The following is a 40394-nucleotide window of genomic DNA, read 5'->3' as shown; positions in this document are numbered from 1 at the left end:
CTGGATGCCGCCCATTCCCGGCACGGCATGACTCCCGGCGTCCGTTCACCCTGGCACGCCCAGAGGCGGTCACTATCCGCTATCACATGAAAGCACCGCGCGTATCCGCTGATTGTTTACGTTCGTCCCTGTCGAAGATCGCCCAGATCTCCGCATACCGCTCACGCTCAGGACGACGAGCGTCCTCTTCGGCCACAGCCAAGGCGAATTCGGCTACCCGTGTCGGAGTCATGTCGTCGCCTCGGGATCCGAGACCGGGCATGTCGATGCGGAACGAGCAACGCTGTGAGAACTCGTTCTGCAGCATGGTCAGGTAGTTGTACTCCGTGACCCTGCCTTCCGCAACGGCGTAGAACACTCGGTTGACTTCTCGTGGCGGTGGTTGGGTCCGGAGACTGGTCCCACGCTGCCGCTTCTTCTTGACCCTGTCAGGGCTCACGCGAGCGCCTCTCCGATCTCCCGCACGAGTTCGCCGGGTGCGATGCGGGGGGAACCACCGAAGCGGCCGAGAAGCCAGCCCCGTTCGAGGTTTTCGTTCGGGCGCGGGGGCGGTCGCAGACTCGACAGGGGGTAAAGCTGAGTGGACCCTCGAAAGTCCTTCTCGGTCATCCAAACCGTGTCTCGATCCAGGATCCGCTCGCCGCCGGCCAGGGGACGCAACAGGGATGCGTCATGAGTCGTGAAGACCATCTGGGCGCCACGGGCATTGACCTCGGGATCTTCGAACATGCGGATCACCTCGGCGGCCATCGTCGGGTGGAGGCTGGCATCCAGTTCGTCCACAAGGACCAGGGCGCCTTGCTGGAATGCATCGAGCAGCGGCCCGACCATCGCGAACCAGGACCGCGTCCCCATCGATTCGTGTGCGAATTCGAGAGACGCGGTGTGCTCCTCGGCCCGGTGAAGGAAGCGTAGCTCTCCGCGCCGCAGTGAATTCAGATCGAATCCGACGATCCCCAGATCGGCGACCGCCATGAGGCGGCTCACCTGATCTCTGAACTGTCCGTCACGGGTCGCTCTCTCCTGGGTGAACCTCTGACGCCCCGGTAGATCCTGTTCCGGGCTGATCAACCAGACATTGTCGCGAAACCACTCGAACACGGGTAGCAACTGCTCGTTGTTCCATTCCGCGGCAACTGCGAGAAACAGGGCGTCAGGCCGGGTCTTGCGCACCAGGTCCTGCTTCTCGCCACGCAAGCCTTCCCCGGCAAAGTGGATCTCATCTCCGTCGCGGTCGAACCAGATCTGGCGTCGGCCCTTGGGGTAGGCGTGCAACCACTCGGCTTGTACGCGCTCGTCATCGATCTCGAACCCGTACGTGTAACGGATTCCGCCGAGTTCCAGGTCTATCTCATAGAAGGACGACTCCTGAGCACATCTGGGATCGAGGGCGAAGGGGATGCGCCGGAGGGGGGTCTCCTCGTTGATCCACGCTACGGACCTCAGTACAGCCTCACGCATCAGACGTAGTCCGGCCAGAGTGTTGGTCTTGCCGGAGGCATTGGCTCCATAGATGGCCACCACTGGGACGACCGACACCGGACGTCTCCCCTCCCGGATGGGTACGGGCCGCGCTGAGCCGTCGTTCAACTCTGTTGCGATCAGTGACAACTGCTGCTCGTCTCGGAACGAGAGAACGTTCGCCAACCGGAAGCTGAGAAGCATGGCAAGCTCCCTTCTTGGGCTCACCGTACCTCTTTCCTGTCTTCCTGCGTAGATATCAGGTGTCAGAAGGCCCGAGATAGGGTCTACAAACCCGATAGATGCACCACTACTTGACCAGTGAGTCGAGATCGATCTCGATCTGGAAGGGTACGGACATGGTCAGCAGGCGGTGGTGGATGCCGGTGAGGCCGTACGAACCGGTGGCCGGGTCACGCTCGTAGACGTAGACGACGGGCCTGCCCTCGTTCTCCTCCACCCGCCAGAAGTGCGGAATGCCCGCCTCCGCGTACCGTTGCGGCTTGAGCTTGCGGTCGCGCTCCACCGACTCCGGGGAGACGATCTCGATCACGAGATGGGCCTCCCGCGCCTCATAGAAGGTGCGGGCCATGTCCGCCGCGGCCTCGGCGTCGATGACCGCCACATCCGGGCACGGGCGTGTCCGGTGCCCGAGTTTGACGTCCATCCGGTGCAACACCGAGAGCTGTGCCGGAGCCTGGGAGTCGAGGCACGCGGTCAACTCGTGGACGAGCCGCTGGTGGAGCCGCTGCTGGGGTGCCCTGAAGACAAGAGTTCCATCGATCAACTCGACGTGCTCGAAGAAGTCAGGCTCGCCGTCGGGGCGATCCGAAGGCAGATGATCGAGGTCGTCCGCAGTCCATCCCTTTGGGGGAGGGGCAGGCCAGTACTCCGGTGCGCTGTTCACGTCGTTCACCTACGGTGTCGTGAGGGATCCAGGCGGTCGCCGGCTATCGGTGGGTCGTGTCGGTGGCGCAGTTCGGTTCAGTGTTCCCGGCCCAGGAGGATGTGGGGGTAGCCGCGGTTGATGCGTTCGCCGAGTTCGACGTCCAGGCTGGCGATGAAGGTGTCGAGTTGGGCGATGGCGGCTTCGGCGTCGGCAGCCTCGCCCTTGAACTCGAACTCCACGAAGTCTCCCGCGCCGGTCACGGTGTCGAAGGCGACCTCGACCAGGCCGGGCACCACCCACTCCTCGCGAACTTTCTCCACTGTGACCAGGATGGTGAAATCCAGGGCCTGGAGCGTGCGGCGCAGGGCCTCGATGTCCTCGACCGGGGTTTCGAACTCGTCGCAGTGGGTCTTGATGACGGCGCCGGCGGGCAGCCACTGCTTGTAGTTGACAGAGTCGCCGTGGTCGGACTCTCGCAGGCGCAGCCATTCGGAGACGGTGTCGGGAGCGAGGAAGTCGCGATGGGGGGCGTTGTAGTAGGTGTCAACCTGGCGGGTCGTCGAGCCGGGCTTGGCGGCCCGCTTCTCCAGCGCGGTTTTGAGCGCGGCGATGTCTTTCACCTGGTATTTCTGCTCGACCTCGGTGTATTGCATCGGCGTCCCTTCTTGTGCGTTCGGTGCCTCTGGACTTCGTCGTGCCGTCGGCAGGTTAAGCCGTAGGTGGCCGGGTGTGTGGCCGATCGGCGTGATCGGTGGCGATGGCGCGGGCGGCGGGCTCGGCCAGGCACCGCAGCAGGTTGATCTCCGGGGTGGTCAGGGATTCCCCCAGGCAGGTGAGGTTCATGGTGATCTGAGTGCTGTCTCTGAAGCCGACCAGCACCGGGGAGCTGGGGTCACGGTGCAGGGCGTAGCGCAGCGCCAGCCGCACCAGGTCGGCGGGCTGCCCGCCGAAGTGCCGGGCGATCTGGTTGAGCGCCTTGTGGATCGCGGCGATCGCGGCGGGCCGGAAGGTCGGATCGGTGCTGCGGTGGTCGTGGCCGCTGAACCTGCGAGGCAGGGTCGGCAGGTGCCGGCCGGTGAGCAGACCCTGGGCCAGGGCTTGTTTGATGATGACGCCGACGCGGTGGCGGCGGGCGAAGTCGAAGATGTCCGTCTCACCGCCGGTGTAGTCCGGACAGAGCAGGTTGTAGCGGACGGTCAGCACCTGCGGCCTGATCCGCTCGAACAAGGTCAGGAACCGCAGGGCCGCAGGTGAGGGTGACGGCCCGTGTGCCCATTGCTCGGCGAAGACGTGCGGGGCGCGCATGCCGATCGCCCTGACCAGGCCCTTTTGTTGCAGGTGACGTATCTGAGCGATCGCTTCGTCCAGATAGCGGTCTGCGGGGCCGAAGTCGTTGCTGTGGAAGAAGTAGATGTCCAGGTGGTCGGTGCCGAGGTTGGTCAGCGTGGCATCGAGCTGGCGGCGGATCTGGCCGGGGTGGTAGGGGTGCTCGGCCGTCCCGGCGAAGTAGCCGACCTTGCTGGAGATGACCAGGTCGTCGCGGTTGACCTGGCGCAGCAGGCGGCCCAGTAGCCGTTCGGAGCGGCCCATCCCATAGACGTCGGCGGTGTCGAACAGGGTGACGCCCAACTCGTGGGCGCGGACCAGGCCGGTGTAGGCGTGGTCGGGGTTCACGCCGTCCCATCCGATGGGCACCTGGCCGTTGACGGCGGGTCCGCCAATGGTCCAGCACCCGGCGCCGATGGCCGACACCGGCCGGTTGAGCCCGGCGAGCACGCGCGGCGTGAGCGCGGCAACGGGCCTCCAGCACCTCCAACTCCCCCGGGTCGTGGCCGGTGTCGTCCAGCAGGGCCAGCATGGCGGTGAACAGGTCGAACGCTGCGTGCTTGAGGACCTGGCGGGCGGCGCGGACCGTGCGGCGGGGCAGAGCGTCCAGGACTTTCTCCAGTGATTTGAGGGTGTAGTCCAGTGCGAAGTTCCGGTCCACCCACTGCTGCGCCCAGCGGCTGAGCACGCCGATGCGCCGGTCGGCGAAGTCCGCGTCGATGCGTCCCATCGAGGGGCTTGCCTGCCCGGCCAGGCCCGCGTTGGTGACTTTTCGGGTGTAGGCGGCGCCGATGAGGCATTCCATCGACACCAGCATGTAGCTGATCTCGGTGAAGAACGGGACGCCCCGGCTGTGGGCGGCGACGAAGTCCTCATCGCGGACACCGTCGACGATCTGCTCGACGCTCAGATGGGGCAGCGGTTTGAGGACCAGGTCGGTGCGGGCCTGGAAGGCGTGGGTGGCGTGCAGTTCGTCCGCGCCCATCAGATGGTCAAAGGTGATGTAGGTGAAGCGGGTCGGGACCCCCAGCGCCGACAGGGTCCGGATGGCCAGCGCGTTCTGCTCGCCGGTGGTTTCCTTGTGGAAGCGCTCCAGGATGGAGGTCACTCCCGACTCGACGCCGAACAGGCAGCGCCGCAGCCCGCCTGTGACCAGGTCCCGCCAGAGCCGGGCTCGCTCCAGATGCCAGGTTCGATCTTTTCCGGGCCAGACGACCTGGTCGACGCGGCAGGAGGTCTCCCAGGCGAAGCCGTGGCGGTGCAGGGTACGGGCGATGGTCAGCGCGCGCTCCTCGGCCCCGGCGTCGCGGCCGATGAACTCCTCATCGACCAGATAGAGGGTGCGTGAGACGCCCGGATGGCGGTCAAAGACGCCGCTGAACTCGCGCAGTACCCATTCCAGCCCCTCGGGGGTGGCACCCGCCCAGTGCCCTTTGTGGCCGCGGGGGCAGAACGAGCACGCGCTGGTGCAGCCGCGGGAGGTTTCCAGTTGGGCGACGCCGCCGCAGGCGAAGGTGCGTTCCAGCAGGTCCAGCTCCGGCCAGATGTCGGTCTGCTGCCGGTTGGCGACGTTCGGGGTGCGGCGGGCGCGGCCGATCGTGTGGGTGCCCGGGCCGCGCTGGGTGCTGCCGCGGTAGCCGATGCCGCGGACCTGGTCCAAGGTCAGGTCGCCGTGCCAGTGCGCGAGAACGTCCTGGATGGTGGGCTCGCCCGCCCCGCGTGCGATCACCAAATCGGGGTAGCGCGCCAGCAGCAGGCGTTCGTTGCGGACGGTGAGGCTGCCGCCGGCCAGGATCAGCGGTGGCGAGTCCCGGGTGGTGAGATGGTCCAGCAGTTCGATCATCAGATCGTGCTGGCCGAACGTCGCCGAGATCCCCACGATGTCGGGCTGGAGCCCGTCGGCGCGGGCCACGATGTCGGCCAGGGTGGTGGCGAGCTGCATGTCCATCAGCTCGACGTGGCCCATCAAGGTGGCCCGTGCCGCCCGCGCGATGTCGGAGATCGCCAGCGGAAAACGCGGCAGCGGGAAGTACTCCGGATGGTAGAGCGCGACCAGCAGCACGCGGGGCCGCAGGAACCGGTCGAACGCGCCCGTGGTCAGTTCGGCGTCCGACAGCCAGGAGGTGGGATGGCCCAGCGTGATGTGGCTGCCGGTCCAGGCGGGCCATTGCCTGCTGGCGTGCTCGCGGCCGGACAGGTCGGCCAGGGTCCATCCCGGACGCAGGGTGTTTTCCACCACGAGCAGGCGCCGGTCCACCGTCCCGGTCACCGTCGCGCGGCCGGGCAGGTGCCGGGCCAGGAATCCGTGCAGGGACGTCAGGTCGTGCGGGGAGACGGCGTCCAACTCGTGCAGGGGCAGCGGTAGATCACCGAACGCGCTGCGGATCGCGGTGGTCACTGGTGTCGTGCCTGCCCGGTGCTGGACAGATCACAGGCGGGCAGGCAGGGCGCGGATGGGTCAGGCATGATCGCCTCCGGGCTGCGGGCAGCAGGCATCGCCTGCTGGGTGTCGGGGACTGAGCAGGAGGAACCGAATGAGCAAGACAAGCGCGGGAAACGGGCTGGTGAGGGGACGGTGGATGGGGACCGCGCCCCCCGAGATCCGTGCCCCCGGGAGCGATCAGCGGCAGGGAATGGTAATGATCACTCCTGGTTCGCCCGGGGATCGCGGGGTCTCATGAGGCCCGCACACCAGGGCGGGGACGGCGAACCAGACGCCCTTGCCGGCGCGTCCGCTGGGGTGCAGCCGGGCCGGGTGGACGCCGCACTGTCCTTTGGTCAAGCTGGCCACGATGCCCAGGCCGAAGCCGCCTTCATCCAGGCGGGTCACGCCATCGGCCTGGTCGGCGATCGCAGCGGGAACCAACGGCGTGGCGGCCTCGGCGAGCCGTTTGGCGATCAGGTCCTCCTGGTCGCCGGCGTCGACGATCTCGCAGACCAGGGGCACCCCCGCGTGATCGACGATCCGCAGCTCACACGGCCCGTCGGTATGGATGAACGCGTTGGTCGCCAGCTCGCTGACCACGATTTCCGCCTCTCCCATCGCCCGGTCGTCGAGATACTCGCCGACCTGCGAGCGCAACAGTCGGCGGACCTGCTGCGGGCCGTGCTCGCGGTTCAACGGCCAGGCGGCGACGGTGACCTGGCAGTGATCCGCGGCGATGCGCGCCGGGCGGTGGTGTGTCGGCCAGTGGCCCTGGGGGTCCATCCATGCTCCTGGATCATGGCCATTTGACGTCGTGGCCGTCCTGCGGTGGGCGCGCCCCGGCAGGATGATCCCGCCCGGGCGGTGGTTCACGTGCAGCAGGTTGTGCGCGGTTCGACCGTCCTGCCTGGCAACTGTCTGGGCGGCCCGGTCGGCTCCGGCCAGGTGGGCGATTGAGCGCATGGTGGTGCCTCCCGCGGTTGATGGGGGTTGCTTCGGCGGCGGCCCCCGCCGGTGCGGCTGATCCCCCGAGCGGGGGGCCGGGTTTCATCACAGCGCCCCGAAGCAGGCGTTGGGGAGGGCTCACAAGGGGGCTCACAAATCGCAGTCAGGGTTCACAAGGCGCTGGTAAGGCAATACCGTGGGTGACCGGACATGCGCGTGCTGACAGCGTTGTCGGCAACGGTAGAGGGGGCGCGATGGCGTCGACCGTCCGCCGGACCCGTCCATCGAACACGGACCTGGCCCGGCTGATCGAAGCCAGCGGCGCGAGCCGTAAATCGCTTGCGGCGCGGATCAATCAGCTCGCCCAGGACGCGGGTATGCGAACGGAGTACTCGCATACCTCGGTGGCCAACTGGTGTGCTCGCGGCATGACGCCGAGATGGCCGGTCCCCAAGCTGGTCGCTCGAGCTCTCGGTGAACGGCTCGGCCGTCCGGTCTCGCTGGCTGAGATCGGGATGGAGGGAGTGCAGACACCGGACGCGGAAGTGGGGTTGGATTTCCCGCGAGACCCCACCGACGCCGTGCGCGTCGCCACCTCGTTCTGGAGCACCGTGAACCGCCGCGACTTCCTCACCGGATCCAGCTTCGCCATCTCCGCTTTCTCTACCCCCGTGATCCGCTGGCTGGCCGCCCCCACCGACCCCACCGCCGCGCATCGCGGCAGCCGGCGCGTCGGCCGGGCAGATCTCGAAGAGTTGCGGCAGGCAGCCGACGAAGCTCGCCGGTGGGATTCCAAATTCGGGGGTGGCAGCTGGAAGGCCAGCTCGGTGACCGCCTGCCTGGAGCGCCGGGCCGCGCCATTGTTGCAGGGCTCCTATGGCGACCAGGTCGGCCGCGAGCTGTTCTCCGTCACCGCCGAGTTATCCCGCCTGGCCGGATGGGCCGCCTTCGACATGGGCCACCACGACGCCGCCCAGCGGCACTTCATCCAGGCGCTTCGCCTGGCCCGTGCGGGCGGGGACGTGCAGCTGGGCTGCTATGTGCTGACCACCATGGCAATGCAGTCGCTGCTGCGCGGCTTCGCCGATGAGGCCGTGGACATGGTCCAAGGGGCGTTTGAACGGGCGAAGAACAGCGCATCCCCTCGGGTGCTGGCCTTCACCAAGCTGATCGAAGCCCGGGCTCACGCACGCACCCACGACGCGCGGACCGCCAGCCGGGCGCTGGCCGCGTCCGAAACGCTCCTCGGCCAGGCCCGCGAGACCGGCGACGAACCCGCCTGGATCGACTTCTATACCCACGCGCGGCTGTCAGCGGACGCCACCGAGGTCTTCCGGGATCTCAACAACCCCAAGGCCGCCCTGGTATGGAACCAGCAAGCCGCCGCTATGGCCCCCGGCGTGTTCACCCGCTCGGTCGGGATGCGGCTCGCCATCGTCGCGACCACGCATCTGCAAGCGCGCGACCTTGACCGGGCCCTTCAGCTCGGCAACCGTTCCGTCGACATCCTCGCCCGCGTGGCCTCCGCACGCGCCTTGGACTACGTCCGCGAGTTCACCACCGCCCTGGCCCCCTGGCGTCGCGAGGTCGCGGTGGCCGCCTTCTTGACCCGGACGCGCAAAGACCTCGGCATCGCCTGCTGACGCCGAAGTCTTCATGCGCGCCCCTGGCCGGTGCCAGCATGGTGCGCTTCAGCAGGGGGCCATTGATTGCCAGATCGATACAGCCCGACGCGACGGTTGAGTGCAGGTGGGACTTTTTGGGGATTTGGTTTTAGTCTGGCTTACATGTTGGATTTGAATCGGCTGAAGGCGTTGCACGCGGTCTCGGTGTACGGGTCGGTGGGCGCGGCGGCCGAGGCGCTGTTGGTCACCCCGTCGGCCATCTCCCAGCAGATCGCCAAGCTCGAACGCGAGACCGGCAGCGTGCTCGTCGAGCGCAGCGGACGCGGAGTGCGGCTGACCGACGCGGCCGGCCTGCTGGCCGATCACGCGCAGCGCATCCTCGCCCTGGTGGAGACCGCTGAGGCCGATTTCGAGGCGCTGCGGGGCACGGTCGTCGGCAAGCTGACGATGGCCGCCTTCCCGACGGGAGCCCGGGGCATCCTGCCCGGTGCGCTGTCCACGCTGAAGGAGCGTCATCCCGATCTCGACCTGCTCGTCTACGAGCGTGAGCCGGAGCGGCAGATCCGCGAGGTCTCCCGGGGCGAGATCGATCTCGCCGTGGTGCAGGACTGGCTCAACCGTCCGTTGGCGCTGCCCGACGGTCTGTCGCGTGCGACGCTGCTCGACGACGTCGCCGACGTCGTGGTGCCGATCGGCCACCCGCTGGCCGGTTCGGGCGCGGTGCGGATCGCCGAGTTGGCCGGGGACGACTGGATCAGCTCGTCGCCGGGCACGGTCTGCCACGACTTCCTGACGTTCCTGCTCCGATCGGCAGAGCGGGAGCCCCACATCGTCTGCATGGCCGACGAGTATCCGACCCAGTTCGCGTTCGTCGCCGGCGGCCACGGTTGCGCGCTGATCCCCCGGCTGGGGCGCGGCCCGCTGCCGCCGGGCGTCGCCGTACTGGAGATCGAACCGCCGCCCACGCGGCAGATCTACGCCATCTGGCGGACCGACGCGGCCCGTCGGCCGGCCATCCGCGCGGCCGTCGAAGCCCTCCGGCATGCGTGCGCTGTAGGCTGTCGGGACCATGAGTGAGATGACCGTCGTCCACCTCCTGCGCCATGGTGAGGTCGACAATCCCACCGGGGTGCTGTACGGCAGGCTGCCCGGTTACCACCTGTCCGGACTCGGGCGGCGGATGGCGGAGACGGTCGCCAAGGCGGTCGCCGGCCGGGACATCGTCGCCGTCCTGAGCTCTCCGATGGAGCGCGCCCAGGAGACGGCCGCGCCGTCCGCCCGAATGCTGGGGCTGGAGATCGGACTCGATGAGCGGCTGATCGAGGCGGCCAACGTCTTCGAGGGCCTGCGCGTCGGCGGCGGTGGGCCGCTCTTCCGCGATCCCCGCCGCTACCGGCACTTCATGAACCCCTTCCGCCCATCCTGGGGCGAGCCGTACGTCGAGGTCGTGGCGCGGATGAAGTCGGTCATCGACGACGCTCGCGAGCGGGCGCGCGGTCACGAGGCGCTGCTCGTCAGCCACCAACTGCCCATCTGGGTCACCAGGTTGGCGGCGGAGGGGCGGCGGCTCTGGCACGACCCGCGTCGCCGGCAGTGCGCGCTGGCGAGCCTCACCAGCTTCACGTTCGAGGGCGACCGTCTGGTCAGCGTCGGCTACAGCGAGCCCGCGGGGGCACTGGTGAGAGGTACGCCGCCGCAGGGTGAGGCCGCGATGTTCAAGGAGACCGGCTGAGGACCGAGCTCCCCGGCGGGGGCCTGTCGGATCGAGGCTTGTCCGATTGAGGCTTGTCGGATTGGGGCTGTGGGACGGGGCACGGTAGCCGATCGGTAGGCTGGAAGCTCTACCGATCGTAGTGCAGGGAGATCCTCTTTCCGTGTCCGCCAAGAGGCCTGTCAAGAGGCGCGTCAAGAGCCTGGCCGTGACCGCGATGCTTGCCGTGACCGCCGTCACGGCCCTGGCGGGCTGCGCGGGCAATCAGGCCGCGCAGCCCAAATCCGGCGACACGCGGTTCATCGCCGGCGACGGCCGGATGGAGTTCTTCGACGCCGCCCAGCGCCACGCGGCCCCGGCGATCGAGGGGCCCACGCTGGACGGTGGCACGGCGAAGCTGGAGCCGGGCAAAATCTACGTGCTGAACTTCTGGGCGTCATGGTGCGCCCCCTGCCGGGCCGAGGCGCCGGTGCTCAAGGACATCGCGGCCCTGACGAAGCCCAGGGGCGTGGAGTTCGTCGGGGTCAACTTCAAGAACCTCGAGGCATCCGCCAAGGCGTTCGAGCGCAGCGTCCAGCCCGGCTACCCGAGCATCTTCGACCCGAGGGGAAAGGTGTTGCTGGCCTTCCAGGGCACCGTGCCGCCGGCCGCGATCCCCTCGACTCTGATCATCGACGCTAAGGGCCGCATCGCGGCCCGCGCCCTCGGCAAGGTCAAGTACGACGACCTGCTGGCCGCCGTCACCAGGGTGGCCGACGAAGGCGGCCGGTGACCGATGGGTGACCTCGGCACGACGGTCGCGTCCGGCTCGCTGCTGGTGGCCGTCCCGATCGCGGTGATCGCCGGCCTGGTGTCGTTCGTCTCCCCGTGCGTGCTGCCGCTGGTCCCCGGTTACCTGTCGTACGTCACGGGCATGAGCGGGGATCCCAAGCGGGGGCGGATGGTGCTGGGCAGCGCGCTGTTCGTGCTCGGCTTCGCGGCCGTTTTCGTGCTCGGCGGCGCGCTCTTCGGCGGCCTCGGGGGCATGCTGCTGGGCAACGCCGAGGTCATCACGCGCGTGCTCGGCGCGGTCACGATCGTCCTCGGACTGGCGTTCCTCGGGCTCATCCCGGGTCTGCAGCGGGACGTGCGGATCCACCGGCTCCCGGCCGCCGGGCTCGCCGGAGCGCCGCTGCTCGGGATCGTCTTCGGACTCGGCTGGACACCCTGCATCGGGCCGACGCTGGCCGTGGTCCTCACGCTCTCGGTCGATCAGGGCAGCGCCGTACGCGGGGCCGTGCTCGCCTTCGCGTACGCGCTGGGCCTCGGCCTTCCGTTCGTGCTGGCCGGGCTCGCCTACCGGAAGGCGCTGCACGCGTTCAAGGCGGTGCGTCGTCACACGCCGCTCATCACTCGCATCGGGGGTGCCATGCTCGTCGCAGTGGGCGTGCTGCTCGTGACCGGTCTGTGGGGTTCCGTGATCGCCGGCCTGCAGGGCTGGGTGGCCGGATTCGAGCCGGTGATCTGATGACGGCGCAGCGCGACAACATGCCCAGCGACACCGAAGCGACGGAGCCCGTTGAAGAGACGCCCGTCGAGGAGCAGCCGGTCGAACAGGCTGCGGCGGACTCCAGGCGGCCGGCCGGGCTGGGGGTGGTCGGCTGGCTCCGCTGGGGCTGGCGGACGCTCACCTCGATGCGGACCGCGCTGATCCTGCTGTTCCTGTTCGCGCTCGCGTCGATCCCCGGGTCGATCTACCCGCAGCGCGGCGTCGACCCCGGCCAGGTCGCGCGGTATTTCCAGGACAGTCCGACCGCGGCGAAATGGCTCGACCGGTTCTGGCTGTTCGACGTGTTCAGCGCACCCTGGTTCGCCGCGATCTACCTGCTGCTGTTCATCTCACTGGCCGGGTGCGTGCTGCCTCGCGCCCTCCTCCACGTCAAGGAGATCCGCCGCAAACCCCCGGCCGCCCCGCGCAACCTGCTGCGCCTGCCGCACGGTGAGGCCTTCGAGGGCGACCTGACCGTCGAGGAGGCGGCGAAACGGCTGCGCCGCAGGCAGTTCCGGGTCGTCTCTGGGTCCGACTGGGTGGCGGCGGAGAAGGGCTACCTGCGCGAGACCGGCAACCTGCTCTTCCACGTCGCGCTGCTCGCGATTCTGTTCGCGGTCGGCGCCGGCGCGCTGTACGGCTACCGCGGCAACGTGCTCGTGGTCGAAGGTGACGGCTTCGCCAACGTGGTGGCGGCCTACGACCGGTTCATGCCGGGGCAGCGGGTGTCGGCCGAGTCGCTGCGGCCGTTCTCGTTCACGCTGAAGGACTTCGAGGCCACCTATGTGGCGGCCGGGGCCAAACAGGGCCAGCCGCTCGACTACAGCGCGAAGCTCTCGGTCCAGGAATCCCCGACATCGACACCGCGGGACTTCGACCTCAAGGTCAACGAGCCGCTGGACGTCGACGGCACGCTGACCTACCTCATCGGCCACGGTTACGCCCCGACGTTCAAGGTGACCGACGGCAAGGGCCAGGTGGCCTACGAGGGACCGGTGCCGTGTCTCGCCGCCGACCAGGCCACCTACACGTCCGAGTGCGTCATCAAGGCCCCGGACGCCCAGCCGCTGCAGCTCGGCTTCCTGGGCCGTTTCCTGCCCACCACCGTGCCGAACGGCGACGCGTGGGTCTCGGTCTTCCCCGGCGCGGTCAACCCGACGGTGCAGATCTTCCCGTTCGGGGGAGACCTCGGCATGAAGTCGGGTGTGCCGCAGTCGGTCTACCAGCTCGACACCGACGGGCTGAAGCCGCTCGGCAAGATGTCCGCCCAGCCCAAGCCGCTGGCCGTCGGCGACACCCTCGAACTGGCCGACGGCGCCGGGAAGATCCAGTTCACCGGCGTCAGGGAGTGGATCAGCCTGCAGACCACCTATGACCCGGGTCGGCTGCCCGCGCTGCTGGCCGCGTCCGCCGCCGTCCTCGGGCTGGTGCTGTCCCTGACCATCCGCCGCCGGCGCGTCTGGGTGCGGGTGCGGGACGGGAAGGTCACGGTGGGAGGATTGACCCGCACCGAAGGCAGTGGTGCGGCCTTCTCCGCGGAGTTCGCCGAGATCGTCACCATGCTTCGCGAGGAGTAGTGAATATGCCCACGCAGGTGAACCAGGGACTGGCAACGCTGAGCGACCAGCTCATTTTGGCCGCCGTCCTGCTCTATCTGGCTGCCATGATCGGGTTCGCGCTGGAACTCGCCTTCGGCAGGGCCCGGACGGCGGCCGCCGCCGTCGCCACCCGGCGTGAACTGGTCGGCGCTCGCGCCGGTGGTGGTGGCGGTGACGTCGGTGACGACGAGGCGTCGGCTGATGCGGCAGGTGACACGGCCGAGGGCGGGAGCCGTACCGAGCCTGAGCCGGCTGCTTGGGCCGTACGGGCGGGCGGCGTGGCCGTCGTCCTCACCTGGATCGCGTGGGCGGGCCACCTCGCCGGCATCCTCACCCGGGGTCTCGCCGCCGATCGTTGGCCGTGGGGCAACATGTACGAGTTCGTGGTGGCGCTGTGTTTCGCCGCCGTCACGACGTTCCTCGTGGTTCTGGTGCGGCGGCCGATCCGCTTCCTCGGCGCGTTCGTGACCGTCACCGCGGCACTCGGGCTCGGCTTCGCCGTCCTCTTCCTGCACGTCCAGGCCGGGCCGGTGATGCCCGCGCTGCACTCGTACTGGATCGCGATCCATGTCAGCGCCGCCATCGCCGCGAGCGGGCTGTTCACCTTGGCCGGCGTCTGCGCGATCCTCTACCTGATCCGCCGGGACGGGCGGCCGTCCGTCCTGCCCGCCCGGGCCGACCTCGAGCGCATCGCGCACAGCGCGATCGTGATCGCTTTCCCCATCTGGACGTTCGCCGTCATCGCCGGGGCGCTGTGGGCGGACCGGGCATGGGGCCGCTACTGGGGCTGGGATCCCAAGGAGGTGTGGTCCTTCATCACCTGGATCGTGTACGCCGCCTATCTCCACGCCCGGGCGACCGCCGGATGGCGCGGGAAGGCCGCCATCATCGTGTCGCTCGTCGCGTTCGCGTGCCTGCTGTTCAATCTGATCGGGGTGAACATCTTCCTGTCCGGCCTCCACTCGTATGCCGACGTGCCCCGTTAGAGACATTCGCTTCCGCATGGGCGATTCTGGGTAGGGAAAGAGGGACAGGAGCGAAGTCGGGGGAGTTCCTGTGGCCGATCAAACTGCGTGTGACGCTGAGGGCGCGGTCGTCCTGGCCGATCTGCTGCGCGCGCATCCGCTGGTGCCCATGGAGCGGATGGCGGCCCTGGCGGCGGGGCACGCCGCGCGTCTGGGCTTCTCCGAGTTGATGATCTATGTGGCGGATCTGCGACATCTGTCCTTCCTGCCGCTGCCCGGCCAGCGCGACCCGCACGGTGAACTGCTGGATCCGATCCCCATCGACACGACGCTGGCAGGCCGCGCCTTCCGTAATGTGGAGATCGTCCAGGCAGATCCCACTCGTGTCGCCGCGGAGCCGCCGCAGGCCGGAGTCGGCGGTCCGGTGCGCCTGTGGGCCCCGCTGGTGGACGGAGTCGAACGCGTCGGGGTGCTCGGGGTGACCGCGCCCGTGGCCGACGAGGTCACCGAGCGCCGGGTCACCGACCTGGCCTTGTTGATCGCGCTGGTGGTGGCGGGCAAGCGTCACGCCAGTGATTCTTACAAGCAGTTGGTGCGCGGTCATTCCATGCGCGTGGGCGCAGAACTGCTGTGGACCCTCATGCCGGCCAGGACCTTCGCCACCGACGTGGTCGCGGTCAGCGCCGGACTGGAGCCGGCCTACGCCGTCGGTGGGGATGCCTTCGACTACGCCCTCGCCGGCCACACCCTGCACTTGTCGATCTTCGACGCCATCGGGCACGACACCTCCGCCGGGTTGACCAGTGCCATCGCGCTGGCGTCCCATCGCAACAACCGACGCCAGGGCATCGAACTGCTCGCGGCCAGCGACGCGATCGACGACGCGATCGCCGACCAGTTCTCGACCTCCCGGTACGCCACCGGCATCCTGGCCGATCTGAACATCCGTAACGGCAGCCTGACCTGGGTGAACCGCGGGCACCCCCCGCCGCTGCTGCTGCGGAAGGGACGGGTGGCCGGTGTGCTGGACAGCACGCCGGATCCGCCGATGGGCTTCAGTCTGGGCCCGGCCGCCGGGCTCGCCCGCCGCCGGCTCGAGCCCGGCGACCGGCTGCTGCTGTACACCGACGGCATGACCGAGGCGAGATCTCCCACCGGGGAGCGGTTCGGCCTGGAGCGATTCGCCGATCTGGTCCTGCGCGGCGAAGCCGACGGGCTGGCGGGGCCGGAGATCGTGCGGCGAGTGATCCACGCGGTCATGGACCACCAGTTGGGTGGTCTCCATGACGACGCCACCATGATGCTGGTCGAGTGGCGTCCGCCGGGGAGTTGACGCAGGTGGGCGGGGAAGACGTGCCCGGGTGCGGATGCGCCGACGAGCGGATCCTGGGCAGGCTGGTGCGCTTACACCATTTGACCCCGCTCAGGGATCTGGCCCAGGTGGTCGCCGAGCATGTCCGGCCGATCGGCTTCACCGAGGTCATGATCTATGTGACCGACCTGCAGGGGCGGTACCTCATGCCGCTGCCCGGCCAGCGGGACGCGTCGGGAGAGCCGCTCAAGCGCATCCCCATCGACACCACCCTCGCCGGGCGCGCCTACCGCAACTTGGTGATCGTCCAGGTCCGTCCCGCCACCGACTCCGACGCCGACCGCGCCGAGCTCGCCGAGTCGGTGGCGAGCGGCGACGCCCGCCGTCTGTGGGTGCCGCTGCTCGACAGCACCGAACGGGTCGGCGTGCTGGGGGTGACCGTGCCCCGGGTCGACGAGACCGCCCAGCGTCGGGTGGTCGAGCTGGGCTCGCTGGTCGCCCTGATGGTGATGAGCAAGCGTGACCCGAGCGACGCCTACAAGCGACTGGTGCGCACAGACGACATGCACCTGTCCGCTGAGGTGTTGTGGACGCTGATGCCGGTCAGGACCTTCGCCACCGACACGTTCACGGTCAGCGCCGAGTTGGAGCCGGCCTACCTCGTGGGCGGAGACGCCTTCGACTACGGCCTCGACTACGACGTCCTGCATATGGCGATCTTCGATGCCATGGGGCACGACACCTCGGCGGGGCTGACCGCCACCATCGCGCTGGGGTCGTACCGCAACAACCGCCGCAGGGACATCGGCCTGCTCGCGGTCAGTGACGCGATCGACGAGGCCATCTCCGACCAGTTCGCCGGGTCCCGGTTCGCCACCGGCATCCTGGCCGACCTGAGCCTGCGCACCGGATGGCTGACGTGGGTGAACCGAGGGCATCTCCCTCCGCTGGTCCTGCGGCACGGACGGGTCGCCGCCGTTCTGGACAGCCCGCCCGACCTGCCGATGGGCTTCGCCCTCAGCTCCGCGAGCAGGCTTCCCCGCTATCAACTCGAGCCCGGCGACCGGCTGCTGTTCTACACGGACGGCATCACCGAGGCGCGGACCCCCGAAGGGGAGCGATTCGGGCTGGGACGCTTCACCGACTTCATCATCAAGCGGGAGGCCGACGGCATCTCCGCTCCGGAGACCGTACGCCGTCTGATCCACGCCATCCTGCGACATCAACGCGGCAGCCTTCAGGACGACGCCACCGTGATGCTGGTCGAATGGCGCAGCGGACGGCGGTTCGACCTCACCGTCTGATTGACCGTCTGATTCTCAGTCTTCCTCGCGGAGGCGGCGTTCCAGGTGGCGGAGGAACTCGGGGTCGTCGTCCGGACCACGGGGGGCCTGGGCTCTCGCGGTCCCCCGGCCTCCCAGCGGTCCGAAGGTCTCCCTCGGCTCCCGTACGGCCGCGGGCGCGGCAGCGGGACGGCCGAGGATCAGCCAGAACAGGCCGCCCAGGTCCGCGAGGAACACCACGATGAGGACCCACAGCACCTTGGGCAGGTTCCGTACGGCCTGTTCGGGGGTCGTGATCACATCGAACAGGCAGTAGAGCCAGAACGCCAGCAGCGCCAGACCGATAACCACGCTAGGCATGCCCACACGGTAAGCCATGCCACCACCTGACCGTCACGCCGATCCCGAACAGTCGTTCCGGGTGACGAGGCCGAGACGGCATCGTACGGTGGACCGGTACAGAGCGTGCGGAGACGAACGTCAAGCATAAGTGGGGACTGATGGCGGAGCCGGCCGACAGAGGCCGCCACCGGCGAGGGACGCGGTGGTGGCAGCGCGGGCTGTACATGTCGTCGCGTCGCAGGGCGGACGTCCCGGAGCAGCCACGTGAGCGCGAACGGACCGGGGAACGGACTACGGAACGGATTGCAGAACGGGCGTCGGAGCGGTCAGCGGATCGGGCAGCCGACTGGGTAGCCGACTGGGCGGGCGAGTGGCCGGGGGAATGGTCACCGGAACGCTCGGTGGAGCGGGTGCACACGGTGACCGCACCGGTGGTGGACGACCGGCCGCAGTACACGTGGCACGACTTCGAACTCGATGACCAGCCCCTGCGAGCCCGGCCGCATCCGCCGGACGTTCCCGACCTGGGAGACGGCCGTCGGCACTGCGGACCGCTGGAGCGCATCCTCTACCGGCAGTGGGACGCGGCGGAGGGGTCTCCCCCGGCGGATGCCGTACGGGCCGTCGACAGCCTGGCGCGACTGCCGGAGCGACTCAAGGCCAAGCTGGCCATCGGGCTGGACGGGATCTACGTCGGCCGTGGCGGGGTGCCCGACCTGGACGACATGGGCTACCTGCGCGGTGCGCCGCTGCCGTCGGGGCGGGCGACGTGGGATGTCTGCGCCGGCGCGTACGGTGACCGCAAGATCGTGGTGGGGGACCGGCCGTCGCCGACGCCTGACGTGATGATGCACGAGGTCGGGCACGCACTGGACGACGTGGACGCGGGCCCGGGGGAGTGGGTGTCCGACTCTCCCGAGTTCGCCGCCCTCTACGAGGAGTGCCTGCCGCTGCTCGCGTCGTCGTTCCACCGGCAGCCCGACGGCCTCGGGCGCAAGGAGTTCTTCGCCGACGCGTTCGCGGCGATCGCGTCCCGGCAGCGCCCGGCCCTGGTGGACATGCTCGGCGGCGACACGCGGACGGCACTGGGCGTCATGCTGTTCTTCAACCGGCGTTACGGAATCTAGGGACGGTGAGTTCGGATGTATGTGATCCGGCTCGATGACGGCACACTCCGTGTGCCTCAATCGCTGACCAGCGATGACGGCCGTCTGATCGGCAACGCGTACGTGGAGATCGTCCCGGGTGAACCCGATTACGAACGCTGGGCGGCCGAGTCGGTCACCGAGGAGGAGGCGGAGCGGCGGCGCAGCCGCTGGCTGGCCGAGAACGACGAACTCGAGCGGGAGTTCCTGGCCTTCAAGGCCGAGCAGGACTGAGTCGAGCAGGTTCGGCCGGCACAAGAGCAGGACGATGCCGGTCGGGGCAGACTGACCTGGTGACCCTGCGCCTTCCGGGTGTTGCGCAGGATCACCTGATGCTGCTACCTACCTGTGTCAGACTCGCGGTGAGTCGCCGTTCGGCCGGTCAGCCGTCAGGACGTCCTCGCCGCGAAGGAGGGCGTGCACTTCCGATTCACGAAAGCGCCGGTGCCCCCCGGGGGTACGGATACTGCTGATGCGCCCGGCCGCGGCCCAACGGGTCACGGTCTTCGGGTCGACCCTGAAGAGGGCGGCAACCTCTCCAGGAGTCAGCAGTCGCTCGCTGCTACTCTCCACAATCTCTCCCCCTCGCGTCCCGCGTCCTGCAGCGGGCGGACAGGTTAACCAGTGTGCCGAGCGAAGCCTGATTTATCCGTGGTTTTCGCAGAAGATCACGGGTTGTTACCGGCTCAGTGCCCGATTGTTATATGATAGAGCATCTTTGGGGCGCTCATGGGTGTTTCTTTACAAAAGCGCCTTGATGTGAACCCTAGCAGCGCTCGCACCGGATGCGAAGAGAGTCAGCCGTGCCGACAGGGTGACGTAACCTCGACGCTGTGCGTCCGGTTGTCGTTTACACCCTTTCACGGCTCGGCCTGTTCGCCGTCGCCGTCGGCGTCCTGTATCTCGTCGGCATGCGCAGCCTCCTGCTGCTCGCCGCGGCCTTCCTGGTGAGCGGGCTGGCCAGCTACGTGCTGCTGTCCAAGCAGCGCGACGCGGTCAGTCAGCGGATCACCGGGAATCGCCGGGGGGCGAGAGAGGACTAGGAGGCTGGGAACGGGTCGACTCGGGCATGGTACTCATGCTCGAGTCTCTCTCGTGTGGCTTCCCACCAATTGCCCCTCTTTGCGGTCAGGAACGTCTTTACCCCGAGGGCTGCCGTGGCCGGTGCGGTGACCAGTACGTTTCTCGCGCGCATTCCCCAAGTTCTAGCAGACTGAGCGTAATCGGCGAACTACGTTCCGCTCATCCGGTGCCGGTGGCCGGACGGCGGCGACCGCGCGGACCGGGGCGTACACCTAGGCTTGCGTCCATGACGCGCGCATCGCTGGACAAGCAGCCGCACGAGGTCGCCGCGATGTTCGATCGCACGGCCCGGCGGTATGACCTGGTCAACGACGTCCTCTCCCTTGGGATGGACCGGTCGTGGCGGAAGGCCGCCGCCACGGCGGTCGACGCGGGCCCCGGTGAGCTCGTCCTCGACCTCGCCGCCGGCACCGGCACCTCGACCGAGGCGTTCACCGCGCTCGGCGCGCGGGCCATCGCGTGTGACTTCTCGCTCGGCATGCTGCGTACCGGCGTTTTGCGACGCGGGGGCTCCGGGCTGTACGGCGGCGGCGTACGCGGCGTGACCTTCGTCGCGGGGGACGCCCTGCGGCTACCGTTCGCCGATCAGGTTTTCGACGCGGTGACGATCTCGTTCGGGCTGCGGAACGTGGCGCATACCGGGCAGGCTCTGAGTGAAATGATGCGGGTGACCAAACCGGGTGGGCGGTTGGTGATCTGTGAGTTCTCCACACCGGTCGTAAAGCCCTTTGACCTGGTCTATCATCAGTATTTGATGAAGTTGCTGCCGCCGGTGGCCCGGTTGGTCAGCTCGAATCCGGACTCCTATGAATACCTCGCGGAGTCGATCCGGGAGTGGCCCGACCAGGTCGCGTTGGCCGAGATTATTCGAGAAGCGGGCTGGGAGAAGATCGCCTGGCGCAATCTGACCCTCGGCATCGTGGCGCTCCACAGAGCGGTGCGGCCACCCGTCTGACACCTGACCGATCGATAGGAGCTAGACTGCGGCGCGACAGTTTGTGAAGTTGTTCACAAAAGCACGAAGGGCCCCCGAGGCCTTCCTTCCCTGACAGGACAGGTCCCCCGTGAGCGAGCGAAGCGAGCGAACAGGCAGGCGCGCCGAGCGAAGCGAGCGAACAAGTGGTCGCGCCGAGCAAGCCCGTGCACAGCGGGGGGTCGACGCCGACGTAATCGTCGTCGGGGCGGGCCCGGCCGGGTCCACCACCGCCTTTCACCTGGCCAGGTCCGGCCTGCGCGTTCTGCTGCTGGAAAAGACCCGGTTCCCCCGGGAGAAGGTCTGCGGTGACGGCCTCACGCCGCGCGCGGTCAAGGAACTCGTGGCCATGGGTGTCGACATCGACGGTCCCGGCTGGATCAGGAACCGGGGCCTGCGAGTGGTCGGCGGTGGCATGCGCCTCGAGCTCGACTGGCCCGAGCTGCACAGCTTCCCCGACTTCGGCATGGTGCGCACCCGCGCCGACTTCGACGAGATCCTGGTCAGGCATGCCGAGAGCGCGGGCGTCCACGTGATCGAGGGCGCCAACGTCACCGGTCCGATCCTGGACGAGCGCAGCGGGCACGTCACGGGGGTCAGGGTCCGGCACGACGGCAGGGGCGAACACGACGGTGACGAAAGTTACACGGCCCGTCTCGTGGTCGCCGCCGACGGCAACTCCACCCGCCTCTCGATCGCGATGGGCCTGCACAAGCGCGCCGACCGACCCATGGGCGTGGCCGTACGGACCTACTTCCGCAGTCCGCGCCACGACGACGACTACCTGGAGACGTGGCTGGAGCTGTGGGACGGCGACCGGCTGCTGCCCGGCTACGGCTGGATCTTCGGCGTCGGCGACGGCACGGCCAACATCGGTCTCGGCCTGCTCAACACCAGCGAGGCCTTCAAGAACATCGACTACCGTGACCTGCTCAGGCGCTGGGTGAAGAACATGCCGGCCGAGTGGGGCTGCACGGAAGAGAACATGACCGCCCCTGTCAGGGGTGCCGCCCTGCCCATGGCCTTCAACCGGCAACCCCACTACACTCGCGGGCTGGTGCTCGTCGGCGACGCCGGCGGGACGATCAACCCGTTCAACGGCGAGGGCATCGCGTACGCCATGGAGACCGGCAGGATCGCCGCCGAGGTCATCGTGCAGGCGCTCGCCCGCGGCACCGCCGCCCAGCGGGAGCGAGCGCTGCTCGCCTATCCGCGTATCCTCAAAGACGCATATGGCGGATACTTCACCCTCGGCCGCATGTTCGTCGAGGCGATCGGCAGACCCGGGGTGATGAACTTCGCCACGCGGCACGGACTGCCCCATCCAACTCTGATGAGGTTCGCCTTCAAACTTCTGGCTAACCTCACAGACCGGCGGGGCGACGCCTCCGACCGCATCATCAACGCCCTGTCCAAGGTGGCTCCATCCGCATGAACATCCGCATGAATGAGATTCTCTGCACTCAGACCGCCCTGATCCATCGAGCGAACGAGGACATGTAGCCATGCAGCTGTATGTGCCGATTCTGGTGCTCGCGGTCCTCGCGGCGGGGTTCGCCGTGTTCTCCGTAAGCATCGCGCCCTTCACGGGGCCGAAGCGCTGGAACCGCGCCAAGCTGGACGCTTACGAGTGCGGCATCGATCCCACTCCCCAGCCGGTCGGCGGCGGGCGCTTCCCGTTGAAGTACATGATCACGGCGATGTTGTTCATCGTGTTCGACATCGAGATCATCTTCCTCTATCCGTGGGCGGTCGCCTTCGACAAGCTCGGCCTGTTCGGGCTGGTCGAGATGGTGCTGTTCATCGTCACCGTGCTGGTGGCGTACGCCTACGTGTGGCGGCGCCGCGGACTGGATTGGGACTAGCCATGGGTCTTGAAGAGAAACTCCCCAGCGGATTCATCCTGAGCACCGTCGAGCAGGTGGCCGGTTGGGCCAGAAAGAACTCGGTCTGGCCTGCCACCTTCGGCCTCGCGTGCTGCGCCATCGAGCTGATGGCCACCGGAGGCCCCAAGCACGACCTGGCCCGCTTCGGCATGGAGCGCGCCTCCGCCACGCCGCGTCAGGCCGACCTGATGATCGTGGCGGGCCGGCTGTCGCAGAAGATGGCGCCCGTGCTGCGCCAGATCTACGACCAGATGGCCGAGCCCAAGTGGGTCATCGCCATGGGGGTCTGCGCGTCCAGCGGCGGGATGTTCAACAACTACGCCATCGTGCAGGGCGTGGACCACGTGGTGCCGGTCGACATCTACCTGCCCGGCTGCCCGCCACGGCCGGAGATGCTGATCGACGCCATCGTCAAACTCCACGACAAGATCCAGAACATGAAGTTCGGCGCGCACCGGGCCAGGCAGATCGACGAACTCGAGCGCCAGGCGCTGCGCACGCTGCCGCTGATCGACCAGGGGGCCGGGAAGTGAGCGACGAGAACGTAAGCCCCGCGAATCTGCCCACCGTGCCGGACGAACAGCAGCCGATCGTCCGCCGGGGCATGTTCGGCGCCGGCGGCACCGGGGACACCTCCGGCTACGGCCGCCTGATCGTACGGCGCGCGCCCGGGCAGGGCAGCGCCCGGCCGTACGGGTCGTACTTCGACGCGGTGGCCGACGCGCTCGAGCCGGTCGCCGGTGACGCGATCGAGCGGGTGGTCGTCGACCACGGCGAGATCACCTTCCACGTGGCGCGGGAGCGCCTGCCGGAGGTCATGAAGCACCTGCGCGACGACCCCGCGCTGCGGTTCGAGCTGTCTCTGGGCGTCTCCGGGGTGCACTACCCTGGGGAAACGGGCGCCGAGCTGCACGCGGTCTACCACCTGTGCTCGATCACGCACAACCGGCGCGTCCGGGTGGAGGTCGCCTGTCCCGACGCCGATCCGCACATTCCCTCCACGGTTTCGGTCTACCCCACGCACGACTGGCACGAGCGGGAGACCTACGACTTCTTCGGGATCATCTTCGACGGTCACCCCGGGTTGACCCGGATCGAGATGCCCGACGACTGGGAGGGCCACCCGCAGCGCAAGGACTATCCCCTCGGTGGGATCCCGGTCGAGTACCGGGGTGCCGAGGTCCCCGCGCCGGACCAGAGGAGGTCGTACTCATGAGTACTACTGAGGCCGAGGGCCGGATCTACGACGTCGCGGGCCAGGACTGGGACGAGCTGGTGCAGACCGTCACCGATTCGTCCGAGGACCGCCTGGTCGTCAACATGGGTCCGCAGCACCCGTCGACACACGGCGTGCTCCGGCTCGTGCTGACCCTGGACGGCGAGACGGTGACCGAGGCACGCACGGTGATCGGTTACCTGCACACCGGCATCGAGAAGAACATGGAGTTCCGGACGTGGACCCAGGGGGTCACGTTCGTCACCCGCATGGACTACCTCGCGCCGATCTTCAACGAGACCGCGTACTGCATGGCCGTGGAGAAGCTGCTCGGCATTACCGACCGGGTGCCGGAGCGCGCGCAGGCCATCCGGGTCATGATGATGGAGCTCACCCGGATCTCCTCGCACATGGTGGCGATCGCGACCTTCGGCATGGAGCTGGGCGCGACGACGCCGATGCTGTTCGGCTTCCGCGAGCGCGAGATGGTGCTCGACATCATGGAGTACATCACCGGCCTGCGGATGAACATGGCCTACGTACGGCCCGGCGGCGTGAGCGTCGACCTTCCCGCGGGCGCGGTCGACAAGGTCGGCGAGCTCCTCAAGATCATGCCGGAGCGGATCCGGGAGATGCGCAAGCTCCTGGACGCCAACCCGGTCTACACGCGGCGCACCAAGGACGTCGCCTACCTCGACCTCACCGGCTGCATGGCGCTCGGCATCACCGGTCCGATGCTCCGGGCCGCCGGGCTGCCCTGGGACATGCGCAAGTCGCAGCCCTACTGCGGCTACGAGACCTACGAGTTCGACGTTCCGACGCAGAACACCTGCGACGTGTACGGCCGCTATCTCGTCCGCATGGACGAGATGGAGGAGTCTCTGAAGATCATTGAGCAGGCGCTCGACCGGCTGTCCGGTCCGCTCAAGGGCGGCCGGGTGATGATCGACGACAAGAAGATCGGCTGGCCGTCGCAGCTCGCGCTCGGCCCCGACGGCCTCGGCAACTCGCCCGACCACATCGCCCACATCATGGGCACCTCGATGGAGGCCCTGATCCACCACTTCAAGCTGGTGACCGAGGGCTACCGGGTGCCGGCCGGGCAGGCGTACTCGTCGGTGGAGTCCCCGCGCGGCGAACTCGGCGCGCACGTGGTGAGCGACGGCGGGACCCGCCCCTACCGCGTGCACTTCCGCGACCCGTCCTTCACGAACCTGCAGGCGGTGCCCGCGACGTGTGAGGGCGGCATGATCGCCGACGTGATCTCGGCGGTCGCCTCGATCGACCCCGTCATGGGAGGTGTGGATCGGTGACGTACTCACCCGAGGTCCGCGAGCGTCTGGAGACCGACGCCAAAGAGATCATGAACCGCTACCCCCGCCCCCGGTCGGCGCTGCTGCCGATGCTGCACCTGGTGCAGTCGGTGGACGGCTACATCTCCGACGCGGGGCAGGAGTTCTGCGCGGAGATGCTCGGCCTGTCCAAGGCCGAGGTGGTCGGCGTGGCGACGTTCTACACGATGTACAAGCGGGAGCCGGCCGGCGAATACAACGTCGGCGTGTGCACCAACACGTTGTGCGCGATCATGGGCGGCGACCAGATCTGGGACGAGCTCAGCGAGCACACCGGCGTCGGCCACGACGAGACGACCCCCGACGGGAAGGTCACCCTGGAGCGGCTGGAATGCAACGCCGCCTGTGACTTCGCGCCGGTGATGATGGTCAACTGGGAGTTCTTCGACAACCAGACCCCCGAGTCGGCCAGGCAGCTCGTCGACGACCTGCGGGCCGACAAGGAGGTCTCACCCACCCGGGGGCCGAAGCGGCTGTGCACGTTCAAAGAGGCGTCGCGGATCCTCGCCGGGTTCCCCGACGGCCAGGCCGGTGACGGACCGTCGGCCGCCGGCCCCTCCCTGGAGGGCCTGAAGGTGGCCAAGGCCAACGGCTGGGAGGCACCCAAGCCGGGTGAGCAGACCGAGGGAGGCGACGCTTCATGACACGGCTGACTCCGGTGCTGACCGAGAACTGGGACCGGCCGGACTCGTTCACGATCGACGGATACGGTGAGTACGCCGCGGCCAAGAAGGCCCTCGGCATGGACCCCGACGCCGTCATCCAGATGGTCAAGGACTCGGGCCTGCGCGGCCGCGGCGGCGCGGGCTTCCCGACCGGCATGAAGTGGGGCTTCATCCCGCAGGGCGACGGCAAGGACCACTACCTCGTCGTGAACGCCGACGAGTCCGAGCCGGGGACCTGCAAGGACATCCCGCTCATGATGGCCAACCCGCACGCGCTCGTCGAGGGCGTCATCATCACGGCCTACGCCATCCGGGCCTCCCACGCGTTCATCTACGTCCGCGGCGAGGTGCTCCACGTCATCCGCCGGGTGCAGGCGGCGGTCCGGGAGGCGTACGAGAAGGGGTACCTCGGCGCCGACATCCTCGGCTCGGGCTACAACCTCGAACTCGTCGTGCACAGCGGCGCCGGGGCGTACATCTGCGGTGAGGAGACCGCGCTGCTCGACTCGCTGGAGGGCTACCGCGGCCAGCCCAGGCTCAAGCCGCCGTTCCCCGCCGTCGCGGGCCTGTACGCGTCTCCGACCGTGGTCAACAACGTCGAGTCGATCGCGTCGGTCCCGAGCATCGTGGCCAACGGCGCCGACTGGTTCGCCGGCATGGGCACCGAGAAGTCGAAGGGCTTCGGCATCTTCTCCCTGTCGGGGCACGTGACCCGGCCGGGGCAGTACGAGGCGCCGCTCGGCATCACGCTGCGCGAGCTGCTCGACATGGCGGGCGGCATCCGCGCCGGACACGAGCTGAAGTTCTGGACCCCGGGCGGGTCGTCGACGCCGATCTTCACGTCCGAGCACCTGGACGTGCCGCTCGACTTCGAGTCGGTCGGGGCCAAGGGCTCGATGCTCGGCACCCGGGCGCTGCAGATCTTCGACGAGACGACCTGCGTGGTGCGCGCCGTGATGCGCTGGAGCGAGTTCTACGCGCACGAGTCCTGCGGGAAGTGCACGCCGTGCCGCGAGGGCACCTACTGGTTCAAGCTGATGCTCCGGCGGCTGGAGAAGGGCCAGGGCTCGGAGGAAGACCTGGCGAAGATCGTCGACATCGCGGACAACATCCTCGGCCGCGCGTTCTGCGCGCTGGGCGACGGCGCGACCAGCCCGGTCTACTCGTCGGTGAAGTACTTCCGCGACGAATACCTCAAGCACTTCGAGATCGGCGGCTGTCCGTTCGATCCCGCTGCTTCCACTGTGTGGGGGGCCAAGTGAGCATCCAGACGACCTCGACCGGGCCGGTCGAGCGACCGGTGGACATGGTGACGCTCACCATCGACAACTTCCAGGTCTCCGTCCCGAAGGGCACGCTGATCATCCGGGCGGCCGAGCTGCTCGGCATCCAGATCCCGAGGTTCTGCGACCACCCGCTGCTCGACCCGGCGGCCAACTGCCGCCAGTGCCTGGTGGAGATCACCGACGCGGGCAACGGCCGCGGCTTCCCCAAGCCGCAGCCCTCGTGCGCGATCGAGGTCGCCGAGGGCATGGTGGTGCAGACGCAGTTCACCTCGCCGGTCGCCGAGAAGGCCCAGCGCGGGGTGATGGAGTTCCTGCTGATCAACCACCCGCTCGACTGCCCGACGTGCGACAAGGGCGGCGAGTGCCCGCTGCAGAACCAGGCGATGTCCAACGGCCAGGGCGAGAGCCGGTTCGAGGAGCAGAAGCGGACGTTCGCCAAGCCGATCTCGCTGTCCAGCGAGGTGCTGCTCGACCGCGAACGCTGCGTCCAGTGCGCCCGGTGCATCCGGTTCTCCGACCAGATCGCCGGCGACCCGCTCATCGACTTCTTCGAGCGCGGCGCCAAGGAGCAGGTGGGTGTGGCCGACGGCGTGCCGTTCCAGTCCTACTTCTCCGGCAACACCGTGCAGATCTGCCCGGTGGGCGCGCTGACCGGTGCCGCCTACCGGTTCCGTGCCCGGCCGTTCGACCTGGTGTCGACGCCGAGCGCGTGCGAGCACTGCGCCTCGGGCTGCGCGCTGCGCACCGACCACCGGCGCGGCAAGGTCACCCGGCGCCTCGCCGGGGACGACCCGCAGGTCAACGAGGAGTGGAACTGCGACAAGGGCCGCTGGGCCTTCACCTACGCCACCCAGCCGGACCGGCTGAAGACGCCGCTCATCCGTGACGAGGAGGGCCGACTGGTCCCGGCCTCCTGGCCGGAGGCGCTGGCGGTGGCGGCCGAGGGCCTCGCCCAGGCCCGGGGCCGGACCGGCGTGCTGGTCGGCGGACGGCTCACCGTCGAGGACGCCTACGCCTACAGCAAGTTCGCCAGGGTGGCCCTCGGCACCAACGACATCGACTTCCGGGCCCGCCCGCACTCCGCCGAGGAGGCCGCCTTCCTCGCCCACGCCATCGCGGGCAAGGGCATCGAGGTCTCCTACGCCGACCTCGAGGACGCCCCGGCGGTGCTGCTGGTGGGCTTCGAGCCCGAGGAGGAGTCGCCGATCGTCTTCCTGCGGCTGCGCAAGGCCGCACGGAAGAACGGCCTCAAGGTCTACGCGCTGGCGCCGTACACGACGCCGGGCCTGACCAAGATGAACGGCACGCTGATCCGGACCGTCCCGGGCGCGGAGGCCGAGGCCCTCGGCGATCTCATCACCGAGGAACTGCTTCCCGCCGGGACTGTCGTGCTCGCCGGCGAGCGGCTGGCGACCGCGCCGGGCGCGCTGTCGGCGCTGCTGCGGCTCTCGCAGACGACCGGGGCGAGGGTCGCCTGGGTGCCTCGGCGGGCCGGTGAGCGGGGTGCGCTGGAGGCGGGCGCTCTGCCCGGCCTGCTGCCGATCGGCCGCCCGGTCGACGACGAGACCGCGCGCGGCGAGGTAGCCCGCGCCTGGAATGTGGCCGCCCTGCCGGAGACGCCGGGCCGGGACACCGCCGGCATCATCGAGGCGGCGCTGGGCGAGGAGCTCGACGCACTGGTCGTCGCCGGCGTCGACCCCTACGACCTGCCCGATCCGGCCAGGGCGCTGGCGGCGCTGGAGAACACGCCGTTCATCGTCAGCCTGGAGATCCGGGCCAGTGCGATCACCGACCGCGCCGACGTGGTGCTGCCGGTCGCCGCGGTGGCCGAGAAGTCGGGCACGTTCGTCGACTGGGAGGGCAGGGGTCGCCAGTTCGAGGCGGCCACCCCCGTCCCCGGCCTGATGAGCGACCTGCGGGTCATCGCGTCGATCGCCGACCACATGGACGTCCACCTCGGCCTGCCGGACACCGCGGCCGCCCGCCGCGAGATGGCCGAGCTGCGCGCCTGGCGGGGCGTCCGCCCGGCCGCCCCGACGGCGACGGGCCGCACGGGACGCGAGCCGCGCGCCGGAGAGGCCGTGCTGGCCACCTGGCACCTGCTGCTGGACGACGGCCGGCTCCAGGACGGCGAGCCGTACCTGGCCGGCACCGCACGCGCGGCCGCCGCGCTGCTGTCGGAGGCCACCGCCGCCGAGCTCGGCGTCACGGACGGCGGGAAGATCAGCATCGGGGACGGCGTGATCCTGCCGGTGGGGATCGCCGACCTGCCGGACCGGGTGGTCTGGGTGCCGTCGAACTCCGCCGGCCTGTCCGTCACCCGCGACCTGCGCGCCGTGGGCGGCGACATCGTAACGATCGGGAGCGTGTCGTGAACAACGTACCCACGCTGGACGACTTCGGCCATGATCCGCTGTGGATCACCATCATCAAGGCCGTCGCGATCTTCGTGTTCCTGATGCTGGGCGTGCTGTTCGGCGTGTGGTCCGAGCGCAAGCTCATCTCGCGCATGCAGCACCGGTACGGTCCCAACCGGGCGGGCAAGTTCGGCCTGCTCCAGTCGGTGGCCGACGGTCTGAAGATGGGGCTGAAGGAAGACATCATGCCCCGCACGGTGGACAAGGTCATCTACTTCCTGGCGCCGGTGATCCTCGCCGTGCCGGCGTTCCTGGCCTTCTCCGTCGTACCGTTCGGGCCGATGGTCTCGATGTTCGGCCACAAGACGCCGCTGCAGCTCACCGACCTTCCGGTCGCGGTGTTGCTGGTGCTGGCCACCGCCTCGATCGGCGTCTACGGCATCGTGCTCGCCGGCTGGGGATCGCGTTCGCCGTACGCCATGCTCGGCGGTCTGCGCTCGGCGGCGCAGGTGGTGTCGTACGAGATCGCCATGGGCCTGTCGTTCGTCGCGGTCTTCCTCCAGGCGGGCACGCTGTCCACGTCGGAGATCGTGTCCGCGCAGGCGCAGGGCGGCACCTGGGACGTCTTCGGGCTGAGCATCCCGATGCCCTCGTGGTACGTCTTCTCGCTGCTCCCGTCCTTCGCGATCTACGCGGTCACGATGCTGGGCGAGACCAACCGCGTGCCGTTCGACCTTCCTGAGGGTGAGGGCGAGCTGGTCGGCGGGTTCTTCACCGAGTACTCCTCGTCGCTGAAGTTCGCGATCTTCATGCTGGCCGAGTACGTGAACGTCTTCACGGTGTCGGCGATGGCCATCACGCTGTTCTTCGGCGGCTGGCGGGCGCCATGGCCGATCTCGCTGTGGGACGGGGCGAACGCCGGCTGGTGGCCCATGCTGTGGTTCTTCCTCAAGCTGGCCATCGTGTTCGCGTGCTTCGTCTGGATCCGTGCCACGCTGCCCCGCGTACGGTACGACCAACTCATGGCCTTCGGGTGGAAGGTGCTGATCCCGGTCAACCTGGCCTGGATCATGATCGCCGCCACCTTCAAGGCCATGCGGATGCCGGACACCACCCGCGGTGTGGTGCTGGCCATCGGAGCGGTGATCCTGATCGGCGCCTTCGCCATCTGGCTGCGCTTCGACACGGTCAATCAGCGCCGCAGGGAGGCCAAGGCCGCCCAGATCGAGGCGGAGTTCGAGCAGTTGCGTGAGGAACCGTCGGCGGGCGGGTTCCCGGTGCCGCCGCTCGACCTCCCGCACTACCACGGAGTCGTGCCGGAACAAGCGCGCCGTCACGCCGACGCCAAGGAGGTGACCAGTGGGAGCAACTGATTGGCTGAACCCGATCAAGGGATTCGGCGTCACCTTCCACCACATGTTCAAGAAGCCGGTGACGGTGCAGTACCCGGAGGAGAAGCGGCCGACCGCGCCGCGCTTCCACGGGCGGCACCAGCTGAACCGGTGGCCGGACGGCCTGGAGAAGTGCGTCGGCTGCGAGCTGTGCGCATGGGCCTGCCCCGCCGACGCCATCTATGTCGAAGGCGGGGACAACACCGAGACCGAGCGGTACTCGCCCGGCGAGCGGTACGGACGCGTCTACCAGATCAACTATTTGCGGTGCATCCTGTGCGGCCTGTGCATCGAGGCGTGCCCCACCCGGGCGCTCACGATGACCAACGAGTACGAACTGGCCGACTCCAGCCGCGAGTCGCTGATCTACACCAAGGAGATGCTCCTCGCGCCGCTCGGACCGGGCATGGAGCAGCCGCCCCACCCGATGCGTCTCGGCGAGACCGAAGAGGACTACTACCGGTTGGGTCGTAGCAATGGGTGAGTCCATAACGTTCTGGGTGCTCGCGGTCGTCTCGGTGGCCGCCGCGCTCGGGCTCGTTTTCAGCCGGAGGGCCGTCTACTCGGCCCTCATGCTCGGCATGATCATGATCTCGCTGGCGGTGCTGTACGCCGTCCAGGACGCTCCGTTCCTCGCGGCCGTGCAGATCATCGTTTACACCGGCGCGGTCATGATGCTGTTCCTGTTCGTGCTCATGCTCGTGGGCGTCGACTCCGGCGACTCGCTGGTGGAGACGATCAGAGGCCAGCGGTTCTGGGCGATCGTGGCCGGGATCGGCTTCGCCGTGCTGCTCGGCCTCGGCGTCGGCAACGCGATGCTGGCCGCTCCCAAGGGGCTCGCCGAGGCCACGGCCGCGGGCAACGTGCCGTCACTGGCCGAGCAGATCTTCACGCGGCATGTGTTCGCGTTCGAGGTGACCTCGGCGCTGCTGATCACCGCCGCGCTCGGCGCGATGGTGCTGGCCCACCGCGAGCGGGCCGAGGCCAAGCCGACGCAGAAGGACATGTCGCGGGCCCGGTTCGCCGCCTTCGGCAAGACGGGCAAGAACCCGGCGGCGCTGCCCGGCCCCGGGACCTACGCCCGGCACAACGCCATCGACATGCCGGCGCTGCTGCCCGACGGGTCCGTGTCGCCGCTGTCGGTCAACCGCGTCCTCGCCCGGCACGAGGCCGCCGAGGGAACGCTCGATCCCGAAGTCGCCCGGCTCCTCCAGCAGGAGGCCGCTTCCGAGCGGGAGGCGGTGGCCGACACCAAGCCGACCAAGCCCCTTGAGGAGCCCTTCGAGGAGTCGCTCGAGGAGACGGTCGGGGACACCGAGCCGCTGGTGGAGGAGGACGTCAAGTGACGACGCATTACCTCGTGCTCTCCGCGCTGCTGTTCGCCATCGGCGGCGTCGGCGTGCTCGTACGGCGCAACGCCATCGTGGTGTTCATGTGCGTCGAGCTCATGCTCAACGCCTGCAACCTGGCGTTCGTCACCTTCGCCCGGCAGAACGGCAGCCTGGACGGGCAGGTCATCGCGTTCTTCGTGATGATCGTAGCCGCCGCCGAGGTCGTCATCGGCCTGGCCATCATCGTGACGATCTTCCGAACCCGCAGGTCAGCGTCGGTCGATGACGCGAGCCTGCTGAAGCACTAAGAGGTAGCCGTGGAAGCCGCTGAGATCGCATCGATCACACAGCACTCCGGCGGAGCGATTGGCGCCGCCTGGCTGATGATCGCCCTGCCCCTGGTGGGAGCGGCCGTCCTCCTGCTGGGCGGACGCCGGACCGACAAGTTCGGCCACCTGCTGGGTGTCCTCATGGCCGTCGCGTCATTCGTGGTGGCCGCGCTGGCATTCGTCCAGATGCTGGGCTTCGCCCCGGGCGAGCGCCGCCGCGGGGTCTCGCTGTTCGAGTTCATCCCGGGCCTCGTCGACAAGGTGGGCCTGCTGGTCGACCCGCTGTCGATCTCGTTCTGCCTGCTGATCACCGGCGTGGGCTCGCTGATCCACGTCTACTCGATCGGCTACATGGCGCACGACCCGAACAGGCGGCGCTTCTTCGCCTACCTCAACCTGTTCGTCGCGGCGATGCTGCTGCTGGTGCTGGCCGACAACTACCTGGCCCTGTTCGTCGGCTGGGAGGGCGTGGGTCTGGCGTCCTACCTGCTGATCGGGTTCTGGCAGCACAAGCCCTCGGCGGCGACGGCGGCCAAGAAGGCGTTCATCGTCAACCGGGTCGGCGACGTCGGTCTGCTGATCGCGATGTTCACGATCTTCGCGACGTTCCACTCGCTGACGTTCAGCGGCGTGCTCGACCGGGCCGGCGACGCCTCGCAGGGCACGCTGACCGCGATCGGCCTGCTGCTGCTGGTCGGCGCGTGCGGCAAGTCGGCCCAGCTGCCGCTGCAGTCCTGGCTCTTGGACGCGATGGAGGGCCCGACCCCGGTCTCGGCCCTCATCCACGCCGCGACCATGGTCACCGCCGGCGTCTACCTGATCGTCCGGTCCGGCCCGATCTTCGAGGGCACCGGGACCGCGCAGCTCGTCGTGACGATCGTGGGTGTGGCCACGCTGCTCGCCGGTGCGATCATCGGTACCGCCAAGGACGACATCAAGAAGGCACTCGCCGGATCGACGATGTCGCAGATCGGTTACATGGTGCTCGCGGCGGGCGTCGGCCCGGCCGGTTACGCCTTCGCCATCGCGCACCTGATCACGCACGGCTTCTTCAAGGCCGACATGTTCCTCGGCGCCGGATCGGTCATGCACGCCATGAACGACGAGGTCGACATGCGTAAGTACGGCGGTCTGCGCAAGGTCATGCCGATCACTTTCGCGACCTTCCTCGTCGGCTACCTGGCGATCATCGGGTTCCCGCTGCTGTCCGGTTACTTCACCAAGGACGGCATCATCGAGACCGCGATGGAGCACAGCGCCGTCCTCGGCTGGCTGGCCGTGCTCGGCGCCGGCATCACCGGCTTCTACATGTCCCGCCTCGTCTTCATGACCTTCTTCGGCAAGAAGCGCTGGGACGCTAAGGCGCACCCGCATGAGTCGCCGGCCGTCATGACGGTGCCGCTGCTCCTGCTGTCGATCGGCTCGATCGCCCTGGGTGCGTACCTGATCCTGGGCAACCGGTTCATGATCTTCCTGTCGCCCGCGGTCGGTGCGCCCGAGCACCTGCCCGAGTTCCACCCGTTCAGCGCCCCCGGGCTCGCGACGCTCGCGCTGGTCGCGATCGGCGCCGCGTTCGCCTGGTTGCGGTACGGCGCGGCCGAGGTGCCGGCGACCGCCCCGCGCGGCTCGTTCCTCACCACGTTCGCCCGCCGCGACCTGTACGGCGACGCGCTGAACGAGGCGCTGTTCATGCGTCCCGGCCAGTGGCTGACCCGGCTGGCGGTGTTCTTCGACAACCGGGGAGTCGACGGACTGGTCAACGGCCTCGCCGCGTCCGTCGGCGGTACGTCCGGCCGGCTGCGCAGGGTCCAGACCGGTTTCGTCCGCTCGTACGCGCTGTCGATATTCGTCGGCGCCGCCGTCCTGGTCGGTGCCTGGTTCGTCGTAGGGAACCTGTGATGCCCTGGCTTTCAACCCTGATGGGCGTGTCCGTACTGGGCGCGCTGGGTGTGACCCTGATCCGGAACGACAAGCTCGCCAAGCAGTTCACCCTGCTGGTCTCGCTTATCGTCCTGGCGCTGACCGTCACCATGGCGGTGCAGTTCAGCCCGAACGGCGACCAGTGGCAGTTCCAGGAGAACCACAGCTGGATCCCGGCGTTCGGGGTGAACTACAGCCTCGCCGTCGACGGCATCGCGCTGGTGCTGATCCTGCTGTCGGTGATCCTGGTGCCGATCGTGGTGCTGGCGTCCTGGCATGACGCCGAGAAGGGCAGGCGCTCGGTCCGGACGTACTTCTCGCTGATCCTCGTGCTCGAAGCCATGATGATCGGCGTCTTCGCCGCGACCGACGTCTTCCTCTTCTACGTCTTCTTCGAAGCCATGCTGATCCCGATGTACTTCATGATCGGGTCGTACGGCGGGCCGCAGCGGGCGTACGCCTCGGTCAAGTTCCTGCTGTACTCGCTGTTCGGCGGGCTGCTGATGCTGGTGGCGGTGATCGCGCTCTACTCGATCGCCGGCAAGAACACCTTCATGCTCTCCGACCTGATCGGCACCATCCAGGACGTGAACACGCAGAAGTGGCTGTTCCTCGGCTTCTTCGTCGCGTTCGCGATCAAGGCGCCGCTGTGGCCGTTCCACACCTGGCTGCCCGACGCGGCCGCCCAGGCCCCGGCGGGCGCCGCCGTACTGCTGGTCGGCGTGCTCGACAAGGTCGGCACGTTCGGCATGATGCGCTTCTGCCTGCAGCTGTTCCCCGACGCGGCGGCCTACTTCACGCCGCTGGTGATCGTGCTGGCGGTGATCGGCGTGATCTACGGCGCGATCGTGGCCATCGGGCAGACCGACATGATGCGGCTCATCGCCTACACCTCGGTCTCACACTTCGGCCTGATCACCCTGGGCGTGTTCGCGATGACCAAGGGGAACCCCGGGGCGCAGGACGCCGGCACCGGCGCCACGCTCTACATGGTCAACCACGGCTTCTCCACCGGCGCACTGTTCCTGATCGTCGGATTCCTGATCTACCGTCGTGGCTCGAAGTTCATCCCCGATTACGGCGGTGTGCAGAAGGTCGCCCCGATCCTCGCCGGGACGTTCCTGGTGGCGGGCCTGTCCAGCCTCTCACTGCCGGGCCTCAGCACGTTCGTGAGCGAGTTCATGGTGCTGGCCGGCGCCTACCGGCTGCACGTCCCGGCCACCGTGATCGCCACGATGGGTGTCATCCTGGCCGCCATCTACATCCTGTGGATGTACCAGCGGACCATGAACGGGCCGACGGCGGAGTCCGTCAAGACCCTGCCCGACCTCAACGCCCGGGAGAAGTGGGTCGTGGCACCGCTGGTCGCGCTGCTGCTCGTCTTCGGCTTCTATCCCAAGCCGCTGCTCGACGTCATCAATCCCGCGGTGAAGGACACGCTGTCCAGCGTCTCGGTCACCGCTGACCAGGCCGCCGCCGCATCCGGTGTCAAGGAGGGCAAGTGAACGGCACCATTCCAGCGCCGACGATCGAGTACGGCATGCTGGCGCCGATGCTCGTCGTCTTCGGCGCGGCGATCTTGGGCGTGCTGGTCGAGGCGTTCGCCCCGCGCTACCTGCGTTCGGCGATCCACCTGCCGATCACGCTGCTGTCGCTGTTGATCTCGTTCGTGCTGATCGTCTGGCAGTGGGTCGAGGGCGTGCCGACCAAGGCGGCCGCCATGGGCGCCATCGCGGTCGACGGACCGGCGATGTTTATCTGGGGCACCATCTTGGTGCTGGCGTTCGTCAGCGTGCTGCTCATCAAGGATGAGGGCCACTTCGTCGGCGCCGCGGCGGCCGTGCCCGGCTCGGTCGAGGAGGAGCAGGCCCTGTACGAGGGGGCGGCCCACACCGAGGTCTACCCGCTCGTGCTGTTCGCCGTCGGCGGCATGATGCTGTTCCCGGCCGCCAACGACCTGCTCATCGCGTTCGTGGGCCTCGAAGTCATGTCGTTGCCGCTGTACCTGCTGTGCGGTCTCGCGCGCCGTCGCCGCCTGCTCTCGCAGGAGGCCGCGATGAAGTACTTCCTGCTCGGCGCGTTCTCCTCCGCCTTCTTCCTGTACGGCACCGCCATGATCTACGGCTACGCCAACTCGCTCGACCTGGCCAAGATCGGCGCCACGCTGGGCGCGGTCGGCGGCCAGGACATGCTGCTCTACATCGGCGGCGCCATGATCGGGGTCGGCCTGCTGTTCAAGATCGGCGCGGCGCCGTTCCAGGCCTGGAAGCCGGACGTCTACCAGGGCGCGCCCACCCCGATCACCGCGCTCATGGCGTCGGGCACGCTGATCGCCGCGTTCGGCGCGCTGCTGCGGGTGTTCTGGGTCGCCCTGGGCGGCCTGGACTGGAACTGGCGGCCGGTCTTCTACGGTGTGGCGATTCTCACAATGCTGGGCGGCGCGATCTTCGCGATCACGCAGACCGACATCAAGCGGATGCTGGCCTACTCGTCGATCGCGCATGGCGGTTTCCTGCTCATCGGCGTGATCGCCACCGGCAGCGCGCCGGCCCAGAACACCTCGGCCCTGTCGGGGATCCTGTTCTACCTGGTGGCGTACGGCTTCACCACGGTCGGCGCGTTCGCGGTCGTCACCATGGTGCGCGACGCGGGTGGCGAGGCCTGGCACCTGTCCCGCTGGGCCGGACTCGGCAAGCGCTCGCCCCTCCTGGCAGGCGTGTTCGCCTTCTTCCTGCTCGCCTTCGCCGGGATCCCGCTGACCAGTGGCTTCTTCGGGAAGTACGCCGTCTTCCAGGCGGCCGTCACCGGAGGCGCGCTGCCGCTGGTCATCGTCGGTGCGGTGGCCTCGGCCGTGGCCGCGTTCTTCTACGTCCGCGTGATCGTGCTGATGTTCTTCAGCGACCCGGCGGCCGACGGCCCCTCGGTGGTGCTGCCCTCACGCGGCACGGCGGCTGTGGTCGGCCTGGCGGCATTGGCTACCGTAGTCCTCGGGGTCTTCCCGCAGCCGGTGCTGGACCTGGCGCACTCCGCTGCTCAGTCGCTGTTCGTCCGTTAGGAGCATCCCGTATGGCCGCGCCGCCCGTTGTGGACATCCCTCTGGTAGACGAGCGGCTGGCCGAGGATCTGGCGAACGGCCTGGCGGCCGTGGAGAAACTGCTCCGCTCGTCCGTCGAGAGCGAGGACGCCTTCGTCACGGAGGCGTCCAGGCACCTCATCGAGGCGGGTGGTAAGCGGTTCCGGGCGATGCTCGTACTCCTCGCCGCCCAGTTCGGCAATCATGAGGCCCCGGGTGTCATACCCGGGGCCGTTGTCATCGAACTGACCCATCTGGCGACGCTCTACCACGACGACGTGATGGACGAGGCCCGCGTGCGGCGGGGCTCGCCGTCAGCCAACGCCCGGTGGGACAACACCGTGGCGATCCTCACCGGCGACTACCTCTTCGCCCAGGCCTCCGAGATCCTCGCCGACCTCGGCAGCGAGATGATCCGGGTGCAGGCCCGCACGTTCTCCCGTCTCGTCAGGGGTCAGATCCGCGAGACGATCGGGCCGGTCGACGGCACCGACGACATCACCCACTACATCCGGGTGCTCGCCGACAAGACCGGTTCGCTCATCGCCACCTCGGGCCGGTTCGGCGCCATGCTCTCCGGTGCGCCGGTCCAGGTGGCCGACCTCGTCACCGAGGCGTGTGAGGCCATCGGCGTCGCCTGGCAGCTCGGCGACGACCTGATCGACGTGGCATCAGCCGACTCCGGTAAGACGCCGGGCACCGACCTGCGCGAGGGCATCCGTACGTTGCCGGTGCTCTACGCGCTCACCTCGACCGACCCGGCCGACGCGCGACTGCGCGAACTGCTGTCGGGCCCGGTGGTCGAGATGGACCTGGAGGAGACACTCGGCCTGCTGCGTGCCCACGTGGCGATGGCCCAGGCCCGGCAGGAGCTGATCCGCTGGGTGGACCGGGCGAAGGCCGCGCTGGCCGCCCTGCCCGACATCCCCGCCAGGACGGCCCTGATCGCCCTGTGCGACTACGTGGTCGAGCGCACCGGCTGACCGTGCTTTCATGGCCGGCCGAGTCCGCCGGCGGCCCGGGTCAGACCGTTTCCAGCGTGGGAGCCGTACGGCTGTCGCGTCGGGCTGCCCGGGCGGCGCGGAGGCTGTCCCAGGTGAAGGCGGACAGTGCGAGCCACACGATGGCGAAGCCGATCCACCTGCTCGTCGGCATGGTCTCGTGGACGATCAGAACGCCGCACAGAAACTGGAGGGTCGGGGCGATGTACTGCAGGAGGCCGATCATTGAGAGCGGGACGCGGATGGCCGCGCTGTTGAAGCAGATGAGCGGTATGGCGGTGACCAAACCGGTGACGGCCAGCAGCAGCGCATGCCCGGTGCCGTGGTGGCCGAACGTGCCCGTGCCGTTCGCCTCGACGACGATCAGATAGGTGAGCGCCGGCACCAGGAGCACCAGCGTCTCGACTGTGAGGCTCTCCGCGCTGCCGACCTGGGCGGCCTTCTTGACCAGGCCGTAGACACCGAAGCTGGTCGCGAGGACCAGCGCGATCCAGGGTAGACGGCCGTAGTCGAACGTGAGGACGAGCACGGCCAGCCCGCCCAGCCCCACGGCTGCCCACTGCCAGGTGCGCAGCCGCTCCCGGAAGACGATGACGCCGAAGAGCACGCTGACCAGGGGGTTGATGAAGTAGCCCAGCGCGCTTTCGACCACCTGGCCGGAGTTGACGGCATAAATGTAGGTGCCCCAGTTGAGGGAGATCGTGATCGCCGCGACGGTGAGGAGGACGATCTGGCGGCGGGTCAGCGTGCGGAACCAGGACCAGTGGCGGCGGACGGCCAGGATCGCGGCGACGACGGCGAGGGACCACACCATCCGGTGGGCGAGGATCTCCACGGCGCCCGACGGCTTGAGCAAAGGCCAGTAGAGGGGGAAGAGACCCCACATGGTGTAGGCGGCGATGCCGTACAGGACACCCCGGCGGGTTTCAGGCATGAACCCTATCTTCGCTCCTTACCGGGTTTAGCGACAAATAAGCATTGCTTGCGCTGAGGTTTAGGATTGCTAAGGCGAGGAACAAGGTCGTGCCGGGTGTGGTTGGGAGCGGTGGGAGGTCGACATGGGCTGGCTCTTCGGCAGGGACAAGACGACGATGGTGGACCCCGCGGACGCGTTCCCGGGCCGCGCCGAGGTGATGCCGGTGGCCGTACGGCATCAGATCCTGGACGCGCCGCTGGCTCCGCCGTACCCGGACGGGACCGAGATCGCGGAGTTCGGGCTGGGGTGTTTCTGGGGCGCCGAACGGAAGTTCTGGCAGACCCCCGGCGTCGTCTCGACGGCCGTCGGATATGCGGGCGGATATACCCCGAACCCGACGTACGAGGAGGTGTGCACCGGGATGACCGGGCACGCCGAGGTCGTCCGGGTGGTCTTCGACCCGGCCACGGTGTCGTACGAGGAACTCCTCAAGGTGTTCTGGGAGGCACACGACCCCACGCAGGGCATGCGGCAGGGCAACGACGTCGGGACGCAGTACCGGTCGGCCGCCTACACGCACGGGCCGCGGCAGGAGAAGGCCGCGCTCGCGTCGAAGGCGGCGTACCAGGAGGTGCTGACCAAGGCCGGGTACGGACAGGTCACCACCGAGATCGCCCCGGCCCGCGAGTTCTACTTCGCCGAGGATTATCACCAGCAATACCTGTTTAAAGTGCCAAACGGGTATTGCGGCCTCAGCAGCACCGGCGTCACCTGCCCGGTGGGCCTGACGGCCCCCGGCGGGGAATAATCGCATCGTGAGGCCTCTGGGATGTCGGGTTACTCGGAGGTTTCCTGCTCCCGGTACCGCAGTTTACTACTTCGAGTAGTAAACTGCGGCTATGAGTATGCCTGAACGAGCCTTCCCGCCGGGGGAAGGGCCAGCGGCCAAGGTCAGCGTCTCCTTGCGGGCCGGCAACATCCGCGCCATTAAGGAGCGTGTCGGCGCGCGCGGGTTCTCGGCCTACGTCGACGCCGCTGTGGAGCGTCAGATCGAGCGGGA

39 protein-coding genes and 1 pseudogene are annotated in these 40394 nt (G+C 68.4%); 30 read left to right on the top strand and 10 right to left on the bottom strand.

The features are described 5' to 3' along the window. Nucleotides 1-82: 82 nt before the first annotated feature. The 7 genes and pseudogenes from ACFHYQ_RS29245 to ACFHYQ_RS29215 all read right to left on the bottom strand — a co-directional run bounded on the left by ACFHYQ_RS29245 (nucleotide 83) and on the right by ACFHYQ_RS29215 (nucleotide 7064). The gene (locus ACFHYQ_RS29245) at nucleotides 83-358 is read right to left on the bottom strand and encodes an RloB domain-containing protein (protein ID WP_394304368.1); all 276 of its coding nucleotides are present in this window, start codon (nucleotides 356-358) and stop codon (nucleotides 83-85) included. Between the two features lie 77 nt (nucleotides 359-435). Continuing rightward, complete coding sequence (locus ACFHYQ_RS29240) at nucleotides 436-1665, bottom strand: AAA family ATPase (protein WP_394304367.1); 1230 nt, start codon at nucleotides 1663-1665, stop codon at nucleotides 436-438. Nucleotides 1666-1771: 106 nt separating this feature from the next. After that, entirely contained in the window at nucleotides 1772-2368 is a 597-nt protein-coding gene (locus tag ACFHYQ_RS29235) for a Uma2 family endonuclease (RefSeq protein ID WP_394304366.1), read from the bottom strand. A 77-nt stretch (nucleotides 2369-2445) separates the two neighbouring features. Next, nucleotides 2446-3003 carry a class IV adenylate cyclase gene (locus ACFHYQ_RS29230; RefSeq protein WP_394304365.1) on the bottom strand — a complete coding sequence of 186 codons (558 nt, stop codon included), beginning with the start codon at nucleotides 3001-3003 and terminating at the stop codon, nucleotides 2446-2448. Nucleotides 3004-3058: 55 nt separating this feature from the next. Next, a complete protein-coding gene (locus ACFHYQ_RS29225; protein WP_394304372.1) occupies nucleotides 3059-4552 on the bottom strand; it encodes an aldo/keto reductase in 1494 nt (497 codons plus the stop codon). A gap of 823 nt (nucleotides 4553-5375) precedes the next feature. After that, nucleotides 5376-5738, bottom strand: a pseudogene (locus tag ACFHYQ_RS29220) (cobalamin-dependent protein); the annotation flags it as partial. 558 nt (nucleotides 5739-6296) lie between these two features. After that, nucleotides 6297-7064, bottom strand: coding sequence for an ATP-binding protein (locus ACFHYQ_RS29215; protein ID WP_394304364.1), 768 nt, complete (start codon nucleotides 7062-7064; stop codon nucleotides 6297-6299). Nucleotides 7065-7300: 236 nt separating this feature from the next. Here ACFHYQ_RS29215 and ACFHYQ_RS29210 point away from each other — a divergent pair, with 236 nt between their 5' ends. From ACFHYQ_RS29210 to ACFHYQ_RS29170, 9 genes are all read left to right on the top strand, one after another. Then, nucleotides 7301-8689: an NsdA family TPR-like regulatory protein gene (locus tag ACFHYQ_RS29210; protein WP_394304363.1), complete on the top strand. Its 1389-nt coding sequence runs from the start codon at nucleotides 7301-7303 to the stop codon at nucleotides 8687-8689. A 144-nt stretch (nucleotides 8690-8833) separates the two neighbouring features. Then, nucleotides 8834-9748, top strand: coding sequence for a LysR family transcriptional regulator (locus tag ACFHYQ_RS29205; protein ID WP_394304362.1), 915 nt, complete (start codon nucleotides 8834-8836; stop codon nucleotides 9746-9748). Further along, on the top strand, nucleotides 9741-10403 hold the full coding sequence (locus ACFHYQ_RS29200) for a histidine phosphatase family protein (RefSeq protein ID WP_394304361.1): 663 nt from the start codon (nucleotides 9741-9743) through the stop codon (nucleotides 10401-10403). Before ACFHYQ_RS29205 ends, ACFHYQ_RS29200 begins: the two co-directional genes overlap by 8 nt. Nucleotides 10404-10545: 142 nt before the next feature. Next, nucleotides 10546-11154 carry a TlpA family protein disulfide reductase gene (locus ACFHYQ_RS29195; protein WP_394304360.1) on the top strand — a complete coding sequence of 203 codons (609 nt, stop codon included), beginning with the start codon at nucleotides 10546-10548 and terminating at the stop codon, nucleotides 11152-11154. Nucleotides 11155-11157: 3 nt separating this feature from the next. Further along, nucleotides 11158-11889 (top strand): cytochrome c biogenesis CcdA family protein, encoded by a 732-nt coding sequence (locus tag ACFHYQ_RS29190; protein WP_394304359.1) that lies wholly within the window; start codon nucleotides 11158-11160, stop codon nucleotides 11887-11889. Further along, a complete protein-coding gene (resB, locus tag ACFHYQ_RS29185) occupies nucleotides 11889-13487 on the top strand; it encodes a cytochrome c biogenesis protein ResB (RefSeq protein WP_394304358.1) in 1599 nt (532 codons plus the stop codon). Before ACFHYQ_RS29190 ends, resB begins: the two co-directional genes overlap by 1 nt. Before the next feature lie 5 nt (nucleotides 13488-13492). Next, nucleotides 13493-14494 (top strand): c-type cytochrome biogenesis protein CcsB, encoded by a 1002-nt coding sequence (gene ccsB, locus ACFHYQ_RS29180; RefSeq protein ID WP_394304357.1) that lies wholly within the window; start codon nucleotides 13493-13495, stop codon nucleotides 14492-14494. A gap of 70 nt (nucleotides 14495-14564) precedes the next feature. Further along, on the top strand, nucleotides 14565-15806 hold the full coding sequence (locus tag ACFHYQ_RS29175; RefSeq protein ID WP_394304356.1) for a PP2C family protein-serine/threonine phosphatase: 1242 nt from the start codon (nucleotides 14565-14567) through the stop codon (nucleotides 15804-15806). Then, a complete protein-coding gene (locus ACFHYQ_RS29170) occupies nucleotides 15785-17089 on the top strand; it encodes a PP2C family protein-serine/threonine phosphatase (RefSeq protein ID WP_394304355.1) in 1305 nt (434 codons plus the stop codon). Before ACFHYQ_RS29175 ends, ACFHYQ_RS29170 begins: the two co-directional genes overlap by 22 nt. A 15-nt stretch (nucleotides 17090-17104) precedes the next feature. Here the strand turns inward: ACFHYQ_RS29170 and ACFHYQ_RS29165 are convergent, their stop codons facing one another. After that, nucleotides 17105-17428, bottom strand: coding sequence for a PLD nuclease N-terminal domain-containing protein (locus ACFHYQ_RS29165; protein WP_394304354.1), 324 nt, complete (start codon nucleotides 17426-17428; stop codon nucleotides 17105-17107). Nucleotides 17429-17568: 140 nt separating this feature from the next. Here ACFHYQ_RS29165 and ACFHYQ_RS29160 point away from each other — a divergent pair, with 140 nt between their 5' ends. Both ACFHYQ_RS29160 and ACFHYQ_RS29155 read left to right on the top strand, forming a co-directional pair. Further along, the gene (locus ACFHYQ_RS29160) at nucleotides 17569-18537 is read left to right on the top strand and encodes a hypothetical protein (protein WP_394304353.1); all 969 of its coding nucleotides are present in this window, start codon (nucleotides 17569-17571) and stop codon (nucleotides 18535-18537) included. A 15-nt stretch (nucleotides 18538-18552) separates the two neighbouring features. Next, nucleotides 18553-18789 carry a hypothetical protein gene (locus ACFHYQ_RS29155; RefSeq protein WP_204013155.1) on the top strand — a complete coding sequence of 79 codons (237 nt, stop codon included), beginning with the start codon at nucleotides 18553-18555 and terminating at the stop codon, nucleotides 18787-18789. Between the two features lie 117 nt (nucleotides 18790-18906). Here the strand turns inward: ACFHYQ_RS29155 and ACFHYQ_RS29150 are convergent, their stop codons facing one another. After that, nucleotides 18907-19128, bottom strand: a complete 222-nt coding sequence (locus ACFHYQ_RS29150) for a BldC family transcriptional regulator (protein WP_036325312.1) — start codon at nucleotides 19126-19128, stop codon at nucleotides 18907-18909. A gap of 260 nt (nucleotides 19129-19388) precedes the next feature. Here ACFHYQ_RS29150 and ACFHYQ_RS29145 point away from each other — a divergent pair, with 260 nt between their 5' ends. The 18 genes from ACFHYQ_RS29145 (at nucleotide 19389) to ACFHYQ_RS29060 (ending at nucleotide 38400) form a co-directional block, all read left to right on the top strand. After that, the gene (locus ACFHYQ_RS29145) at nucleotides 19389-19598 is read left to right on the top strand and encodes a DUF4229 domain-containing protein (RefSeq protein WP_394304352.1); all 210 of its coding nucleotides are present in this window, start codon (nucleotides 19389-19391) and stop codon (nucleotides 19596-19598) included. A gap of 266 nt (nucleotides 19599-19864) precedes the next feature. Continuing rightward, entirely contained in the window at nucleotides 19865-20593 is a 729-nt protein-coding gene (locus tag ACFHYQ_RS29140; RefSeq protein ID WP_394304351.1) for a demethylmenaquinone methyltransferase, read from the top strand. Nucleotides 20594-20807: 214 nt separating this feature from the next. Beyond that, nucleotides 20808-22046 carry a geranylgeranyl reductase family protein gene (locus ACFHYQ_RS29135; RefSeq protein WP_394304371.1) on the top strand — a complete coding sequence of 413 codons (1239 nt, stop codon included), beginning with the start codon at nucleotides 20808-20810 and terminating at the stop codon, nucleotides 22044-22046. A gap of 70 nt (nucleotides 22047-22116) precedes the next feature. Beyond that, a complete protein-coding gene (locus tag ACFHYQ_RS29130) occupies nucleotides 22117-22476 on the top strand; it encodes an NADH-quinone oxidoreductase subunit A (RefSeq protein WP_394304350.1) in 360 nt (119 codons plus the stop codon). A gap of 2 nt (nucleotides 22477-22478) precedes the next feature. After that, entirely contained in the window at nucleotides 22479-23030 is a 552-nt protein-coding gene (locus ACFHYQ_RS29125) for a NuoB/complex I 20 kDa subunit family protein (protein ID WP_204013133.1), read from the top strand. A gap of 71 nt (nucleotides 23031-23101) precedes the next feature. Next, nucleotides 23102-23713, top strand: a complete 612-nt coding sequence (locus ACFHYQ_RS29120; protein ID WP_394304370.1) for an NADH-quinone oxidoreductase subunit C — start codon at nucleotides 23102-23104, stop codon at nucleotides 23711-23713. Next, nucleotides 23710-25026 carry an NADH-quinone oxidoreductase subunit D gene (locus tag ACFHYQ_RS29115; RefSeq protein WP_394304349.1) on the top strand — a complete coding sequence of 439 codons (1317 nt, stop codon included), beginning with the start codon at nucleotides 23710-23712 and terminating at the stop codon, nucleotides 25024-25026. Before ACFHYQ_RS29120 ends, ACFHYQ_RS29115 begins: the two co-directional genes overlap by 4 nt. Then, the gene (gene nuoE / locus ACFHYQ_RS29110; RefSeq protein ID WP_394304348.1) at nucleotides 25023-25709 is read left to right on the top strand and encodes an NADH-quinone oxidoreductase subunit NuoE; all 687 of its coding nucleotides are present in this window, start codon (nucleotides 25023-25025) and stop codon (nucleotides 25707-25709) included. The genes ACFHYQ_RS29115 and nuoE overlap by 4 nt, the downstream gene beginning before the upstream one ends. After that, on the top strand, nucleotides 25706-26992 hold the full coding sequence (gene nuoF, locus ACFHYQ_RS29105; RefSeq protein WP_394304347.1) for an NADH-quinone oxidoreductase subunit NuoF: 1287 nt from the start codon (nucleotides 25706-25708) through the stop codon (nucleotides 26990-26992). The genes nuoE and nuoF overlap by 4 nt, the downstream gene beginning before the upstream one ends. Further along, nucleotides 26989-29391 (top strand): NADH-quinone oxidoreductase subunit G, encoded by a 2403-nt coding sequence (locus ACFHYQ_RS29100; protein WP_394304346.1) that lies wholly within the window; start codon nucleotides 26989-26991, stop codon nucleotides 29389-29391. The genes nuoF and ACFHYQ_RS29100 overlap by 4 nt, the downstream gene beginning before the upstream one ends. Then, the gene (nuoH, locus tag ACFHYQ_RS29095) at nucleotides 29388-30746 is read left to right on the top strand and encodes an NADH-quinone oxidoreductase subunit NuoH (protein ID WP_394304345.1); all 1359 of its coding nucleotides are present in this window, start codon (nucleotides 29388-29390) and stop codon (nucleotides 30744-30746) included. Before ACFHYQ_RS29100 ends, nuoH begins: the two co-directional genes overlap by 4 nt. Further along, entirely contained in the window at nucleotides 30733-31248 is a 516-nt protein-coding gene (gene nuoI / locus ACFHYQ_RS29090) for an NADH-quinone oxidoreductase subunit NuoI (RefSeq protein ID WP_204013116.1), read from the top strand. The genes nuoH and nuoI overlap by 14 nt, the downstream gene beginning before the upstream one ends. Further along, entirely contained in the window at nucleotides 31241-32110 is an 870-nt protein-coding gene (locus tag ACFHYQ_RS29085; RefSeq protein ID WP_394304344.1) for an NADH-quinone oxidoreductase subunit J, read from the top strand. The genes nuoI and ACFHYQ_RS29085 overlap by 8 nt, the downstream gene beginning before the upstream one ends. Then, nucleotides 32107-32403: an NADH-quinone oxidoreductase subunit NuoK gene (gene nuoK / locus ACFHYQ_RS29080; protein WP_055479063.1), complete on the top strand. Its 297-nt coding sequence runs from the start codon at nucleotides 32107-32109 to the stop codon at nucleotides 32401-32403. The genes ACFHYQ_RS29085 and nuoK overlap by 4 nt, the downstream gene beginning before the upstream one ends. Nucleotides 32404-32478: 75 nt before the next feature. Beyond that, entirely contained in the window at nucleotides 32479-34323 is a 1845-nt protein-coding gene (nuoL, locus tag ACFHYQ_RS29075) for an NADH-quinone oxidoreductase subunit L (protein ID WP_394304369.1), read from the top strand. Further along, nucleotides 34323-35849: an NADH-quinone oxidoreductase subunit M gene (locus ACFHYQ_RS29070; protein WP_394304343.1), complete on the top strand. Its 1527-nt coding sequence runs from the start codon at nucleotides 34323-34325 to the stop codon at nucleotides 35847-35849. Before nuoL ends, ACFHYQ_RS29070 begins: the two co-directional genes overlap by 1 nt. Then, entirely contained in the window at nucleotides 35846-37399 is a 1554-nt protein-coding gene (nuoN, locus tag ACFHYQ_RS29065) for an NADH-quinone oxidoreductase subunit NuoN (protein ID WP_394304342.1), read from the top strand. The genes ACFHYQ_RS29070 and nuoN overlap by 4 nt, the downstream gene beginning before the upstream one ends. Nucleotides 37400-37410: 11 nt before the next feature. Beyond that, the gene (locus ACFHYQ_RS29060; protein ID WP_394304341.1) at nucleotides 37411-38400 is read left to right on the top strand and encodes a polyprenyl synthetase family protein; all 990 of its coding nucleotides are present in this window, start codon (nucleotides 37411-37413) and stop codon (nucleotides 38398-38400) included. A 40-nt stretch (nucleotides 38401-38440) separates the two neighbouring features. On the opposite strand, the gene rarD is transcribed toward ACFHYQ_RS29060, so the two are convergent. Next, complete coding sequence (rarD, locus tag ACFHYQ_RS29055; RefSeq protein WP_394304340.1) at nucleotides 38441-39352, bottom strand: EamA family transporter RarD; 912 nt, start codon at nucleotides 39350-39352, stop codon at nucleotides 38441-38443. Between the two features lie 124 nt (nucleotides 39353-39476). On the opposite strand from rarD, the gene msrA reads away from it, so the two are divergent. Beyond that, nucleotides 39477-40142, top strand: a complete 666-nt coding sequence (msrA, locus tag ACFHYQ_RS29050; RefSeq protein ID WP_394304339.1) for a peptide-methionine (S)-S-oxide reductase MsrA — start codon at nucleotides 39477-39479, stop codon at nucleotides 40140-40142. The last annotated feature ends 252 nt before the right edge of the window (nucleotides 40143-40394 follow it).

Origin of the sequence: Sphaerimonospora cavernae (genome assembly GCF_042435035.1) — a bacterium.
Classification (GTDB): Bacteria; Actinomycetota; Actinomycetes; order Streptosporangiales; family Streptosporangiaceae; genus Sphaerimonospora; species Sphaerimonospora cavernae.
Note: the sequence above shows the minus strand (reverse complement) of the source record. Positions and strands in the feature narration are given on the sequence as shown.

Excerpts from the sequence above, each read along its gene's own strand:
- nuoL (WP_394304369.1), top strand. The coding sequence starts at position 32,479 with ATGATCGCCCTGCCCCTGGTGGGAGCGGCCGTCCTCCTGCTGGGCGGA.
- nuoF (WP_394304347.1), top strand. The coding sequence starts at position 25,706 with ATGACACGGCTGACTCCGGTGCTGACCGAGAACTGGGACCGGCCGGAC.
- ACFHYQ_RS29230 (WP_394304365.1), bottom strand. The coding sequence starts at position 3,003 with ATGCAATACACCGAGGTCGAGCAGAAATACCAGGTGAAAGACATCGCC.
- ACFHYQ_RS29120 (WP_394304370.1), top strand. The coding sequence starts at position 23,102 with ATGTTCGGCGCCGGCGGCACCGGGGACACCTCCGGCTACGGCCGCCTG.
- ACFHYQ_RS29215 (WP_394304364.1), bottom strand. The coding sequence starts at position 7,064 with ATGCGCTCAATCGCCCACCTGGCCGGAGCCGACCGGGCCGCCCAGACA.
- ACFHYQ_RS29070 (WP_394304343.1), top strand. The coding sequence starts at position 34,323 with ATGCCCTGGCTTTCAACCCTGATGGGCGTGTCCGTACTGGGCGCGCTG.
- ACFHYQ_RS29205 (WP_394304362.1), top strand. The coding sequence starts at position 8,834 with ATGTTGGATTTGAATCGGCTGAAGGCGTTGCACGCGGTCTCGGTGTAC.
- ACFHYQ_RS29115 (WP_394304349.1), top strand. The coding sequence starts at position 23,710 with ATGAGTACTACTGAGGCCGAGGGCCGGATCTACGACGTCGCGGGCCAG.
- ACFHYQ_RS29200 (WP_394304361.1), top strand. The coding sequence starts at position 9,741 with ATGAGTGAGATGACCGTCGTCCACCTCCTGCGCCATGGTGAGGTCGAC.
- ACFHYQ_RS29160 (WP_394304353.1), top strand. The coding sequence starts at position 17,569 with ATGGCGGAGCCGGCCGACAGAGGCCGCCACCGGCGAGGGACGCGGTGG.
- ACFHYQ_RS29130 (WP_394304350.1), top strand. The coding sequence starts at position 22,117 with ATGCAGCTGTATGTGCCGATTCTGGTGCTCGCGGTCCTCGCGGCGGGG.
- ACFHYQ_RS29165 (WP_394304354.1), bottom strand. The coding sequence starts at position 17,428 with ATGCCTAGCGTGGTTATCGGTCTGGCGCTGCTGGCGTTCTGGCTCTAC.
- ACFHYQ_RS29225 (WP_394304372.1), bottom strand. The coding sequence starts at position 4,552 with ATGAGGACTTCGTCGCCGCCCACAGCCGGGGCGTCCCGTTCTTCACCG.
- ACFHYQ_RS29060 (WP_394304341.1), top strand. The coding sequence starts at position 37,411 with ATGGCCGCGCCGCCCGTTGTGGACATCCCTCTGGTAGACGAGCGGCTG.
- ACFHYQ_RS29240 (WP_394304367.1), bottom strand. The coding sequence starts at position 1,665 with ATGCTTCTCAGCTTCCGGTTGGCGAACGTTCTCTCGTTCCGAGACGAG.
- ACFHYQ_RS29140 (WP_394304351.1), top strand. The coding sequence starts at position 19,865 with ATGACGCGCGCATCGCTGGACAAGCAGCCGCACGAGGTCGCCGCGATG.
- ACFHYQ_RS29210 (WP_394304363.1), top strand. The coding sequence starts at position 7,301 with ATGGCGTCGACCGTCCGCCGGACCCGTCCATCGAACACGGACCTGGCC.
- resB (WP_394304358.1), top strand. The coding sequence starts at position 11,889 with ATGACGGCGCAGCGCGACAACATGCCCAGCGACACCGAAGCGACGGAG.
- ACFHYQ_RS29190 (WP_394304359.1), top strand. The coding sequence starts at position 11,158 with ATGGGTGACCTCGGCACGACGGTCGCGTCCGGCTCGCTGCTGGTGGCC.
- ACFHYQ_RS29155 (WP_204013155.1), top strand. The coding sequence starts at position 18,553 with ATGTATGTGATCCGGCTCGATGACGGCACACTCCGTGTGCCTCAATCG.
- ACFHYQ_RS29125 (WP_204013133.1), top strand. The coding sequence starts at position 22,479 with ATGGGTCTTGAAGAGAAACTCCCCAGCGGATTCATCCTGAGCACCGTC.
- rarD (WP_394304340.1), bottom strand. The coding sequence starts at position 39,352 with ATGCCTGAAACCCGCCGGGGTGTCCTGTACGGCATCGCCGCCTACACC.
- ACFHYQ_RS29085 (WP_394304344.1), top strand. The coding sequence starts at position 31,241 with ATGGGTGAGTCCATAACGTTCTGGGTGCTCGCGGTCGTCTCGGTGGCC.
- ccsB (WP_394304357.1), top strand. The coding sequence starts at position 13,493 with ATGCCCACGCAGGTGAACCAGGGACTGGCAACGCTGAGCGACCAGCTC.
- msrA (WP_394304339.1), top strand. The coding sequence starts at position 39,477 with ATGGGCTGGCTCTTCGGCAGGGACAAGACGACGATGGTGGACCCCGCG.